This window comes from Edaphosphingomonas laterariae, from assembly GCF_900188165.1.
In the GTDB taxonomy this organism is placed as follows: Bacteria; Pseudomonadota; Alphaproteobacteria; order Sphingomonadales; family Sphingomonadaceae; genus Sphingomonas_E; species Sphingomonas_E laterariae.
Genome location: NZ_FZOS01000008.1, coordinates 112,688 through 160,878 on the forward strand (window position 1 = coordinate 112,688; position 48,191 = coordinate 160,878).

Annotated in this window: 60 protein-coding genes and 1 tRNA gene (1 of these 61 cut by a window edge); 25 read left to right on the forward strand and 36 right to left on the reverse strand. The window is 66.0% G+C overall.

The features are described from left to right. The 6 genes in view from CHB74_RS09500 to CHB74_RS09525 are tightly spaced (each overlapping or abutting the next) and all read right to left on the reverse strand, a layout consistent with a single transcriptional unit that may run on beyond the window. Positions 1-66, reverse strand: partial view of a hypothetical protein gene (locus CHB74_RS09500; protein ID WP_089219396.1) — the 5' end (the start) only. The gene continues 315 nt to the left of window position 1, outside the view; the window shows 66 of its 381 coding nt (coding positions 1-66); it begins with the start codon at positions 64-66; its stop codon lies beyond the left edge, outside the window. Beyond that, positions 63-4,451: a phage head spike fiber domain-containing protein gene (locus CHB74_RS09505; RefSeq protein WP_089219397.1), complete on the reverse strand. Its 4,389-nt coding sequence runs from the start codon at positions 4,449-4,451 to the stop codon at positions 63-65. Before CHB74_RS09505 ends, CHB74_RS09500 begins: the two co-directional genes overlap by 4 nt. After that, positions 4,436-4,873 carry a DUF6950 family protein gene (locus tag CHB74_RS09510; protein ID WP_089219398.1) on the reverse strand — a complete coding sequence of 146 codons (438 nt, stop codon included), beginning with the start codon at positions 4,871-4,873 and terminating at the stop codon, positions 4,436-4,438. Before CHB74_RS09510 ends, CHB74_RS09505 begins: the two co-directional genes overlap by 16 nt. Further along, entirely contained in the window at positions 4,870-5,520 is a 651-nt protein-coding gene (locus CHB74_RS09515) for a hypothetical protein (protein ID WP_179220783.1), read from the reverse strand. The genes CHB74_RS09510 and CHB74_RS09515 overlap by 4 nt, the downstream gene beginning before the upstream one ends. After that, positions 5,517-6,116 (reverse strand): hypothetical protein, encoded by a 600-nt coding sequence (locus CHB74_RS09520; RefSeq protein ID WP_089219399.1) that lies wholly within the window; start codon positions 6,114-6,116, stop codon positions 5,517-5,519. The genes CHB74_RS09515 and CHB74_RS09520 overlap by 4 nt, the downstream gene beginning before the upstream one ends. Continuing rightward, a complete protein-coding gene (locus tag CHB74_RS09525) occupies positions 6,116-8,032 on the reverse strand; it encodes a phage tail tape measure protein (RefSeq protein WP_089219400.1) in 1,917 nt (638 codons plus the stop codon). Before CHB74_RS09525 ends, CHB74_RS09520 begins: the two co-directional genes overlap by 1 nt. A 65-nt stretch (positions 8,033-8,097) precedes the next feature. Between CHB74_RS09525 and CHB74_RS09530 the strand changes: the two genes are divergently transcribed. Beyond that, positions 8,098-8,379, forward strand: a complete 282-nt coding sequence (locus CHB74_RS09530) for a hypothetical protein (protein WP_089219401.1) — start codon at positions 8,098-8,100, stop codon at positions 8,377-8,379. 121 nt (positions 8,380-8,500) lie between these two features. Here CHB74_RS09530 and CHB74_RS09535 read toward each other — a convergent pair whose 3' ends face one another. The 23 genes from CHB74_RS09535 to CHB74_RS09645 form a co-directional block, all read right to left on the reverse strand. Beyond that, positions 8,501-8,905, reverse strand: a complete 405-nt coding sequence (locus CHB74_RS09535) for a hypothetical protein (RefSeq protein ID WP_089219402.1) — start codon at positions 8,903-8,905, stop codon at positions 8,501-8,503. After that, on the reverse strand, positions 8,902-9,333 hold the full coding sequence (locus CHB74_RS09540) for a hypothetical protein (protein ID WP_089219403.1): 432 nt from the start codon (positions 9,331-9,333) through the stop codon (positions 8,902-8,904). Before CHB74_RS09540 ends, CHB74_RS09535 begins: the two co-directional genes overlap by 4 nt. 21 nt (positions 9,334-9,354) lie before the next feature. Continuing rightward, positions 9,355-9,759, reverse strand: coding sequence for a tail completion protein gp17 (gene gp17 / locus CHB74_RS09545; protein ID WP_425442263.1), 405 nt, complete (start codon positions 9,757-9,759; stop codon positions 9,355-9,357). Position 9,760: 1 nt separating this feature from the next. Then, entirely contained in the window at positions 9,761-10,189 is a 429-nt protein-coding gene (locus CHB74_RS09550) for a hypothetical protein (protein ID WP_245842775.1), read from the reverse strand. A gap of 68 nt (positions 10,190-10,257) precedes the next feature. Then, a complete protein-coding gene (locus CHB74_RS09555) occupies positions 10,258-10,614 on the reverse strand; it encodes a head-tail adaptor protein (protein WP_089219406.1) in 357 nt (118 codons plus the stop codon). Beyond that, positions 10,614-11,585 carry a head-tail connector protein gene (locus CHB74_RS09560; protein ID WP_089219407.1) on the reverse strand — a complete coding sequence of 324 codons (972 nt, stop codon included), beginning with the start codon at positions 11,583-11,585 and terminating at the stop codon, positions 10,614-10,616. Before CHB74_RS09560 ends, CHB74_RS09555 begins: the two co-directional genes overlap by 1 nt. Before the next feature lie 6 nt (positions 11,586-11,591). Continuing rightward, the gene (locus tag CHB74_RS09565; protein ID WP_089219461.1) at positions 11,592-11,999 is read right to left on the reverse strand and encodes a hypothetical protein; all 408 of its coding nucleotides are present in this window, start codon (positions 11,997-11,999) and stop codon (positions 11,592-11,594) included. 5 nt (positions 12,000-12,004) lie between these two features. Further along, positions 12,005-12,244 carry a hypothetical protein gene (locus CHB74_RS09570; protein ID WP_089219408.1) on the reverse strand — a complete coding sequence of 80 codons (240 nt, stop codon included), beginning with the start codon at positions 12,242-12,244 and terminating at the stop codon, positions 12,005-12,007. 63 nt (positions 12,245-12,307) lie between these two features. Continuing rightward, complete coding sequence (locus tag CHB74_RS09575) at positions 12,308-13,636, reverse strand: phage major capsid protein (protein WP_089219409.1); 1,329 nt, start codon at positions 13,634-13,636, stop codon at positions 12,308-12,310. Between the two features lie 31 nt (positions 13,637-13,667). Further along, complete coding sequence (locus tag CHB74_RS09580) at positions 13,668-14,324, reverse strand: HK97 family phage prohead protease (RefSeq protein WP_245842777.1); 657 nt, start codon at positions 14,322-14,324, stop codon at positions 13,668-13,670. 19 nt (positions 14,325-14,343) lie between these two features. Next, on the reverse strand, positions 14,344-15,561 hold the full coding sequence (locus CHB74_RS09585) for a phage portal protein (protein ID WP_089219411.1): 1,218 nt from the start codon (positions 15,559-15,561) through the stop codon (positions 14,344-14,346). Beyond that, positions 15,558-17,267 carry a terminase large subunit gene (locus CHB74_RS09590; protein ID WP_089219412.1) on the reverse strand — a complete coding sequence of 570 codons (1,710 nt, stop codon included), beginning with the start codon at positions 17,265-17,267 and terminating at the stop codon, positions 15,558-15,560. Before CHB74_RS09590 ends, CHB74_RS09585 begins: the two co-directional genes overlap by 4 nt. Further along, positions 17,243-17,743 carry a helix-turn-helix domain-containing protein gene (locus tag CHB74_RS09595; RefSeq protein WP_179220787.1) on the reverse strand — a complete coding sequence of 167 codons (501 nt, stop codon included), beginning with the start codon at positions 17,741-17,743 and terminating at the stop codon, positions 17,243-17,245. The genes CHB74_RS09590 and CHB74_RS09595 overlap by 25 nt, the downstream gene beginning before the upstream one ends. 39 nt (positions 17,744-17,782) lie before the next feature. Further along, a complete protein-coding gene (locus tag CHB74_RS09600) occupies positions 17,783-18,133 on the reverse strand; it encodes an HNH endonuclease (RefSeq protein WP_089219414.1) in 351 nt (116 codons plus the stop codon). 159 nt (positions 18,134-18,292) lie between these two features. Beyond that, positions 18,293-18,763: a hypothetical protein gene (locus tag CHB74_RS09605; RefSeq protein WP_089219415.1), complete on the reverse strand. Its 471-nt coding sequence runs from the start codon at positions 18,761-18,763 to the stop codon at positions 18,293-18,295. 285 nt (positions 18,764-19,048) lie between these two features. After that, positions 19,049-22,015, reverse strand: a complete 2,967-nt coding sequence (locus CHB74_RS09610) for a phage/plasmid primase, P4 family (RefSeq protein WP_089219416.1) — start codon at positions 22,013-22,015, stop codon at positions 19,049-19,051. A gap of 60 nt (positions 22,016-22,075) precedes the next feature. After that, positions 22,076-22,576: a single-stranded DNA-binding protein gene (ssb, locus tag CHB74_RS09615; RefSeq protein WP_089219417.1), complete on the reverse strand. Its 501-nt coding sequence runs from the start codon at positions 22,574-22,576 to the stop codon at positions 22,076-22,078. Next, complete coding sequence (locus tag CHB74_RS09620) at positions 22,573-22,863, reverse strand: hypothetical protein (RefSeq protein ID WP_089219418.1); 291 nt, start codon at positions 22,861-22,863, stop codon at positions 22,573-22,575. Before CHB74_RS09620 ends, ssb begins: the two co-directional genes overlap by 4 nt. Before the next feature lie 55 nt (positions 22,864-22,918). After that, complete coding sequence (locus CHB74_RS09625) at positions 22,919-23,359, reverse strand: ASCH domain-containing protein (RefSeq protein ID WP_218821414.1); 441 nt, start codon at positions 23,357-23,359, stop codon at positions 22,919-22,921. Continuing rightward, positions 23,329-23,547, reverse strand: a complete 219-nt coding sequence (locus CHB74_RS09630) for a hypothetical protein (protein ID WP_089219420.1) — start codon at positions 23,545-23,547, stop codon at positions 23,329-23,331. Before CHB74_RS09630 ends, CHB74_RS09625 begins: the two co-directional genes overlap by 31 nt. Beyond that, positions 23,544-24,038, reverse strand: a complete 495-nt coding sequence (locus CHB74_RS09635; RefSeq protein WP_089219421.1) for a hypothetical protein — start codon at positions 24,036-24,038, stop codon at positions 23,544-23,546. Before CHB74_RS09635 ends, CHB74_RS09630 begins: the two co-directional genes overlap by 4 nt. Further along, complete coding sequence (locus CHB74_RS09640) at positions 24,035-24,703, reverse strand: hypothetical protein (protein WP_089219422.1); 669 nt, start codon at positions 24,701-24,703, stop codon at positions 24,035-24,037. Before CHB74_RS09640 ends, CHB74_RS09635 begins: the two co-directional genes overlap by 4 nt. Further along, positions 24,700-25,200 carry a hypothetical protein gene (locus tag CHB74_RS09645; protein WP_245842779.1) on the reverse strand — a complete coding sequence of 167 codons (501 nt, stop codon included), beginning with the start codon at positions 25,198-25,200 and terminating at the stop codon, positions 24,700-24,702. Before CHB74_RS09645 ends, CHB74_RS09640 begins: the two co-directional genes overlap by 4 nt. Before the next feature lie 127 nt (positions 25,201-25,327). Here CHB74_RS09645 and CHB74_RS09650 point away from each other — a divergent pair, with 127 nt between their 5' ends. Further along, a complete protein-coding gene (locus CHB74_RS09650; RefSeq protein WP_089219423.1) occupies positions 25,328-25,708 on the forward strand; it encodes a hypothetical protein in 381 nt (126 codons plus the stop codon). 100 nt (positions 25,709-25,808) lie between these two features. On the opposite strand, the gene CHB74_RS21975 is transcribed toward CHB74_RS09650, so the two are convergent. Further along, positions 25,809-26,090, reverse strand: a complete 282-nt coding sequence (locus CHB74_RS21975) for a hypothetical protein (RefSeq protein WP_218821415.1) — start codon at positions 26,088-26,090, stop codon at positions 25,809-25,811. Between the two features lie 89 nt (positions 26,091-26,179). On the opposite strand from CHB74_RS21975, the gene CHB74_RS09660 reads away from it, so the two are divergent. Beyond that, positions 26,180-26,797, forward strand: coding sequence for a S24 family peptidase (locus CHB74_RS09660; protein ID WP_089219424.1), 618 nt, complete (start codon positions 26,180-26,182; stop codon positions 26,795-26,797). Here the strand turns inward: CHB74_RS09660 and CHB74_RS09665 are convergent. Further along, a complete protein-coding gene (locus CHB74_RS09665) occupies positions 26,790-27,179 on the reverse strand; it encodes an HIRAN domain-containing protein (protein ID WP_089219425.1) in 390 nt (129 codons plus the stop codon). The genes CHB74_RS09660 and CHB74_RS09665 overlap by 8 nt on opposite strands. A 134-nt stretch (positions 27,180-27,313) precedes the next feature. On the opposite strand from CHB74_RS09665, the gene CHB74_RS09670 reads away from it, so the two are divergent. From CHB74_RS09670 to CHB74_RS09705, 11 genes are all read left to right on the forward strand, one after another. Beyond that, a complete protein-coding gene (locus tag CHB74_RS09670; RefSeq protein WP_089219426.1) occupies positions 27,314-27,622 on the forward strand; it encodes a hypothetical protein in 309 nt (102 codons plus the stop codon). Further along, entirely contained in the window at positions 27,619-27,942 is a 324-nt protein-coding gene (locus tag CHB74_RS09675; protein ID WP_089219427.1) for a hypothetical protein, read from the forward strand. The genes CHB74_RS09670 and CHB74_RS09675 overlap by 4 nt, the downstream gene beginning before the upstream one ends. A 47-nt stretch (positions 27,943-27,989) precedes the next feature. Beyond that, positions 27,990-28,232, forward strand: coding sequence for a hypothetical protein (locus CHB74_RS09680; protein WP_144033761.1), 243 nt, complete (start codon positions 27,990-27,992; stop codon positions 28,230-28,232). Next, positions 28,229-28,390, forward strand: coding sequence for a hypothetical protein (locus tag CHB74_RS21980; RefSeq protein ID WP_179220789.1), 162 nt, complete (start codon positions 28,229-28,231; stop codon positions 28,388-28,390). Before CHB74_RS09680 ends, CHB74_RS21980 begins: the two co-directional genes overlap by 4 nt. Next, positions 28,387-28,920 (forward strand): hypothetical protein, encoded by a 534-nt coding sequence (locus tag CHB74_RS09685; RefSeq protein WP_089219429.1) that lies wholly within the window; start codon positions 28,387-28,389, stop codon positions 28,918-28,920. The genes CHB74_RS21980 and CHB74_RS09685 overlap by 4 nt, the downstream gene beginning before the upstream one ends. A 70-nt stretch (positions 28,921-28,990) precedes the next feature. Further along, positions 28,991-29,290 (forward strand): DUF6948 domain-containing protein, encoded by a 300-nt coding sequence (locus CHB74_RS21620; protein WP_144033762.1) that lies wholly within the window; start codon positions 28,991-28,993, stop codon positions 29,288-29,290. After that, positions 29,278-29,535 carry a hypothetical protein gene (locus CHB74_RS21985; RefSeq protein WP_179220790.1) on the forward strand — a complete coding sequence of 86 codons (258 nt, stop codon included), beginning with the start codon at positions 29,278-29,280 and terminating at the stop codon, positions 29,533-29,535. The genes CHB74_RS21620 and CHB74_RS21985 overlap by 13 nt, the downstream gene beginning before the upstream one ends. Before the next feature lie 103 nt (positions 29,536-29,638). Continuing rightward, positions 29,639-30,004: a DUF4326 domain-containing protein gene (locus CHB74_RS09695; RefSeq protein WP_089219430.1), complete on the forward strand. Its 366-nt coding sequence runs from the start codon at positions 29,639-29,641 to the stop codon at positions 30,002-30,004. Further along, positions 30,001-31,620: a DNA cytosine methyltransferase gene (locus CHB74_RS09700; protein ID WP_089219431.1), complete on the forward strand. Its 1,620-nt coding sequence runs from the start codon at positions 30,001-30,003 to the stop codon at positions 31,618-31,620. Before CHB74_RS09695 ends, CHB74_RS09700 begins: the two co-directional genes overlap by 4 nt. After that, entirely contained in the window at positions 31,620-31,796 is a 177-nt protein-coding gene (locus CHB74_RS21990; RefSeq protein ID WP_179220791.1) for a hypothetical protein, read from the forward strand. The genes CHB74_RS09700 and CHB74_RS21990 overlap by 1 nt, the downstream gene beginning before the upstream one ends. After that, positions 31,796-32,893 (forward strand): tyrosine-type recombinase/integrase, encoded by a 1,098-nt coding sequence (locus CHB74_RS09705; protein WP_245842781.1) that lies wholly within the window; start codon positions 31,796-31,798, stop codon positions 32,891-32,893. Before CHB74_RS21990 ends, CHB74_RS09705 begins: the two co-directional genes overlap by 1 nt. Positions 32,894-32,926: 33 nt before the next feature. Here the strand turns inward: CHB74_RS09705 and CHB74_RS09710 are convergent. Further along, a tRNA-Ile gene (locus CHB74_RS09710) sits at positions 32,927-33,002 on the reverse strand. A 66-nt stretch (positions 33,003-33,068) separates the two neighbouring features. Next, positions 33,069-34,799 (reverse strand): sensor histidine kinase, encoded by a 1,731-nt coding sequence (locus CHB74_RS09715; RefSeq protein WP_089219433.1) that lies wholly within the window; start codon positions 34,797-34,799, stop codon positions 33,069-33,071. A gap of 135 nt (positions 34,800-34,934) precedes the next feature. Here CHB74_RS09715 and CHB74_RS09720 point away from each other — a divergent pair, with 135 nt between their 5' ends. After that, the gene (locus CHB74_RS09720) at positions 34,935-35,414 is read left to right on the forward strand and encodes an Lrp/AsnC family transcriptional regulator (protein ID WP_089219434.1); all 480 of its coding nucleotides are present in this window, start codon (positions 34,935-34,937) and stop codon (positions 35,412-35,414) included. A 199-nt stretch (positions 35,415-35,613) separates the two neighbouring features. On the opposite strand, the gene CHB74_RS09725 is transcribed toward CHB74_RS09720, so the two are convergent. Next, positions 35,614-36,855 (reverse strand): tetratricopeptide repeat protein, encoded by a 1,242-nt coding sequence (locus CHB74_RS09725; protein WP_089219435.1) that lies wholly within the window; start codon positions 36,853-36,855, stop codon positions 35,614-35,616. A 197-nt stretch (positions 36,856-37,052) separates the two neighbouring features. Here CHB74_RS09725 and yaaA point away from each other — a divergent pair, with 197 nt between their 5' ends. The 7 genes from yaaA (at position 37,053) to CHB74_RS09760 (ending at position 43,683) form a co-directional block, all read left to right on the forward strand. Further along, a complete protein-coding gene (gene yaaA, locus CHB74_RS09730; RefSeq protein WP_089219436.1) occupies positions 37,053-37,829 on the forward strand; it encodes a peroxide stress protein YaaA in 777 nt (258 codons plus the stop codon). A gap of 96 nt (positions 37,830-37,925) precedes the next feature. Continuing rightward, on the forward strand, positions 37,926-38,279 hold the full coding sequence (locus tag CHB74_RS09735; protein ID WP_218821416.1) for a hypothetical protein: 354 nt from the start codon (positions 37,926-37,928) through the stop codon (positions 38,277-38,279). A 123-nt stretch (positions 38,280-38,402) separates the two neighbouring features. Further along, complete coding sequence (gene gyrA / locus CHB74_RS09740) at positions 38,403-41,126, forward strand: DNA gyrase subunit A (RefSeq protein ID WP_089219438.1); 2,724 nt, start codon at positions 38,403-38,405, stop codon at positions 41,124-41,126. A 155-nt stretch (positions 41,127-41,281) separates the two neighbouring features. Next, entirely contained in the window at positions 41,282-41,971 is a 690-nt protein-coding gene (locus tag CHB74_RS09745) for a DUF3313 family protein (RefSeq protein WP_245842783.1), read from the forward strand. Positions 41,972-42,116: 145 nt separating this feature from the next. Next, the gene (locus CHB74_RS09750) at positions 42,117-42,554 is read left to right on the forward strand and encodes a hypothetical protein (RefSeq protein WP_089219440.1); all 438 of its coding nucleotides are present in this window, start codon (positions 42,117-42,119) and stop codon (positions 42,552-42,554) included. A gap of 25 nt (positions 42,555-42,579) precedes the next feature. Then, complete coding sequence (locus tag CHB74_RS09755) at positions 42,580-43,236, forward strand: glutathione S-transferase family protein (RefSeq protein ID WP_089219441.1); 657 nt, start codon at positions 42,580-42,582, stop codon at positions 43,234-43,236. A 99-nt stretch (positions 43,237-43,335) separates the two neighbouring features. Then, on the forward strand, positions 43,336-43,683 hold the full coding sequence (locus CHB74_RS09760; RefSeq protein ID WP_089219442.1) for an ArsC family reductase: 348 nt from the start codon (positions 43,336-43,338) through the stop codon (positions 43,681-43,683). A gap of 76 nt (positions 43,684-43,759) precedes the next feature. Here CHB74_RS09760 and CHB74_RS09765 read toward each other — a convergent pair whose 3' ends face one another. Together CHB74_RS09765 and CHB74_RS09770 are read right to left on the reverse strand one after the other, a co-directional pair. Beyond that, positions 43,760-44,185, reverse strand: a complete 426-nt coding sequence (locus CHB74_RS09765; RefSeq protein WP_144033764.1) for a hypothetical protein — start codon at positions 44,183-44,185, stop codon at positions 43,760-43,762. A gap of 406 nt (positions 44,186-44,591) precedes the next feature. Next, positions 44,592-44,864: a hypothetical protein gene (locus CHB74_RS09770; RefSeq protein WP_089219463.1), complete on the reverse strand. Its 273-nt coding sequence runs from the start codon at positions 44,862-44,864 to the stop codon at positions 44,592-44,594. Between the two features lie 130 nt (positions 44,865-44,994). On the opposite strand from CHB74_RS09770, the gene panB reads away from it, so the two are divergent. The 3 genes from panB to CHB74_RS09785 all read left to right on the forward strand — a co-directional run bounded on the left by panB (position 44,995) and on the right by CHB74_RS09785 (position 47,996). Beyond that, a complete protein-coding gene (panB, locus tag CHB74_RS09775) occupies positions 44,995-45,855 on the forward strand; it encodes a 3-methyl-2-oxobutanoate hydroxymethyltransferase (RefSeq protein WP_089219444.1) in 861 nt (286 codons plus the stop codon). 87 nt (positions 45,856-45,942) lie between these two features. Continuing rightward, positions 45,943-46,644: a tetratricopeptide repeat protein gene (locus CHB74_RS09780; RefSeq protein WP_089219445.1), complete on the forward strand. Its 702-nt coding sequence runs from the start codon at positions 45,943-45,945 to the stop codon at positions 46,642-46,644. Positions 46,645-46,649: 5 nt separating this feature from the next. Further along, entirely contained in the window at positions 46,650-47,996 is a 1,347-nt protein-coding gene (locus CHB74_RS09785; RefSeq protein ID WP_089219446.1) for a PQQ-like beta-propeller repeat protein, read from the forward strand. The last annotated feature ends 195 nt before the right edge of the window (positions 47,997-48,191 follow it).

Genomic DNA, 48,191 nt, shown 5'->3' on the forward strand with positions numbered 1-48,191 from the left:
CGGCTCTTCGACATGCGGGCCCGATAGCCATTCGCCCGTTACGGATGAAATCAGTGCATAGGTCATGTCGTGGACACCGTTCCCTTGATCCAGCACCCGCTCTCGATCGGGATGCCGCTCCACCCGCTGCCATCGATCCGAAACTTCATCAGCACGTCGGTGCCGGTGGCGTTGACGAACGTGGTCGATGGCGACGCCGCCCAACCCTCCGACGGGCCATAGGCGGCCGACGCCGTTGCCCGGACCGTCCAGGTGGTCGAGCCCGACGGCGCCGACAGGATTTGGACCACCGCGGTGCCGCTGGTGGTTGTGCCCGTATATTGGATGCGACCCTGCAGGTTGCAGGAGCCATAGGCCGGCACGAGTACCGTGATGGTTTCCGTCCGGCCGCCGGTGAACGTGCCCGTCGGCGAGACGCCGTCGCGGGTCTGCGTCACCTCCAGCACGCGGGTCTGCGAAACGCCATCATATGTTGCGGTGACCGACAGCGTGGCGTTGATGGCCGTCACGTCCGTCACCGTGATCAGGCCCGCCGCGCTGATCGTCGCCGCGCAGTCCGTCGGCGTGATCGAGTAGGTGGACGATGCTTCGACGGGCGTGTTGCCGTGGCGGACAATGGTCTGCGAGGTTTTGGGCAGCGCTCCCGATTTGGGCACGCCTGTCGATGAGCAGGCAACGGGGATGATTCCCGGCGAAAAGGCCATAGAGAGCGGGCTAGTCCCAGGCGTACCGGCAGGACCCTCGAACCGCTTGGCCACCTGCCACGTCCAGTTCGCGCCTGCGTTGGGCCGGCTGCCAAAGCTCACCCAGATCGGGTCGGCACCGGCGGGCACGCCGCCGGTGTCCGAATACCAACCCGCCGGCACAGTCGCCGACGCCGATGGCGTGGCCGGCTGCGAGGCAGACCGGCGGAAGATCATGTCAACGGCCGACCCCTCTTGAGCCAGCAGGCCGACGCCAGCCCAAGTCGGGGTGGCCGTGCCGCCGATGCCCTGCACCGCCACCGTGCCCGTTGCCGCATAAAGCGGATCGTTGCCGGCGGGGATGCTAGCCGACCAGCTCGATGGCGGTGTCAGCACCCCCGTCGTGAAATTATAGCTTCCGCCGGAGGGCATGGCCGGCGCCGATGTGCCGCGGCGATAGACGGTCAGTTCGGCGATCGACAGGCCGTCGGCCCCATCCTTGACCTTCGCCAGCGATCCGCTGGCGGTAAACACGGCGCCATCGCAGGCGACTGCGCGGAGCACCACACCACCGGTGGAGCCCTTCGCCGCGTTGAAATTCGCGGCCGTCATCGAGACTTCCGGCCCGGCCATGGCCGTGATCCCGGTCGCGCCCGTCTTGATGTAGGTCCGCGCCAGCCCCCCTTCGAGCAATTGCCCCCCCCAGACCACAATCGAACCCGTGGCGGTGACGTCCAGCGTGGGGAACGAGGCCGTGAAGCCCGAGGCCGGGAACAGGATCAATAGAAACGTGGTGTTTCCCAAACTGTTGTTCGGGAGCGGCATGACGACGCGCCAATAATCGCCATAATCCTCGACGGAATGCGGCGCCCCGCCCGTCCAGCCCGTCTCAACCGCCTCGCCGGTGTCCGTGTTAATCGCCAAGCGGCACATCGCAGTGGCGCCACCCTGATACTGGATGCCTACCTGCGGAAAGGTGGTAGCCCCGACCGTTTTCTTCAGGAAGATCGAACCGGTGCGCCACACGCCATCATTCGCGACGGTGATCGGGTTGTAGATATACGCATCGTCGGTGGCGGTCGCGCTGGTGATCGTGTCGGCGGTCAACGTGCCGTCAGGGGCGACATGGGTGTTCGGCGAAACGGCGGTGCCGAATGCCACGGACCAATAAGCCGCGGCGCTCAGATCCTGCGACATTGGCATCAGGTTGGTGACGCTACCGTAGATCGAATTGATATAGCTGACCGGGTTGAGCAAATTGCCGGCAGCATCCTCCAGCTGCCACAATATGTCGCCGTTGATTTTGTCAGCCGTCGCCCGAAACGTCGTGGTCTGCACGGCGGGGCTGATCGCATCCAGCCGGTCATAGGTAATGACGCGCTTGTCCTGCTCAACGAACAGGCTTTTGGCCACCGGCGCGACGGCGGCAAAGGCGATTCCATCCACGGTGTAGCCATCCGGCGCGGACGACACCATGCCATAAAGCCGCTGATTGGGATGGTCGGGCGCGTGGCTGGCAAGCACTACCTCGCGCCCGTCGCGGATGCGGAAATACTCGACACGGTAATCGTTCGAGCGGCTGCCAATCAGATCGCCCGCCTGGCATTGGCCGAGCGGCGCCTGATAGACGCCCCGCCGATAATAATGGAGCTCACCGGCGATCGCATAGATGTTGTAATCGCCGGTATTGTAATGGCCCGCCGCGCCCGGCGCCGTGGTCAGGCCGACCATGAAATCATGGTGGCCCGCCGGCACGCGCGCGAGCATCTGCGCCGCGTCCTTATAGGCGATCGACGTATGCGCCCCGCCGTTCCAGCCGCTGGCCGTTTTCGTGACGGAGGTCGGCGTCACCGTCGCCGATCCCTCGGCCACCAGCGTATAGGCCCCCGCGCCATCCGCGCCCGGGGTGCCGGCCAGCGGCGGCGACGTCGTCACCGGGCCGAGGATAAGCCGCGCGCCATATTCGCCGCGCAGGCGATAGGTGATCGACACCTGATATTGCGTGTCGCCCGTGACGGAGGTGACTTCGAGCTTGCGGATTCCGGTGGGCGTCACGCCCGCGCCGATCCAGTCGTCATCCGGCCCCTGCGTACCGGTATAGGGCCGATATTCGAACACGATCGCGTCGGTGCCGATGCTGGCGCTCTCGCCGCCGATCACCAGCGCCGGGATTTCCTCCGCGCCATTGACGATCGACGTGGCCGTGATCGCCCATTCTGCCGTGGTGGGCGTCGGCACCAGCGCCGGGCCCGACACGCCTGCCGTGGGCGGCGGCGTGGTGGTCTGCCCCAGCGCGAACGGATGCTTGCCTGCGGTTTCCGAGCGCGCAGAAAAGCTGACGATGCCGCTGGCCGGGCTCAGCGATCGATCGAGCAGCAGCACGGTCTGCCCGTTCAGGCCGATTTCCGGGATGTTCACCGTCACCACGTCGCCGGGCTTGTAGCCGTAGAAACGCAACTTCAGCGGCAGGTCGATCGGGCCGAACTCGCGACTGTCCTCGATATCGTATCGCGCCAGCTGCGCGGCCTGCCCGGCCTGCTGGACCAGCGAATATTCGATCTCGCGCGTGCGCGGCCCGCCGTCGAAGGTGACATGCGCCGGCACGTCGACCAGCTTCGCGGGCACGATCTCCCAGCTATGCGCCTCCGATCGGTAGCGCGGCACCACGCCGTTGATGCGATCGCGCCGGGGCTGGGTGGCGGTCAGCTTCGCGCCGCCGGCCAGATCGTTGGTGGTGACCGTGGTCAGCGACACGCGCGGCGTGTTGACGATGCAGCTGATCTTGGCGCCCAGCGCGATGGGGAACCCGCCGCCGGCCTGGCACATCGCCTTCAGCGCATTCCACTTCGTGTCGGGCCGCGAGGTGACCTGCCCGCCGATCTTCCAGCCATTGGCGTCGGCCACGTTCGCCGCCTCGACGTACGCCGCCACGTCGACACCCGCGATCGGCGCGCCGATGCCGATCACGCGCTTGCCATTCTGCCAGCGGCCAAGGCACCAGGTCAGCGCATGGAGCCAAGGATTCTCGGAATAGACATAGGTCGATTCCACCAGCGCGCGGCAGGCGCCCGATCCACCGGGATAGGTGCTGTCGAGGCGGGGGTCATAGACCTTCACGCCCCGCACCAACCACGCCGCCTTGGGCTCGCGCGTCAGCTGCGTCTTGCCCTTCGCGTCGAATTTCAGCGTCAGCATCGTCGCGGCATAGCCGGACAGCTTGGACGATGAGGTCCAGCCCGGGATCGCCCCGGCGGGGGACGTGAGCGCCGATGCCTCGGGCGTCGCGCCCAGCTGGTGGCGGTGCCAGATCAGGCCGTTGAGCTTGCCCGGCAGCGATCCCCCGGTGACCGTCTGCGCGGCATCATCCAGATACAGCCCGTCCATCGCTTGGATGGGTCCACCGGCGGACAACACGGTGACGATCGACTGATAGGCGTTGTCCGAACCATAGGCGTAGCGGAACACGATATTGCCGCTGACCCGGGTCCGGCCCATCACATAGGGCAATCCGGCGTTCGGGTCCGACTGCCACGATGTCTGCATGCCCGAGAGGCCGCCGGGCTTCTTGGCCGTCAGATTGGCGGCGAGGGTCAGTCCGGCAGATACCGTCGCAAGCGTCGACAGAGACACGCCGACCACGGCCGTAGCCGCTGTGATGCCCGTCGAAAGCGCAACGCCACTGGCCAAGGCAAGGCCGGCGCCCGCAGTCGCAACCGCGATGGCCGCGACGCCGACCACCATGGCCGCCGTTCTCAGGACTTTGGACACGGCGGGACTCTCCAGGCGGTGTTCATCGCGATCATCTGCATCACCTCGGCGCCGTCATGGCCTTCGGCCCAACCGATGATGCGGCCATTGCCGAGCACGACGGCAAGCGCGCCGAACGCATCCTCGCCATCGGCCTGCACGATATCGCCGACGATCGCGGCTGCCGGCGGGATGCGCTCCAGCCCCAGCGTGTCGAGCGCTTCCGCCAGCGACGCGAAACCGGCGCGCGCCAGCGCGCGCCGGGCGCCCAGCGCGGAGGAATAGCTGCCGCCCCGGGCAAGCGCCGGCTTGTAGCCCAGCTGGCGAAGGTGGAAGGCGGCGAGACGGCAGCAATCATAGCGGCCGAAACGGAAGGGCTGGCCACGATAGCGATCGAGCGTGGCCTGCGCCGCATCCCGGCGCGCTTCCAGCACGGGCTTCATACGAACTGATTCCGCGCCCAGTCGGCGAGGCCGCCGAACCCGCCGAAATACTGGGTCACGGCGGGCACCGGCGCCTGCATGCCCCAATAGATCTGGTCGATCACGCCGGTGACGGCGGACAGGCCGGTTTCGCCGGGCCAGATCGATTGATGGAAGCTGTCGGTCAGGCGCGCGCCTTCGTCGAGCTCGAACAGCCGGTCGAAGACGGAGCCGACCTCATATTCCAGCGTGCGGCCATTTTCGTCCGCCATCAGGTGGGGCACGTCGAGCTCGCCCAGAAATACGAGTTCGGGGTCTGGGATCGGCGCGCCGGTCGCCTCGTCCACCGCGCCGATCCACAGCGACACGGGCGAGCCCTGCATACTCGGCGCGGCCAGGCTGGCGGCAGCGGCGTCGCTGGCCGGGTTCAGCGTGATCGATAGCCGCGGCGCCTGCTCGCTGCTCCCGTCCCGCAGATCGTCGATCGCGGCCAAGGCGCCATAGGTCGGATCGCGGCCGACGAAGCTGTTCCACGGCGCGCCCTTCAACGCGCCCGAACCGTCGAGCAGCTTCAGGCTATAGCCGGGTAGGTCGATCTGGATTGCGCCAAAGACGGTGACCACGGCGCCAGCAAGCGCCGCGTCCATCTGCGCGGTGAACTGGGTCATTCCGCCTCGCTGATCGTGAAATCGGGGATCTGGGTGAATGGCTCGCGCAGCACCTCCCAATCGATCTGGCCGCCGGTCAGGAAGCCTTCGATCTTGGGCGCCGCGAATTCGCAGACGGCATTGTCGGGCGGGGACACCCGGATCATTGGCATGATCGGCAATGCCATCTGCCCACTGCCATTGGCCGTCGTCGCGGTGCGGGCCGAATAGAGGTAGCGCCGACTGCCGATGATGATCGAAAAGAACTGGCCTTCGCGCACCTGATAGCCGGCGGCGAACCCGTCCAGGTTGATCGTCATGCCGGTCTGGCCAGCGCCATTGACCAGCGGTGCGCCGGGGCTGCCGATGGTCAGGCCGTCCTGCGGAAATGTGATGATCGCGCCGTCGCGCTGGGCCTGGCGCAGCCGGGCCGCATAGATCCGGCCCAGCGGCTCGGATCGCATCAGCGGCAACCGCACGGTCAGCGCATGGCGCGTGCCCAGCCGGTTCAACTTCTGCGCGGCCGAACCCGGCCCGCCCGCCAGCACGGCGCCGGCATCGATCAGCGAAGGGGTCGCCCCGCGGATGCCGGGCGTCGAGGGGAGGAGGATAGCCATTAGCGGAGCGTCTGCATTGCGCGGCGGTTGAGGCGCTGTTCGGCCATGCTGGCGCCCCCGGCCGCACCGCGCGCGGCGGCAGCGGCGGCCAGCGGGGCGGCCGCCACCCGCACATGCGTGTCGAACAGTGCCGACTTGTCGATCTGCACCGTCACCAGCTGGCTGCCACCGCCACCCCAGCCCCCCATCAGCGCATGATTGGGGACGACAACGCCGGGCACCTTGGGGATGAACAGTTCGGGCCCGCGCTCGCCGACAACGCTGATCTTGCCCACCGGCGGCGTCCCGCCATTGGCAAAGCCGAGGCCCGAGAACAGCGACGAGGATCCACTCAGGAATCCGCGAAACAGGCTGCCCCCCGATCCGCCGGGATTGATCAGCTCCATCAGGCCGGATTCCACCAGCGCGGCGGCAGCCCGCTTGAAGCTGTTTTCGAGCACGTCGCCCAGATTGTCGCCATAGATGGCGGCATCCGCGAGGCCCGCGGCCAGGTCACGAGTGAAGCTCTCTTCAAACTCCGCCAGGCGCTGCATTTCCTCGGGCGGGATGATCTCGGGGAGCTCGGAAATCTGCCCCGCGAGCAGGTCCATGTTCTGGCTTGCCTCAAGGACAAGAATGGGAAGCTCTTCGATTCCCAGATCCTGCATAAGGTTTTTACCAGCCGCACGGCGCAGATCGGCGAAGCTCGATTGCGCCGATAGCCCTGCCTTTTCGGCGGCGTCGATTAGCGCAAGCGCGTCGCGGTAATCTTTGCCGGCGCCAGCTTCCGCATCAAGATTGCCTTCAAGGGACGCGAAACGCTCGCTGAGCGAAGGCCCGGTTCGTCCGCTCTTGCCACGCCCACGGCTCGGGGCCTTTGGCTTAACCGTGGGCAACTCGCCGGACGTGGGAGGCTCGGGCAGCGTAGGGCGATCGGCCTGCCCCTCCCAGCGCACGCGCCCACCTCCGCGTGGGAGAGGGCGTCGGGTATCGCGGCCGATCTCGAATAGGCCGGGAATACCCCACACATGTTCATAGCCAGAATTGGCGCGCTTGATCTCCTGATCGCGGTTCATCTGTGTTTGCCAGCGGCCCCAATTAGCTGCGGCTTCAGCGGCGGCCCCCGCGACACGGAATAGCTGGTCCGCAAGATAGGAGATGTTGTCCGCGTTCTCCGCGACCGCGCCAGCGATCTGCGCTTCGAGCACCTTTTTAAGCACGGCCACCTTGTCGGCCGCGTCGTCAGCTTGCTGGATCAGACGGTCCGAAAGGACAAGGCCGAGCTCATCGGCCTGCTTCGCCAGGTCGTTGATGGCCGAGCTGCCACCCGCCAACAAGGTATCGAGCTTCTGGCCCGCCTTCCCGAATAGATCGACTTCGATCCTTGCGCGCGTAGCCGGGTCTTCAATCTTGGCTAGACCATCGGCAATCCGCGGGATGATCTCGCCCGCCGTCAGCAGCTTGCCATTTGCATCGGTCACGCTGACGCCGATCTCGCGGAAGGCATTGACTGGCCCTTCCGAGCCCGCAGCGGCTTCGCCGATCGTGCGGGTAAGCTTGCGCAGGCCGGCGTCCATTTCATCCTGCGCCACGCCGACCTGCGTCGCGGCGTAGCGATAGACTTGCAGATCGCGCGTGCTGACACCGATTTGCTGAGACACCTCGCCCAGCGACGATGCGTAATCGAGCCCGGCCGACGCCGCCTGCAGGAACTCTGCAACACCAAGACCCGCAATGAGCCCCACCGCCGCACCCTTCAGCAGGCCGAATCCATGGCTGATCCTGTCCGTGGCTTTGTCGATCCGGCTCAAGCTTGCGTCCATCGACGCCGCCTGCTTCTGCACGTCATTGGACAACAGGTTGAGATTACGACGGGCGAGTTCGACGGATGCGTCCACCTGAAGCAACAGCTGGCGCGTGGTCGCATCGACGGCCATAACAACCACCTCATTGAAAATTAAGGATATCGTGGGTAGTTCACGCGTTCACGAGGGAGGCACATGTGCGCAACGCGATCATCACACTGCTTGAAATCGCCACTCTGATCGGCGCGTTGCTCGGCGGCTTCCTGATCTTCACGGCGTTATCGCCCGCCAACACAGCCATTCAGACCGCGGCATCCGCCGCCGTGGGCATCGGCTTCGTTGCCGTGCCATATGCACTCGCTGCAACATTCCATCGAGCGATGATGCGTTCCAAGCTCACGGAACGCGTCCAGCGCGACGATCCCGAAAAGGGCGCGGTGATGGAATATGTGAGGGCCAAGCTTCGCGGCGAGGCCTAACCGGAGGGGGAATGCGGCCGGTTAAGTTCCTTCCGGGCCTCGCACATCGCAACAAATTCGTGATGCGTCGATCGCCAGAACTGATCCGCTGACCAGCCAAAGGCGGCCTGCGCAATACCCATTAATCGCCGATAGCAGTATCGATCTGACCATTCTCTGCCACCGGCATCAGTTCCCCCTCTGCCGTCGCGCCCCCAGTCAATGCCGCCGTCAGCACGATCAGCAAGCGGGCGGACACGCTCGGAATGCCGACCCGATAGATCAGCTTTCCCCAGCCGTCCGCCTGTCCGTGCCGCGCGCCCACGTCATCCGCCGCCGCTCCGGCGCGGATCAGTTCGGCAACCACGATCGACATCGTTTCCAGCGGCATCCGTACCGCATTCGCCATCACGGTCAGATCGCGCAGCGAATGGCCTGTAAGCTTTTCGATCGCGATGATCGCCTCATAGCTCGGCCGGAGCACACGACGCTTTTTGCCGAGGACGATATCGACTTCGCCCCGGGCCTCGTTCGCGTGCGATGTCACGACGCAAAGGCCGCCAGATCATTGATTGTCGGCACCTTCGACGGCGCCGCAACGGAACTCCATGTCGACGCCTGGCGGTTCGCATGGTTCGTATCGTTGCTGCCCCAGCCGCATTCGCCCTGATAGGCGACGGTCGTTCCCTTCACGATCCGCAGCGTCGCGTTCTTCGTGGGTGAGTTACGGACGTCGATCAGCCGCTCATAGCCCGGGTCCGGCAGCTTGACCTTGCCGCTCATGTTGAAGCGGATCGTCCGGCCCGAGAATTCAACAAGGTCGAAGTCACCATCATCCTTGCTGGCCGTGTCGAACTCGCGTGAGCTGTCGCCCCACTGAACTTCAACTTCACCGCCGATGGGATCGAAACCTTCGGTTGGCGTCATGCCGTCGCCGATTTCGACGCGCACGTTCTCACCGCGCAATACGGGCATCTTGTTCCTCCATGCTTGGGGCTATTCGGCGGGTTCTGCCGAAATCTCGAAAATCATCAGGCCCAGGTAGCGGACATTGTCCGTCTCAGCCTCGGGGTCGTGGTCGGAGGCGCTGGCGGCCCAATGGCATCGTCCGAGATGCACGCCGTCGGCCGTCAACAGCTGATCGTGCAGCGCATTGAACGCGATGCGCATCAACGCCCATAATCCCGATCGGGCAGGCCCCTCGTGAAAGCATGCGATCTCGAACTGGCCGCGCGCATCGACCTCGCCCTTGCTTCCCAAATTCTCGGCATCGATCTTTCCGATGACGATATAGTCCGGACCCCGATTCGACGGGACGTGCTGGAAAACTCCAACACTGGCGGGCGCGACGGCGATCAAGGCCGCATAGACGGCGTTCTCGATTCCTTCCTCGATCAGCACCTCAACCAACATCTGCTCCTATCGAGACACGTCCCAGCACATCGTCCCAGTATCGCTTCATGCGATCGCTCCGAGCCGCACGCGCAGCTCCGCCACCAGCGAAGACGAAAGCGTTCTCTCGCAGTGCGCGCACCCTCAGCATGTAGGTCACGGGCTGGGCCACACCCTTTCGGCGCGTGACCTTTACGGTTTGGGCCTTCCGGCCACGTTCGATGATCCACCGATAGAAGCGATCGGCGTTGCTCTTTCGCGTCAGAAACCCCACGCGCAACCGGAGGGACCGATCATAGACGCGCTTCGCCAGGCCGGACCGCAGGAAGCCGGTGCGGACAAGCACAGTGCGCTGCATCCGCGCCAGCTCATCATCGCCGACAGCATGTAACAGGCTGACCATTTCGGCGCGGGCCCCATCGGGCAGACGCTTCAACATCGCCCGCGTCCGCCGCACCGATTGCCAATCCACGCCACTCCCGCGCCGCTTCGGGGAAGGACGCGCCATTACGCCATCTTCTGCGCTTGGGTGTCAGCCAGAATCGACCACCACACCCGGCCCGTGTCATCCGCTTCCATCGAACGAATAGCCAGCGCGCGCCCACCCAGGTACGGAGGCAGCCTCAACTGGTCTTCCGCGGAAATGTCGGCCGTCCACCGGATGGTCAGGCGATAGACCGTGATGCCCGTTAACGATCGATCGATCACCGCTTCGCGGCCGCTTTGGCCAATCACCTCGGCCGGAACGGTACGCAGCAGCGACCAAATGCGGTCGTAGCCGGGCCTGCCATTCGGTTTGGCGATATCGGCGTAGCGCCAGACCTCTACGGGATGCTTCAGCCGACCTGCAGCAAGCGCCGCCATTATCCAATCACCGGAAGGCGATGGGGATGCGCAAGCGCTTCGACGGTCATCGGAATGTCGCTGGTGATGTTGCCGATGTTCACGGCCTCACGATTGGCGAACCAATGACCAATCAAAAGCAGCATGGCCTGACGAAGCGATCGCGGCACGGCGGTTCGATCGGCATAGCCAGCGTTGACGGTAACGGTGATCGCATCCGCGACAGGCGCGGCGGCAGGCCACAATGCTCCCAGCACGGGGCTTAGCCGCGCCGGGCGGCTGCCAGCGGACAGGCGCGACGACGCAACCATCTGGTCGCCGCCTTCCGGATCGACATAGCTGACCACCGCCTGGGCACCGATTGCGATCGGCCAGGCGCGCAGGCGAAGCGGGTTGGCCCAGCGATCGAACGATTGGGATACCTGTCCGCGAACCAGCAATTGCCCCGTATAGCCCTCGATCCATTCGCGTGCGGTGATGATCAATCCGCGGATCAGATCGTCCTCGCTGCTGTCGAAGACACGCAGGTGCGCCTTGGCCTCGCTCAGCGTGACCGGTTCCATCCCTTCGTCCACCGGCGTCAGGCTTCCCTCTGCAGCGACAACAACAGGCTCGATTGCCACCGCCACCGCACCGGCAATCGGCAGCGCCCCGGCTTCCCCCATCGCCGCAAGGTGGATCGTTCCCAGCGGCAGGTTCACCACACCGTCGATCGACAGTGAGGCGCCAGCTGCGACGGTGACAGGCGGCAGCGTCTGGGCCAGCGAGCCCGTTACCGAGCTGCTCGACGACGCCGCCAGGCCGATCAAACCGATTGACGCCGCGAGTGTGCCGGCGATCGTCAACGAGGCGACAGCGGCCACCGCCACCGGCGCGATCGTGATAGCGAGATCGCCGACGCGGCTTTCGGTCGAATCCTCCGTCAGGATCAGGCCACCATCCTCCAGCAGCAGGCTATCCCCGCTTTCGAGCAGCAGCCAGGACAAAGCCATGATGGATCAGGCGCCGGGAGCGGTGAGCGTGAAAGTGCTGATTGCGAAGGGCTGGCCAGCGGCGAACGTCACATTGTCGACCGTCATGTCGCCCCCGCCTCCCGTCGCCGTCACCGTGCCCTGTCCGTGGCAGGTGACGCCATCATTGGCATACAGCCGGAAATGCGCGGCGGTGCCGGCTGCATCGGCGCTGGTGTCCTCCCACGTGCCGGCCTTGGCCTTCGAGCCACCCGACGCGGCAGCCATCCAGTCGGCGGGCAGGGCGAGCGTGGCGAGGACGCTTCCGGTATCGGGGGCAGCACAGCTGGCGGGCGCCGCACCGGTACGGATCTTCACGACGGCGCTGGCGCCGATCGCCGTCTCGATCGCATCGAGCAGCGCGTTGCGCGCAGCAACGGAGAATTGCAGGGCCATCGCCTTCACTCCTTGGGGGTTTTGGCCGCGCGGCGCGCAGCCGCTGCCTTGTTGGCGGGAGCTGCATCCGCCTTGTTCGCGGGATCGGGCTCGGCCTTTTCTTCGACCGGGCCAAGATCTTCGAGCACGCCTAGGCGGACGAGGTGCGCCGCATCGTTGGGATCGAGTTCGCGGGGGTCGCCGGCGGCATACGGCTTGTCCCCGTCCATCTCGCGAAGGACGCGATAATTATGCTTCGCAGCCATTCATGTTGCTCCCGGGTGAGAGGGGCGCCCCGAAGGTCGCCCCTCAGATTGCGTTAAGATCGCTTAAGCGACCCGGCCGAAATCGCCGTAGATGAAGGCTTCGGGGCGATAGACCGCCAACGCCAGGCGCTCCTCGCACAGCATGGTGATCAGGTTCTTGATGAAGTCGTCTTCGTTCTCGGTCGCGATTTCGACACGAGCGAGCCAGCGATCGAACACCTGCGCGCCGAGCTTGAAGGCGCCCGTCAGGAACTTGTCCACGGTCATCGCCTGCGTCGCCACGACGGGCAGACCCCACAGCGTCGGCGCGATCGCACCCTGCGGATTGCCGATGATGTAGCGGCCTTCCGCGTCCTTCAGCGTTTCGATCCACGCCCAGTCGATCGGGTTCATGACATGGCCGGTGGCGGGATACTCGGCGAGTGCCGCCTGCAGCATCGCCAGGCGCATCAGATCGATGCTGGTCGGCGAAGCCAGGGTGATCGGCGCGGCATAGGCGGTCGCCTGGGGAACGATGCCGAGCAGGTTCTGCCCCGTGCCGTCACCCAGCAGGAGCTGCTGCTCCTCCTTGAAGGCGAGGCCGTAACGCAGGCGGCCATCAATGTAGGATTCCAGCTGCGCAACGTCGTCGAGGATTTGGCGCGAGGCCTTGGCATGATGCGCGATCACCTTGGCCGTGGTCGAGATCAGGTCGAACGTGATGTCGCTTTGCGGCTTCGCAGCGCCCTCGGCCGTACCGGCGGCATTATTCGCGAAGCCGGTTTCCTTCACGTACTCCAGCGTGTTGCCGTCCATCCGGCCAGGCGTGATCAGATCACGCACGGTCAACCGCCGCTCGGGCGGCGTGAGGATACCGGGCAGGCGCGTCTGGTTGACCGCGTCACCAGCCGAACCGGCGGCAGCCGTGGTCGCCGACGTGATGGTCGCCTTGGCCGACATATCCACGCGGCCTCGGCGGCTCGTGCTATCGAGGAATGCCTTGACGCGCTCGTCGGCAGTGAACTGCTGGCCCAACGATTTCACGTCCAGATCGTCACCGCCGGGATCGCGGGCGAGCTTCTGCTCGATCTCGTCCATCCGGGCCTTCACGGCATTCATGCCGATCAGGGCTTCGTCGGCGATCTCCTTGGCCGCCTTGGTCAGGTCTTCGCCGGTGCGGGCCTTGCCAACGGCATCCTCGGCAATTTCCTTCACCTTGTCGAAGCGCTTCTCGAAATCGGACTTGAGCTCGCGCGCCAGTTCTTCGACCGACAGCTCACGCCGCCCGTCGCCATTGACGTTGTGGCCTGTGCCGTCGCGCATATAGCGGCCAACGGTCAGTTCTGCGGCCGACATGCGGCCGATCAGCCCGGCGGCCGAAAGGCCACCCAGCAGTGCAATCTTGCGGATCATGGAATTGCCCTTTCGCGGCAAAGAGGAAGGATCAGCCGCGCATCGCCCTCAAAAAGCGCACGGCTGCGTCATCCGCCTGAGCCCCGGGCTCCCCCCGAAGATGCGGTCTGGAACTGGCCGAGATCGCCTCAGCCATTTTTCGGGAGAAGCCTGCATCCCGCAGGAACCCCTCGAACTCGCGGATGGTCAGGTTGCGGCCCCCATCCTGAATGGATTTCACCTCGTCGATACGCGCCGCTCGCCCGAGCGCGCCGAAGGTGACAATGCTCACTTCGCGAAGGTCGAGCTTCTTGAGCACGGTCACCCCGTCCTGCTGGCGATCCGGGGCCGTCTCGATCTCGCGATAGCCGATCGACAGCTCGTCGAGTGCCCCCTCACGGACGAGGCCGTAAACCTCGGCAGCCTTCGGCGAGATGTCCTTGAGCAGTCGTCCGCGAACGCGCAGGCCCTTCTCGTCCTCGGCCACCTCGTCCCAGACGCCGATCACGGTCCACGTGTCGTGCTGGTAGAGCATCTTCACCGCGCGCTTCTCGCGCTTGGCCGTGGCCAGCGATGCCTTGAACGCACCGGGAGCGACCATCTCATTATAGCTGTCGACCACGTTGAACATCGACGCATAGCCCTCGATCACGCCGTCGTCGCCGATCGCCTTGACGTCGAGCGTCAGGCCGCAATTCTTCGTCCTCAACATGGGCTTAGTCCTGTGGCTACGGCAGCGCCGTCGGTACGGCGGTGATGGGAACATTCTGGCTCTGCATGCGAGGCGTCTCGCCGCCTGCGACGGGGGCGAGATTTTCAAGCTCGCGGACTTCGTTGATCGTCATCCACCCGTTCTGCAGGGCGGAAGCGTAGAAAGCCGATCGGGCGGCACTGTCGCCGCGCAACAGCCCCTCCAGGCTGAATTCGATCGTGATGCCGTCAGCGCGGTCCTTTGCGGTGAGCAGGCGCTTTTCGAGCGCCATTTCGATCCGCTTTAACCTGCGCCGCAGGGTGAATTTCTGGAAGCCCAGCGTCTGTTGTTCCAGCCCGGTGCCCCAGCTGGTGGCCTTGTCGGTATGCCCCACCATGTGCGGCGGCACGCCGAAGAAGCGGCAAATATCCTCGACGGAGAACCGCCGCGATTCCAGCATCTGCGCGTCTTCAGGGTTGATCGTCAGTTGCTGCCACTCGACACCGCCTTCCAACACCAGAGGGCGGCCTGCATTCATCGCGCCGACGAATTTCTGCGTCATGCGATCTTCGGCCGCCTGGCGTTGCTCGGGCTTCAGCCACTCCTTGAACTTCAAGACGCCAGACGGACGAACACCATTGGCGAACATGGTGCCTGCTGAACGATCGATGGCGGTCGCCAGACCGAAGGTGTTTCGCCCATATGCCAGCGTCGACAGCCCGCCTTCAGGGTTGCCACCGAAACCGCGAACATGAAGCACGCGATCCTCACTGAGCGTCTTGTCGCGCCAGCGATAGACGAGGCTGCCGCCGCGATCCCGCGTGACCGTCGTCTCATCCCAGGTCATCGGCGTCAGCGAGATCACGCGGCCATCGCCAGCGCGCGTGATCTCCGCCACCGCGTTGCCCTTCAGTTCGACGCTCGCCGCCAGCCCTTCGAAGAAATCGAGTGCCGTTTGGTCGGCGTTCGGGCTGTCGTGTAGGATCCGATAGAGCGGATGATCCTTGGCGATGGTCCGTCTACCACTCCGGTCGGTGCGATGGACCATCAACGGCAGCGAACCGATCGTCCCAGCCAACACATTGATGCAGGCCCATGCCGTCGACAGGGCCAGCACGGAAGTTTCGCTGACCTGCTCCCCAGCATAGCTTTGACCCTCGGTCCGCCGCCAGCCTTCGGGATCACGCAACGACAGACGCCGCGCCCACACCGCCGCCTTCCGGGCCAGGCCGGTGGCCCTCACCAACAGGTTCATCCGGCTAAGCTCGCAAGATAGTCATCAAGACCGCCGCCGCGGCCCGTGGGGTTCCGGCTCATCAACATGACCGCATTGAATGATGCGCACAGCGGATCGATCTTCGCCTTGCCGGCCTGCTCTTTCGTGATCAGCACGGCATTACCCCTCTGCTCGGCTCGTGCATTACCAACGCACCAGGCCATCATTGCTTGACCGGCGTGCCACAATGTCCCGTCCTTCAGCTTGCGCTCCATGCCCCACACGGCCGACGAGAGCCGGAAGCCCTGGGCGATGCCGATCATCTGTTCCGCTACAATCCCGCGCGACGCGAGCTCGTCGACCAACGCGGCCACGCCTTGAGGATCGAGGCCAATGGCCGCTTTCTCCGGAAACAACCCGGCTTCGGCGATCCGCTCGATGACGTCAGCAACGCCGACAATATCGGACGTGGGATCTTCGCAGCGAACGAGTTGTCCCAATCGAACGAAATCATCGAGCCGTTCGACAATATCCTTGCGCCGCTTGAACACATCGTCGTGCGCCCAAGCCCGATTCCATAGCAGCCAGTCGCGGGTCACCTTGCACCGGCCCAGCAGAGCCAAGCCCAGCAAGTCGTCAAGCCCACCACCATCGATCCCGGCGACGATCACCTCTGATCGTTCGATCAGCTCATCGAGCGAGATCGTCTCGTCCGCCGCGTCTTCCCAATAGTCCACGCCCACCCATCGGTCGGTGTGGAGCGCCATGCCGATCTGGACGTTGAGGTGCTGCGACGCCCAGCGCCGCTCTTCCTCGTCGCCCTTGGCACAGGCGGTTCGATACTCGGCGATCAGCCGGTCAATGGTGATCGAGCGCCCCAGATTGGGAAGCACCATGTGCCAGTTGCGCGGGTCGCGCCACGGTTTATCCTTGGCCCGCTGCATCGCCTCAGAAAACTCGTACAGCATCGGCAGCATGTGGACGTCAGTCTTGATGCGGCCGTCTCTCACGCCCCGCGCATAATCCAGCTCGGCCTTGAACACGCCTGCCGGCGGCTCATCGCTCTGCGTCGTGATCATGATCAGGAACGCTTCCGGGTTCGCGATCATCCCGCCGCGCAGCTGGCCGATCACGCGCGAGGCGTAAGAGATTGACGACATCAGATGGACTTCGTCGATCAGGATGCCCGCCGGTTTGGACCCGGTGGCGACCTTCATGTCGAAGGTCTTTACCTTCAGCTTCGCCTTGTTGACCCGATCGACGATCGTCTTCACGTGCTCCTGCACGTGGAAGCGCGTCTTCAAATAGGGGTCCGCGTCGATCATGCCGGACGCTTGCTGGAATGCGATGTCCGCGATTTCCTGCGTCGGGCCTATCAGCACGAACTCGGCGCGAGGCCGCTCGTTCATCAGCAGCGCCGTCATCATGATGGCGGCGCCGTTCGTCGTCTTCGCGTTCTTCTTCGGCACGAGGTCGAACACCTCGCGCACCTGCCGTTCGCCGTGCTCATCCAGCGAGCCGAAGATCGCCCGCACGATATCACGCGCCCAATCGCCCGCGGCGTCCGCCAGCAGGGGCTGGCCGGGGACATCCGGAAGCCGCAGCTTGTTGAAGATGGCGACGGCGCGCGCCGCCTCTTCTTCGTCGAGTGGCAGGTCAGGGAGGAGGGATCGCCCCTCCCGCAACCGGGCTTCCCAGTCCGGGCAGGAGAAATCCCAGCCTAGTGCCGGACCAGGCTGCTCCACTCGTTGCCCTCATGTGCGACGGCCGCGTCGGCGATCGCCTGTTCCTTCTTGCCCTTCTTCGGGGGCTTGGCCGTCTTGGCCGGTTTCGAGGCGACGACGCCGGTCAGCAGGTCATGCCGGTCGAGCCGTTTGAACATCTTGTCGATGGCGGAGACGTTGCCCTTGTCGATCTCGCTCACCAGCGATGCGAGCAGCTTCGCCTCCAGGCGGACCTTCGCTTCAAGCCGGGCACGCAGCTCCCGAAAATAATGCTTCCGCAACGTCGGCGGCGTGATCGAAAGCGCCGCCGCGATCTGTTCCTCGTTCTTGTCGAACGCCATCAAGAGCAAGACTTTCCGCCGATTTTCATCGGTCGGAATGTGCGGCGGTCGGCCGCGACGCCCGTGTCCCTCGGGGATCGGATCGCCGAGCAGGTCCAAATCCCACGACATGTCGAAAAAAATCTCCGAATGAGAGGGGCTGCGGTGTCCGGGCAATCGGGCCCCAGACTTTCGACCTCCCCCCCTGCCTGCGGGTCAGGGCGCGGCGCGCCGCTCCTCCCGCTGCTTCGACCCGCTGTGGCACGAGGCGCACAGCGTCTGCAGGTTGGCCTCATCCCAGAACAGTGCCTCATCGCCACGGTGCGGCCGAATGTGATCGGCCACCAGCTTCGACGTATCGCCTTCCAGCGCCTCGCATCCCCGGCAGGTGAAGGCATCGCGCACGAGCACCGACCACCGCAGCGCCTTCCACCGCGCGGTGTGATACCACTTGCGCCACGGCTGGCTGTTGCGGTGCCGATCCGTCTCGGCCCGGCCCTCGGGCATGAAGGCGATCGACGGCCGCAAGGTGCCGAGTGTCGGCTTCAACGTCGACAACCGCGCCATCACGAACGTCCGAAACGGACAAGGCCCGCGTCGCAAGGGAACGACGCGGGCCCTGTCAGGCTAGGAGAGGATGCCGAAACAGCTGCTTTCGCACGCTACCCCAACATATCGATTTCTATGCTGAAAACCGGGGCTGGGGGAACACCACCTTTTCTTCATTTACCCCCTTGACGGTGAAAGCTGAGCATTTCCGCCATTGAGCGCCACGGCGATATCCTTGATCGCCCGCCGATAGCGCATCTTGAGCGCCTCCGGCCCCATCAAATGGCCCAGCTTCGTCCGCAGCCCGCACCGCGGCGCGATATCGCTCCAGGCGATCCGGTGCCCGCTCCGCTCCAGCGCACCGATGGCGAGCGCCAGCAGCCGCACATCATCGGCCCGCACATGGACAACCCAGCCCAGCGCCTCATCCATCCGGTCCACCTCTTCCGGCCGCAGCGTCGCCCGGCCGATGCTCACCAACTCATGCCCCGCCAGCGACTGTTCGGCCATGTCGGCGCGGTCGCGGATCACCAGATGCCACGGCCCGTCGCTGGCGCGCGCACCCGCCGGCATCACGCTCGCCACCGCCCGCTGGAAGCCCCACGCCTCGACAAGGCGATCCTGCACGGCCTGAAACGTCCACCACACCCCCGATCCTTCCGGGCGACGCGCCAACCCTTCCGGCTCAGCCCTGTATCCTTCCGCCATGATCAAAGCCCCAATCTATATAATTCAGTCACTTAAGCATTTCACTCGGAAGGGTTGGAAGGATTGGAAGGGTTTACATATGTCCTGTTCATGTGCGCGCCCGTGCGCCTGTGCGCGCATATGTGTGGGGCGATGATCGCAAACCCTTCCAACCCTTCCAGTCCCGCGCAAATCCGCGCTTTCTCCCTTCCGCGATCCTTCCGCCACCCTTCCGGTTCGGAAGGATCAGGGCGGCAAATCGTCCACTTCGTCCCATGGGGAGCCCGAGGGCGGGGCCTGCGCGGGCGGCGATCCACCATCCTCGTCGATGCTGAAGGGTCGCGGATTGCCCTCGGCATCGATGAAGTCGCCCACGTCGCGCACCAGCTCGATGCCGAGCCACTGCATCCCGTCCGACGCCTTCTTCTCATAGCCCTTGTCCTGCATCGCCTTGGCGAGGCCCTTGTTGGACCATTCGCGCTCGCCCGCCGCCTTGCACCAGGCGACGAACACGGCATGCAGTCGCGATGATTGCACCCGCGCCTGCGGGTCGGCCTTCGTACAGAGCCGCAGGAAGCGCCCGAGCGGATCGCTGTCCTGCCGATAGGCCTGCGTCGCCCGCGTCACCTCGCCCGGCTCGACAAGCCCGTTCTCCATCCAGTCGAGCAGGCCCGCGATCAGCTTGTTGAGGATGCCGGGCAACTCACCCAGCAGCTTGTTGGGCAATTCCGGGTCTTTCTCCCGCGTGCCCTCCGGGTTCGTCTCGTCGCGCACGCGCTGATTCCACGGGATCAGCTTCACCCGTCGCCAGATGCCGTCGTCCGTGTCCGGTATCTCGGGCCGGAAATTGCCCGATATCGTCAGCTTGAAGATCGGCCGCAGGTCGAAGAACCCGCGATTGAGGAAGCGCACCGTCATCGGCTCGCCGCCCGTCACCAGCTTGATCAGCGCGGTGGCGAGCTTGCCGCCCTTTTCGGGTTCGGACGTGCGCAGCAACCGCACGCCGCCCAGCCGCGCCAGATCGGGCGTCGCCTGGTCGCCGCGCTTCTTGATCCCCTGATCCAGAAACGTCTCGATGCCGATCGTCGTGGTGTAATCGCCCAGCGCCGCGCACCACGCATCGATCGCGGTGGACTTGCCGTTGCCGCCAAGGCCGTACCAGAAATGCAGCTTCTGCTCGCCCATATGGCCGGTCATCGAAAGGCCGCCCCACTGGTGCAGATAGCGGCGCATCGCGGCATCGGGCTGCGCCCAGGCGAACATATCGTCATAGATCGGGCAGGCAGCGTCGCGGTCGAACGCCACCGGCGCCAGCTTGCTGATCAGATCGTCGCGATTATGCGGGTCCAGCCGCCATTCGGCCTGCCAGCGCTTTTCGGCCGCAATCCACGTCCGCCGGAATCGCAGCGTGCCGTTCAGCACATTGATCGATAACGGATCGGCATCGAACGCATCGGCCTTCGCCGCCAGCCACGGCCGCACCAGATTGGCGATGCAGGTGAGCTTGCTCGCCCCTTCAGACGTGCGGCCCCATTCGGCCAGCTTGTCGGAGAACAGCACGACGGTGCCGTCGCTCTTGATCTTGACGACCCGATCGAGCCGTTCGCCGTCCTCATCGCCGGTCGACTCTGCAAGCTCCTGCTGCTGCACCCATGCGCGGGGCGGCTTCCCCTCTTCCCGCCATGGCGGGGGAAACGGCACGCCACTATCGCGGATGAACCCCGCCTCATCCTGTATCGCCCGCGCCATATCAAACACGCGGCCCAGCAACTCGGCCGGGATCATCTTTTCGTCCTGATCCAGCGCCGCCCAGCGCCGGCCGTCCCACGTCATCCAGCCCAGCGCGCTCGACCAGCGGAAATCCCGTCCATATCGCTCGCGGAACCGCTCCGCATTGCCCAGATCTGTCAGGGGGAAGAATGCCAGCCGCCGGTTCGCCTCGGCCGCCGCAACCCCGTCGCTGTCGTCATCGTTCGCCGGTGCCGGCACCCCCGCCCCTGCCTCGGCTTGGCCTTGGCCGCTGCCTTCCGGGTGGAAGGGTTGGTTCTTGCCCACGCCACCGCGGGGTCCGGGGCGGGCGGCACGGCGGCGAAAGCGCGCGCGCGCATCCTCGATCACGCGGGTCAGGTCGCGCGGTTCCTCCGCGCCCTTGTCCACGCCCGTCTCGATCGAACGCATCGTCTTGTCATAGTTCGGCCAGCTCGCCGCCACCTCGGCCAGCGCGCCGATCACGGCGGCCCGGCTCAGCGCCTTGGCGCCCACCAGATGGCCCAGCGTCAGCGCGGCGATGCTGATCGTGTCGTTGCGTGTGCCATCGCCCGCGCCCGCGGCGTTGCGCACCTCGCCATCCAGCGCGGCATAGGCATAACGGCGCACGGCCTCGTCGATCGCCGCCTGTTCGGCATCGGATGCGGAAGCGTGGAAGGATGCCGCGTCACCCCCCACCGGGGCGGAAGGGTCGGCAGAAGAAAAGCGGGGCGATGGCGATGATGCCGGCGGCGTTCCGCCGCCCGCGTCCCCCGTGGCTGGCGCTTGCGCGCCAGCGGGCGCCCCGCCTGCCGGCGCGGCGCGGCTCTTGGGCGCGCGCAGTATCTCGATCAGCTGGGCCGGGGCTTCCGCCGGCTCGTCATGCACATTGCCGCGCAGCCAGCGATATCGCGTGCCGCCGCCCTTGCCATCCGGGTTCATCACGCTCGCCGGGGCGATCACATAGCCGCCCAGTCCGCGCACATCGACATGCCGGGGCAGATTGCCACGGTTGCGGATCGGCTCGCCCTCGCGCGGCTGCCGCAGGAACACATGCACGCCGTCGCTCTGCGTCATCGCCGCCAGGCTCACCGGCAGCGCGCAGCCCATCTGCTCTTCCAGAGCCGCCTTCAGCGATTCCAGCGTGAAAACCTCGCCGGTCGACTCATCGACGCGCGGATCGAAATCGAGCGCGAACAGCCCGTTCACGCCCATCGGCAGGCCGATCATGGCGTTCGGCCACTTCTTCCACCAGCCGAGGATCACCGCTTCGTCGGTGGTCGCATCCTTCAGGCCGTGGCCGGTATAGGGCGACTTCGCGGTGAACGTCTTTTCCTTCGGCCCATCCTTGCCGCGCACCGTGATCGTCTCGTCCCGCTCCCGGCACGGGAAGACGGGCCAGCCACGGCGCGCATATTGAAGCGCCGCCGAACATATCGGCGACGGGAGCTTGGCGACGGTCGACAATCGAACCCCCGGAATTTCAGGTCAGCAGGAAATGGGCGGGGCGGCGCTTAGCCGCCGGGGTCAGAAGGGCACATGATCGTCCAGCCCCGCATCGAACGCGCTGCCCCCGGCCGTGCCGGCCGCGCCACCCGCGCCGCCCCCCGGCGTCGAATTGCTCCAGCGCCCGTCATGCGCATGGCCCGAATAATCGTCCCGGCCGGGGTCGCGCTCGCGCTTGTCGAGCAGCACCAGCTGCGCGTTGAAGCCTTGGCAGACGATTTCGGTGGAATAACGGTCATTGCCCGCCTGGTCCTGCCACTTCCGCGTCTGCAGCTTGCCCTCGATATAGACCTTGCTGCCCTTGCGCAGATAATTCTTGGCCACCGGCACCAGCCCCTCGGCGAACACGACGACGGTGTGCCATTCGGTGCGCTCGCGGCGCTCACCTGTCGCCCGGTCCTTCCAGCTCTCGCTGGTCGCGATCCGCATCGTCACGCACTCGCCCCCGTTCTGGAAGCTGCGCGCCTCGGGATCGGCGCCGAGATTGCCGACGAGGATGACCTTGTTGACGCTGCCGCTCATGCCAAGGTCACCTCTCGGCCGAGGCGTTCGCTCAGCGAACGACGATAGGACTCAACCTCGCGCTCCAGCGCAATGATATGCGCGGCTTGCCATTCATCTTCACTGACCAGCCCCTTGCCGATCAGCAGCTGGGCAATGGCGGCACCTTCAACGAGCGCCATATTCACGCCAACGCGAAGGTGCTTGGGGGAGCCGTCCTCACTGCCCAGCGAATGGTCAGCCGCGACGCCGCTTTGAAGTGCATGCCCCAGCTTCCGGACGCGCTCTTGATAGTCCGCTTGCTTCAAAACAACCTCCCCTGTCCCTTGTTTTGCTGTTCGGAAAAAATGCGATCGGCCTGGCTCACATCGTCAAATCCAGTTCGACCAGCTGAGCGACGTGCGCTGGCAGATCGAAGAAGCCGAGTTTCCCCGCGCATGGGATGAAGGCCACCGGGCGCGGATTGGCCAGGACGAACCCATATGGCCCCTGAAACCAGCGCGAGGGATGCGCGTTAACGCAATCGACAAGGTCGACCATACCGACGACGCCGCCGCGCTGAAGGTCAGCCATCGTCTTGCTGGTCAGCCAATCACCCCGAAGTCCCTGAACCGAAAGGAACAGCTGCCACGCGTCGAACTCGTCATTCGTCATGCCCTTGGCGGCGTGAAGCGCCAGGGGACCACGATATCGCGTCGACCAGTTGCGGTTCTCGATCTCCTTTCCGCCGAACAGGATCGAGAACGCCCATGGTTGGCGAACACTGAGGGCCTTCATACCCGCACCCCCGCGCCAACCGCCCATCCGGCGATCGCCGCCACCATCACGGGGCCGGCATCGAAGTAGCCCGCCGCCAGTCGCCGAATCCATTCCGGGTCAGCGTCGGGCAGCGTACGCGCCACCGCCGCGCGGATCGCGGGCAGCGCCGCGTCCAGCAGCTCGCGCGCATTATCCATCGGCTCGGCCGCCGGGATCACCCCTTCGCCGCTCACGCCGCCATCTCCATCCGCGTCAGCACCCGCCGCGCGGGCTGGTGGCACCCGCCCGGCGCCGTCTGCCAGTCGATCACGCCGCAACGGCGCAGCCGATGCAGCACATTGTTCGCATGGCCGTCGCCGCGAAGGCCGAGTTCGATCGAAATCGCCGTGCCGGTCGGCATCGCCTCGCCCAGCCGCACATGCCGGCGCAGATAATCCACCACCGCGCGGCCCTCGCTGCCGATCAGGCGGCAATGCTTCGGCGCCGGCCGCTCGCGCAGCAGCCGCGCGACATAATCGAACTCGCGGCCGTCGCGCCGCTGGAACGGGTGGACGATGCCGCGCCCCGCCAGCTGGCGCACGCGGATCGCCGCCGCCATCTGCGGCAGCGCGGGGCCATGGGCATAGACGATCTCGTCCCCCCGGCGCGCCTCGGCCGCCCAGGCGTCGATCGTCGACTCGCTTTCCACCCACAGCGCGGTATCGGGGCGCAGCCGTCCGCTCATGCGGCGGCGTCCAGCACCGGGGCCGCAGCCCGCGCGCCCAGCGCCACGCCCAGCGCCGCGTGCAGCGCCACCGCCCGGCTGTCATCCAGCCGGAACGAAAGGCCCAACCCGTGGACTTCGTAAAAGGGGCAGGTCCGCGTCGGCGGCAGGCAGGCGAACAGCGGGCCCGAAGGCGTCTCGCCCAACACCGCCAGTGCGGATTGATCGTCGGGGAATGCGGCGGGGGCCGATGCCGGAGCCTCGCAGCCCGCATCCGGCGCTGAGCGTGCGCCACCCCCGCCACAAGAGGCGGAACGAAGGTCGCCGTCCGCCTCTTTCTGGTCGGCCGCTGAAACGACTTTGTTTGCAGACAGTTCCCACTCGCGCGCCGCCACCGCGCCGCCCGTCATCCGCGCGATCGCATCGGCCAGCTGCTCGCTGGGCACGATCTTGCCGGCCAGCAGCTGGCGGGTGGCATAGCCCATGGCCAGCGGGCTATCGCTGCGCCGCGCCAGCCGTGCCGCGCGCGCCCGATCGGCCAGCAGCCAGGTCGCCAGCGCGATCGATCCGGCCGATGGCGTGGCATCGCCCGCACCCAGCCCGCAACTCTCCCGCTCGGCAATGCACAGGCCCATCGCGGTCAGCTCGGCCGCACCCTCGGGCAGCTTGTATGCCATCATCGTCATTGCCCCGCCTCCACCATCTTCAGCATCGCCCGCAGCCGCACCGCATCGCCGATCAGATCGTCGACCTGGCCGATCAGCCCGAATTCCTTGATTTCATGGGGCGTGATCCGCCGGTCCCCCTTCAGCGCCGCGCACAGCCCGCGTGTGATGCCCGCGCCGGCCTCGGCCAGTTCGGACATCTGCTCATGCCAGTCGTCGCTGTCCGGCTCGGCCGTCGGCCGCTCGACAAGATCGAAGCCCATGCTGGTCGCCAGCTCGCGCAGCACATGCGGCCAGCCGGCCCGGCCCCGCGCCAGCGGTTCCAGATCCTGCACCACGTCGATCGCGACGAACTGTTCGGCATTGTCCGGGTTGCGGGCATCGGCCGCCTGCGCCAGCCGCGTCTTGCCGACACGGCAGTGCATCGCGGCCACTTCCAGCCCGCCCACCCCTTTGATCATCTCGCCCGTCGCGCGCTTCAGCGCGATCTTCTCGGGCGTCAGCCCCCCTGCCTTCACACGCCCTCCATGGCAAAGCCCGCGCCCCCCGGCGCATTCATCGGTCGGCGCCTCCGGGGGCGCCGGTTGCGCAGGCGCCCCCTTCGGCTATCGTCCCGGCGCAAACCGAAGGACGAAAGGAACTGCTGTGATCGCCATGCTTCCCGACGACATGACCCCCACCGTCGACCGCCAGAACGACGACAAGGTCGGGCTCTGGGTTACGGATGACGATGCCGAAGCTGGGGACAAATTCCACGGCTTCCTGCTGACGCCGTCGCAGGCGCTGGGCACCGCGGAAGAGCTGATGGCCGTAGCTGGCGAGATAGTCGGCAAGGACGAGGCCGTGACGATCTGGGCGCAGACCCTGACGGGCGGCACGGCCACTATCGCCGGGCAGCAACACCACATGATCGTCGCCACCGATCGCGATCACCGAACAATTCGGCTCGCCTTCAGCGAGGAAGCCCTGCGCGATCTCTCGGCGCAAATTCACACGCTGCTTACTGCTGGGGGAACCCCTCAATAGCTGGGGCGACGGCAACGTCACTGTCGTCACGCCATCACCCCCATCCTCTGAAGCACGCGCCGCCACAGGCGCGGCCGCGCGGTTTGGTCACCACCCGCCATCACGCTGCCTCCGCCCGAAAAGGGCAGGGCATGTCGCCAGCCTCGCTGGAAGGATCGTCGGTCTTTCCAGATGCGGACCCGGAATGATCGGCGTTAGAAGCCGCTTCATGGTCATGCTCTGCCATCTTGGCCCGAACACGCCTCTCGGTATCCGGCCACACGCGGCGGCCGTTCCGGAGTTGGCGAACGAAATGACGATCACCCAGTTCACCGCCGAAGCTCGACGGTGCCATGTTATGGCGAAGCAAAAAGGCTTCGATATCTTCCAAGAGCGTAGCCATGCCGCACTGATAAAGTGTGACATATCACACCGTCAAGGTGTGATTTGACCTTTCTTCCGTCATGTGTGTTCGCGTGTGATACAACACACATGCACCGCCCCGACGAAATGGAGCGCATTCGCGAGGCGATTCGCCGGGCGATGACGCGCAAAGGCATAAAGGCGAAGCCCTTGGCAAAAGCTGCCGGCTTGGGCGAGACAGCCGTTCGCGATATCCTTGAACCCAGCAGCACCGACATCAAGTTCAGTACATTGAACAAGCTGGCCGACGCTCTGGAGTGCTCCCTCGAAGATCTAATGGGCGTGGACGAGGTGCCGCTGACTGGGCGTATCGGAGCGGGCGGAACGATCATATTTGAGGACGCCGGCACCGACCAGACCGTTATGCGCCCCCCAAACATCGGCGGAAAGCTCGAAGCGCTTGAAGTAGCAGGCGATTCGATGATGCCGAAATTTTCAGATGGTGACGTGATCTACATTCAGCGCACGCATGATGGCGTGCTGCCCGCCTACATCGGCGAGTATTGCGCTGTCCGCTTGGTCACCGGTGAAACCTATCTTAAGCTGCTGGCCAAAGGCTCGCGCCCAGGCCGTTTCACCCTGCGATCGTTGAACGCCGCTGATATCGAAGACGTCGAGGTCGAATGGGCTACGCCGGTGGTTTTCATCCTGCCGCGCTTTGCTCGGCAACGCCTCACGGCTATTTAAACAGCTTCGCTATCGACCGGCCGATAGCACCCATGGTTTCGCCAACACCAACGCGCTCACTGGCATAAGACCGCTCGCGCACGTCGTCGTCTGATAGTGCCACGTTCAGCACTACGCCCAGCGCGCCTGCATCACCCGCCGCAATGCTCAGTATTGTTGCCGTGCAGCCACGCCCTTCTTCATGGATTGCATCGCGTAGCCAGCTAGTGCGGGCGATGTAGCCGATCGTTTGACCGCCGCCCGTTTCAACCTTCAGCGCCAGATCATCGTACGGGTTGTCTGGCTCATGGCAGATGTAAACGCGCTCACCTTGTCGGCACCGCTTAATCGCCGACTGATAATTGCGTTCGCCTACAATGCCAACCGGATACAATTTGCTCATCACCCCTCCGATGCCCCTGTTTGTCGAGGCGATCGACGTGCGGCAAGTGAGGTGTGATTAAGCACACCTTTTCTAATTGACGAAGTGTGATGTATCACACTACATGACCCCCGTTCACTAACGGGGAGGCACCCATGACCGACGCCACCGCGCAGCCAGTCAGCAGCAACTTCATTCCGTTCGTCGCGGACGTTCACAGCAAGGCCTTCGTCGGCCGCGTCCAGCAGAACATCGCCGGCATCAGCCTGCACTTCCTTGACGAGCGCCAGCGCATCATCGCGTCCAGCCTGTGCGCGATCGAGGATGTCGAACGCTTCGCTTATGATCTGCTCGCCATCGCCACCGCCACCCGCGCGGCCGATCCCAAGATCGTCCCCATCGGCCAGATGCCCCGCAATCAGACCAGCCTGATGCACGGCCTGCGCCGGAGCGACGCGGCATGATCACCGTCATTCACGGGCCGGCGGCTTCCGGCAAATCCCGCAATCGGCTCGCCATCGCCAGCCATTACGGTTGCACGCACATCCGCGAGGATTTTTGCATCCATCGCGGGCGCGCGGCCAAGGGGCTGGAGCTGAACCTCATCCCCGTAACGCCGGAGGCCGAGGGAAGGGCCAAATATCAGCTCCCCGTGCACCCCGAACCGCACCGTCACATCCTCGTGCTGACGTACGAAGCCCCCGATGTCATTCGCAAGGCGCTGCCCCATGCCAGGCTCATCTCGATCCATGACGCCTTGAGCGCGATCGGCGGTGGCGAATGACCGCGCAACACACGCCCGGCCCGTGGCACGCCGAGGGGCCAGACCCGATGTTCGGCGATTACAACATTCACCAGCCCGACGTGCGCGCCGCTGTTGCCGCCGTCGTCAGCAATCTGCGCCCCGCCGACGAGGTTGCAGCCAACGCTCATCTGGTCGCTGCCGCGCCCGATCTTCTGGCGCAGTTGAAGTTCGCCACCAAGCTGCTTGGCGCATTCCCGGCTGTTGGCTCCACCGCGCAGGTCGACGCAATGCGCCGCGCCATTGCCAGTGCGGAGGGGCGGCAAGCATGATCCGCCACCTCATCCCCCGCATCGACGTCGGCCCATGGGGCGGCGCCACCCTCACCGATCCCGCATCCCGCACTGAGGAAGCCGTGGGGCTCTGCCTGTGCATCCAGTGGTTCGGCATCCTGATCGAAATCGGCCTCGGCCGGGTGAGCGGCCGATGATCGCGCCGCGCTGGGCCTATGAAACGCCGGCCCTCCTGATGGTGGCGCGCGATCTCCATGCCCAGCGCGCGACGCACTATCCCAAGGCCGTGGCCGATGGCCGCCTGTCCCAGGCGGACGCGGCCACCGGCATCCGCATCGCCGCGGCGATCGAGGCGGACTGGCACCACGTCGCCAGCCGCACGCCCCGCGCCGCCCAACCGGTCGCCACCAAGGCGGAAAAGATCGCGACGCTGGAAAACGCCGTCGCGCGCACCCGCCTGATCGCCGGCCGCGCCCGCGAAAAGCTGCCCAAGGTGGCCAGCCGCTACATCGGCGATCCGACGGAGCTGCACCATTTGAACGACGCCGGCTTCTTCAAGGCGCACCGCCCACTGGTCAGCGCCTACGCCCATGCCGCCGAATATTCCCTGCTGGTCGAAACCCTCCTGTGGTGGGAACGCAAGCCGTTCTGCCACCTGTTCATCGCCAGCCTCAACCTCGCCGCCGGCCGTGGCCGGAATCCGCTGCCACATCGCGCCGCCGCGTGAACCAGTTTCGCGCCGGCGGCACCCCGGCGCGCCCGATCCGGGAAAACAGGTGCCCTCCAAGGGGAGCTTGATGAACGACACCAACACCACCGCCGCCGGCAAGCCCGTCATCGTCCGCACCTACAGCGCGGGCGTGCACTTCGGCTATCTGCTGGAACGCGACGGCAAGGAAGTCCGCCTGGCCAGCAGCCGCCGCCTCTGGCGCTGGTATGGCGCCTGGACGCTTTCCGAAATCGCGACGAGCGGTCTGGACACCTCCAAGTCCAAGGTCGCCGCCCCGGTCGAAATCACGCTGACCGAAGCGATCGAGATCATCGATTGCACGCCCGAAGCCGTCCAGAGCATCGAGGCCGCGCAATGGGCGGCCTGAAGTCCGGCTACGGCTACGGCTCCGGCTCCGGCGACGGCTACGGCTCCGGCTCCGGCGACGGCTACGGCTCCGGCTCCGGCTACGGCTCCGGCTACGGCTACGGCTCCGGCGACGGCTACGGCTCCGGCTACGGCTCCGGCTACGGCTACGGCTCCGGCTCCGGCTACGGCTCCGGCTACGGCTACGGCTCCGGCTCCGGCTACGGCTCCGGCTACGGCTACGGCTCCGGCTACGGCTCCGGCTAATTCAAACATCGATCGCCCCGCTCACGGCGAGGCGATCTGGTCGCCGCCTGATGGCGGCTCCGGGCCGGCGGGGAACCGCCGGCCACAACTTCCGGGAAGATCCATGCCCCACCCCGCACCCCGCCGGCTTCAACGCCCGCGCCATGCCCGCCGCTCACCGCGAGGCGCGATCTATGTCGGCACGCGCAGTCCGTGGGCCAGCCCCTTTTCGTCCCGCACCTTTGGCCACGTCGCCGCTGTCCAACTCCATCGGTCATGGCTGACAGGCAGCATCGGCCATCACGAACTGAAGCTGTGCGGCTTCAACGAACGCGAGGTTGCCGCCCTGTTCCGTCTGCGCGAACGCCAGCTGCGCGCAATCGCCAGCCTGCGCGGCCGTGATCTCATCTGCTGGTGCCCGGGCGCATCGCGCTGGTGCCACGCCGACACGCTGATCGCGCTCGCGAACGCGGAAAGGATCGCCGCATGAAGACACCCCAGCTGATCGAGGCTGCCGCCTCCACGCCCGCCCGCGATTATTCGCTCGGCCTGATCGTCGACAACTTCGCTGGCGGCGGCGGCGCTTCCACCGGGCTGGAGGCCGCCTTGCTGCGCGACGTGGACGTGGCGATCAACCACGATCCGGAGGCCGTGGCCATGCACGCGGCCAACCACCCGCGCACCCGCCATCATTGCCAGTCGGTCTGGGCGGTCGATCCGCTGGAAGCGGTCACGATAGCCGATCGACCCCAGCCGGTTTGGCTCGCCTGGTTCTCGCCGGACTGCAAGCATTTCAGCAAGGCGAAGGGCGGCAAGCCGGTCAGCAAGAATATCCGCGATCTCGCATGGATCGTGCATCACTGGATCGATCGCCTTGGCCCCGCGCTGCGCCCCGCGATCATCATGCTGGAAAATGTCGAGGAATTCCGCACATGGGGCCCGCTCACCGATGACGGGCGCCCGTGCCCCGCTGGTAAGGGCAAGACGTTCGATGAATGGGTGCGCCGCTTCCGCAAGGCCGGCTACCGCGTCGAATGGCGCGAGCTACGCGCGTGCGATCATGGCGCGCCGACGACGCGCAAGCGCCTGTTCCTGATCGCCCGGTGCGATGGCCAACCGATCGTCTGGCCGAAGCGCACCCACGCCCCGGCCGACCATCCCGACGTCCTCGCTGGCCGCCTGCGGCCATGGCGCACTGCCGCCGATATCATCGACTGGTCGATCCCGTGCCCGTCGATCTTCACCCGCATCCGCCCGCTGAAAGACGCCACCTGCCGCCGCATCGCCGCCGGCATCATGCGCTATGTGATCGATGCGCCGCACCCGTTCATCGTGCCGGTCTGCAACAGCACATGGGCTGCCGGCCGGGCATGGTCGGGTAGCGAGCCGCTGCGGACGATCACCACCGCCAAGGGTGGCGAATATGCGGTGGTGTCGTCCACGCTGGTCCAGACCGGCTATGGTGAGCGCGAAGGGCAGGCGCCCCGCGTGCCCGGCCTGCATAAGCCGCTCGGCGCGGTTGTGGCCGGCGGCGGTAAACATGCTCTCGTTTGCGCCTTCATGGCCCAGCACAACACGATGCCCAAAGGCGGTATCCATGCCGGCCATGCTGCCGACATGCCGGTCAGTACCATCACCGGCCGGGGCACACAGCAGAACATCGTCACCAGCCAGCTGGTGAAGCTCCGCAACAACTGTGTCGGACAGGGTCACCGCGAGCCCATCGGCACGCTCACCACCGGCGGCCACTATGCCGAGGTCCGCGCTTTCCTGGTCAAATATTACGGCGCGGCCGAACATGGGCAGGCAGCCAACCGCCCGCTCGATGCCGTCACCGCCAAGGCCCGGTTCGGCCTGGTCACCGTCACGATCGCGGGCGAGGAATATGCCATCGTCGATATCGGCATGCGGATGCTCACCCCGCGCGAACTGTTCCTCGCGCAGGGCTTTCCGGCCGATTACGTGATCGACCTGATCCACAACGGCAAGCCGCTCACCAAGACGGCGCAGATCCGCATGTGCGGCAACAGCGTCAGCCCCGTCATGGCCGAGGCACTGGCAGCGGCGAACTGCAACGCACCTGCGCGGGAGGCGATCGCAGCATAATGGGCAAGGCCGCATCGCGATTCCGCCAGACCGATCTTACCAAGGCGATCCGCGCCGTGGACTCGGCCGGGTTCAAGATCGATCGTATCGAGATTGACCCGATCAGTGGAAAGATCATCATCCTGCCGCTGAACGGGGCGGCGCGCGCCGTCGACGATTCGTGGAGCGACTTCTAGTGGCGAAACGCCGTTTCCTGCCCAAGCACGTTACCGCCTTCAGCGATCGGCACGGCAAGGAACGGCTGCGCTTTCGGCGCAAGGGCTTTCCCGATCATTACTTCAAGGCGCCGTTCGGCACCGATGAATTCGGCCGCGAATATCGTGCCTGCATGGAAGCGCTGCCGCCGGCCGCCGAACCGATCGGCGAGGCGCGTCACGCACCCGGCACCTTCCATGATCTGATCGCGCGCTATTACGCCTCGGCCCGGTGGAACGCCGCCAAGCGGTCGGAACAGACGCGCACGCACGATCGCCGCATATTGGAGGCTTTCCGCGCCGAACACGGCCACCGCACCGTCGCCGGCCTCAGCTTCGCGCATGCCGAAAAGATGCTGGCCAAGAAGGCCGACACGCCGACTGCCGCCAACAAGCTGCGCAAACAGCTGAAGCGGCTGGTCGATTATGGCGTGCTGCTCAAGATGCGGAGCGACAACCCGTTCGACCTGACCGAACCGATGGCGGCGGAAACAGGCGGCCACCACACATGGAGCGAGGACGATATCGCCCGCTTCGTCGTTCGCCACCCGCTCGGCAGCAAGGCCTATCTGGCAATGATGCTCATGCTCTGGACGGGCGCCCGCCGCTGCGACGTCGTTCGCCTCGGCCGCCAGAACGTCAAGGCCGGCCGCCTCACGTTCACGCCGCTGAAAACGAAGAAGACGACGCAGACGACGCTGCACATGCCGATTGCGCCCCAGCTCGCCGCCGCGATCGCCGCTGCACCTGGCACGGGTGGCATGACGTTCCTTGCCACGGCCTATGGCGTACCGTTCACCGCCAACGGTTTCGGCAACTGGTTCCGCGATCGCTGCGACGAAGCCGGCCTGCCGAACTGTTCGGCCCACGGCCTGCGCAAGGCCATCTCCCGCCGCCTCGCGGAAATCAATCAGGGCAATCAGTCGATCAAGTCGGTCACCGGCCACAGCAGTGATTCCGAAGTTGCCCGCTACACCCGCGAAGCCTCGCGCGCGCTCATGGCAGAACAGGCCATGGGGGCATTGTCCGATTGGGAAATGTCTAACCTGCCCCCGAAGGTTAGACAAAAATCCGAATAAATCTGTTTAATTTCAACACTTTATGAAATGCGCTGGTGGGCCCGGCAGGACTCGAACCCGCAACCTAGCCGTTATGAGCGGCCAGCTCTAACCATTGAGCTACAGGCCCCGACCAGCGCAGTGGCCGGCGATAGCGGAGCGGGGCGGCGGCTGGCAAGCGCCGAGCGTGCGGCGATCAGGCCTTTTCCTGGCCCGGCTGCTGCGCCTCGCGCGCGGGGAGACGCAGTTCGAAGCTGTCGCCCCGGATATCGAGCCCGCCGCGCGCGGCCACCGCGAGGTTGCGGATCAGCCTGAGCGCGAAGCCGAGGCCGAGCACGGGGGCATCGGGCCAATCGCCATCGGGGCTGTAGCCGGGATCGAGCAGCGCATGTTCGTCGCGCGATTCGAGCAGGCGCGGGCGCGAGACCGCGAGGCGCACCTGCCCGGCTTCGACCTTGAGCGTCGCGAAGATCGTTTCGCCGCGTTCGGCAAGGCCGATGGTGGCGGCGAGCAGGCGGGCGAACATGCGTTCCACCGCGACCGGATCGGCATCGACCGGCGGCAGCGCCTGCGCGACACGGAAGGCGAGCTTCACCCCGCGCGGGCTGGCCGCGGCTTCATAATCGTCGTGCAGCCGTTCGATCAGCATCGCCGCATCGACGGCGGTGGCGGCGCTGCGCACGCGGCGCGATTCGAGCCGGGCGGCCATGTCGAGATCATCGACCGCCGCCAGCAGGCGGCGCCCCTGATCGAGAATGTCGGCGGCGCGATCGCGATAATCGAAGCCGGCCGGGCCCAGCATCTGCCGTTCGATCATTTCGGCGAAGCCGACGATCGCGTTGAGCGGGGTGCGCAGTTCGTGGACGAGCTGGCGCAGCGCATCGGGCGCGAGGCCCGAGCCGTAGAGCCCCGTCGCCATCATCGGCTGGGCGGCGATCTCGTCCGCGCGGGGGCGCCGCGCAGTGCCGCGATAGCCGGTGAAGCGCCCGTCATGATGATCGAAGAAGGGCACGGCCGAGATGCGCCATTCCCCCGAGGCAGGGCCATCGCCCGGCACGCTGAGGCGGGCATCGCGGAACGAGGCGCGGCGGCGGAAGGCGCCGGCGGCATGGCCATCGACGCCATGGCCATATTGTTCGGCGGCGACGGCGATGACGATGCCGACCAGCGGCCCGCGCGGCGCGCCTTCGACCCAGCGGATCATGCCGTCCGGCCCGGTTTCGAAGCGGAATTCGGCGATGCGATCGTCGTCATCGCTATCAGGGCCACGCACGTCGGGCCGGCTGGCTTCGGCGCGATCGCGATAGGCGGCGATGCGATCGAGCAGATCGCGGATCTGCATTTCGCCTTCGGACACCGGCTCGGCCGCGCCGGTGATGACCGCGGCGACCGGGATGGCGGCGTCCTGGGCAAGCACGACTTCATCGACGATGGGCGCGCGCGGTTCACCACCCAGTGCGAAATCGCTGCTGCCGAAGCTGCCGAGCGCGGTGCGCACGGCGGTGGGCAGATCGCGGCGATGGCGCAGCAGCGCGCGTGCCGGCGGTGACAGGCGGGGCAGCAGCGCGATCCATTCGCCTTCTTCGAGTGCGGCGGCGGCGATCAGCGGCGCGCCGATCGCGGGTGCATCTTCCGCCACGAAAGCGACGACGGCGGCGGGAACGCGATGGCAGGCGATGCCGAGCACGCTTTCCGCCCGCACTTCGGCGGGCACGGCGTTGCGGATGCGGCGGAGGAGCGCGAAGGCGCCGTCGCGCTGGCCGACGCTGATCGTGGCGTCGCGATCCTGCGCGAGGATATCGACAACCTGACGCCATGTGGCCGCACGTGCCCCGGCGTCCGCCAGCGGCCGCGCGAGCACCGTTGCAAGCTTGTCGTCGAAGCGCACCCTATTCGCCTTCCCACCGGAGGCCGGGATGGCCGCCATGCCCTGTTTCTCCTTCCCCGATACCCTTGCCGGAACGCCGGGGAAAGACGCTTTTCTGCGGCGTTGCATAGTGGGACAATTGCACAAACAGGAAATATTCTTATGTTCGCGCCATCTTAACTGGAAGGATATGCCGTGGCTGCGAGGTTTCCCCTCGATTCCATCGACCGAACAATTCTTTCGGCGCTGCAGGACGAGGGCCGGATCACCAATGTCGACCTGGCGCGCCAGGCGGGATTGACCGCGCCGCCGTGTCTGCGCCGTGTGCGCGCGCTGGAACAGGCGGGGGTGATCGAAAGCTATCATGCCAAGCTGAACGCGCCGTCGCTGGGCTATGGCATCATGGTGTTCGCCATGGTGAGCCTGCGCAGCCAGGCCGAGGATGACCTGCGCGCGTTCGAGGACCATGTGACCAGCCTGCCCGAAGTGCGCGAATGCCACATGCTGAACGGCGAGATCGATTTCATCCTGAAGATCGTCGCGCACGACCTGCAATCGTTCCAGAGCTTCCTGACGTCGCAGCTGACGCCGGCGCCCAATGTGGCGAGCGTCAAGACATCGCTGACGATCCGCACGTCCAAGGACAATCCGGGGGTTCCGGTGGACCCCGAATGACGGGGCGCTGATGGTTCGGCCCCGGCGATCGGGGCTAGCGCATTTTCCGATCCGACGGCGTCGGCTCGAATGCTCTAAATTTTTGGTTTGCCGTGGTTTCCGAGTCAGCAGGTGATGCCACCTGCCTGGAAAGTGCTCCGGACGCAAAAGGGGCGGCCGAGCCATGCTCGACCGCCCCTTTTTCATGCCTGATGAAGGATCAGGCCTGCTGGTCGAGCCAGATCAGCCAATATTTGGCGAGCGACTGGCGCGGCCCCGTGATCGAGCTGAACACGGTGCGGGCTTCTTCCTTCTGGCCGGCGCGGGCGAGCGCCATGCCGAGGCGGGTGTTGACGACATTGGCGTCGACGCCACCCTTTTGCAGCGCCAGGCGATACATTTCGGCCGCCTTGGCATAATCGCCATAGCCGAGATAGGAATCGCCGGTCGCGCGGGCGGCGACGCCGTTCCCGGCCTTGGCGGCCGAGGCGGCGGCGCCCGGAAGATCGGCCTTGTCCGCGCCGACGCGCGAATTGGCCTGATCGCTGAACGCCTTGATGTTGCTGCCGGCGGTGAGCTTGAGCATGCCCGAGGCCACGCCCTCGTCGATCACGGCCTTACCTTCGCCGGGGAACTTGATGTAGGTCGCTTCGGCGTAGGTGTAATAGTCGCTTTCGCCCTTCATCGCCTTGGCGGTGCGCATCAGGCGCATCAGATCGAGCTCATAATCGGCGTCGATCTTGTTGAGATCGCGATAGACGATCAGCGAATCCCGCCAATTGTCCTGCGTCGGATAGGCCTTCAGCCAAGACTGCGAGATGCTTTCGACCTGCGGGGCGAGCTTCGCCTTGTAGCCGATGGCGATGCCACGGCCATAATATTCGCTGGGCAGCGGCTTGCCGGCGGCTTCGGCCTGGCTGATGGCCTGCTGGAGCAGGGCGAGCGCCTCGGCCGGCTTGCCGATGCGATCCTTGGCGTCGGCGGCGAGCGCGTAGGTGTCGTTGCCCTTGTCGCCGGCCTGGATCGCCTGGGTGAAGGCCTGATCGGCCTTGGGATAGTCCTTCGATTCATAAGCGAGGACGCCGCGGACCTTCCAGAAATTGCCGGTCGATTCCGCCGGAACCTTGCCGCTCGACAGCATCAGATCGAGCGCTTCGCCCTGGAGCTTCTTGTCGTTGGTGTTGCGGCCGACATCATAGGACACCGAACCGGCATAGAACTTGTCGTCGGGCGTGGTCGCGCCGGCGCGGGCGGTGGCGGCCTGCGCGGTCGCGGTGGCGACGTCCTTCGGCTCCTTGGCCATCGCGGCCTGCGCGGCGGCAACGGCTTCGCGCACCGCCGGGGTCAGTTCGGCCTTGGGGGCCTTTTCCTTCTTCGCGGCAACCGCTGGCTGCACGCCGACCACCGCCGCGCTGGACAGCGCGAGCGCGAGGCCCAGCGTGATCGTCGAAACCATCTTCATGTCTTCAAGCCTCCTCAGGGGCGGGGATTTCCCATGCGCCGGCCTGCCTACTCTGCCGCCGCACGCCGCACAAGATTTCCACCACCGTCCGTTTAGCTGTGGCCAAGCCGCCGTGAACCGGGCTTGAACCGCAACGCCATGACGTAAGGACGCATTGTCCTCTTTTTCCCACAGCCAAGCTGGTCTAGGCGCAGGCGATGCTCGCACTGCTTTCCCCGGCCAAATCGCTCGATTATCAGCGCCCGCTCCCGCCTTATGCCGCAACCCAGCCGCGTTTCGCGGAGGAAGCGCAGGCGCTGGCCGCCGCCGCCGCCGGGCTGGGGGCGAAGAAACTCGGCGAACTGATGCATATTTCGGACAAGCTGGCGGCGCTCAACGCCGAACGCTTCGACAATTTCGCCTCGGCCGATGCGCGCGCCGCGCTCTACGCCTTCAACGGCGACGTCTATCTGGGGTTCGAGGCGCATAGCCTGGATGAAGCGGCGATCGCCTTCGCGCAGGACCATGTGCGGATCCTGTCCGGCCTCTACGGCCTGCTCCGCCCGCTCGATCTGATGCGGCCCTATCGGCTGGAGATGGGGACGCGCTGGGCGCCGGGGCGGCCGAAGAATCTCTACCAATATTGGGGCGACCGGGTGAGCCGGGCGATCGCCGACGATCTGGCGGCGGCCGATACCGACGTGCTGATCAACACCGCCAGCCAGGAATATTGGGGCGTGGTTTCGCAGCATCCGCCTGAAAAGACGCGGATCATCACGGTCGAATTCAGGGAGCATGGGCCCAAGGGGCTGCGCTTCAACAGCTTCGCCGCCAAGCGCGCGCGCGGCATGATGGCGCGGTGGATGTGCGAACACCGGATCGACCGGCCCGAACATCTCAAGGGCTTCGACAGCGACGGTTATCATTATGATGCCGCGGGCTCGGACGGCGATCGCTGGCTGTTCGTGCGCGGGGCGGCGGTGCCGGCCGAATAGGGGGCGTTGCACCATAAGCGGCGCTGACGAAGCGTGGCCTGATCGCGTTCAATTCCTTGTTGTTGCGACATTTAACATTGCCATCCGGGGCGATTCATGGTGCGGTGCAACCAAGAGTCGAGCCGTGTGGAGTGTGGGTTCGTGGCAAGATCTTGCTGGCTTGGTGTGGCGTTTCTGCTGGCTGGCGCGGCCGTGCCGGCCGAGGCCGCGCTGCTCGCGCCGGGGCTGACCGAAGGGCGGCCGCTGGCCGTAATCGACCCTGTGGAGGGCGCGGACGGCGATATCGCGCCGGCGCTGTCGTCATCCGATGATGCTGTGCAGGACGACGCGGCGATACCGTTGCCCGACCCGGCTATCGCGGGCTGGATGCCGCTGGCCGCGGCGCTCGTGCTGATCGCCTATCGCATGCGCCGCGCCGATGGCCGGACGCGGTTTCAATCCGCCGTCTGACCGCCTTTTCGATTTGATGCCGAAAGGCCTGCCCGGGCTGGCGTGGACGCTTCGCTTGGGCTAGGGACATGAGGCCGCGCTCCGGCGTCGGCAAAAGCCTTTTCACGACATACGGATTCCATCTTGGCCAGCGTCCCGCCGTCCATCGAAAACAGCGACATCACCCCCGTCTCGATCGTCGAGGAGATGAAGTCGAGTTATCTCGACTATGCCATGTCGGTGATCGTCAGCCGCGCGCTGCCCGACGTGCGCGACGGGCTGAAGCCGGTGCACCGGCGCATCCTGTACGCCAGCCAGGAAGGCGGCTTCGTCCCCGGCCGGCCGTATCGCAAGTCGGCGAAGATCGTCGGCGACGTGATGGGCAATTATCACCCGCATGGCGACGCGCCGATCTACATGGCGCTGGCGCGCATGGCGCAGGACTGGTCGATGCGGGTGCCGCTGGTCGACGGCCAGGGCAATTTCGGGTCGATGGACCCCGACCTTCCGGCATCGATGCGTTATACCGAAGCGCGCCTGGCCAAGCCGGCGATGGCGCTGCTGGCCGATATCGACAAGGACACCGTCGACTTCGGGCCGAACTATGACGGATCGCTGCAGGAGCCGCTGGTGCTGCCGGCGCGCTTCCCCAACCTGCTGGTCAACGGATCGGGCGGCATCGCCGTCGGCATGGCCACCAACATCCCGCCGCACAATCTGGGCGAGGTGATCGCGGCCTGCAAAGCCTATATCGCCAATGGCGCGATCTCGTCCGAAGAACTGCACGAAATCATCCCCGGGCCGGACTTTCCGACCGGCGCGCTGATCCTGGGCAAGGGCGGCGCGCGCAACGCCTATGTGAACGGCAAGGGCTCGATCATCATGCGTTCGCGCCATGAGATCGAGGAAGGGCGCGGCGACCGCCGGTCGATCGTGCTGACCGAAATCCCCTACCAGACGGGCAAGAGCGCGCTGGTGGAAGGTATTGCCGAGGCCGCCAAGGACAAGCGGATCGAGGGCGTTTCCGATATCCGCGACGAATCCAACCGGTTCGGCGTGCGCATCGTGATCGACCTGAAGCGCGACGCGACGCCCGAGGTGGTGCTGAACCAGCTGTGGCGCCACACCAGCGCGCAGACCAGCTTCCCCGCCAACATGCTGGCGATCCGCAACGGCCGCCCCGAAGTGCTGTCGCTGCGCGACATCATCGAAAGCTTCGTCAAGTTCCGCGAGGAAGTGATCACGCGGCGTTCGAAGTTCGAGCTGCTGAAGGCCCGCGAACGCGCCCATATCCTGCTCGGCCTCGTCATCGCGGTGACGAACCTGGACGAGGTGGTGCGGATCATCCGTGGATCGTCCAGCCCGGCCGAAGCGCGCGCCAGCCTGCTCGCGCGGCAATGGCCGGTCGCCGAGATCGCGCCCTATATCCGGCTGGTCGAAGCGGTCGAACATGAGGTGGAGGGCGATACCTATCAGCTGTCCGACGCGCAGGTGCGCGCGATCCTCGATCTGCGCCTCCACCGCCTGACCGCGCTCGGCCGCGACGAGATCGGCGACGAACTGTCCAAGCTGGCGGTGTCGATCGGCGAGCTGCTCGAGATCCTCGGCAACCGCCAGCGCCTCTACGAAGTGCTGGAGGAAGAGCTCGACGTCATTGCCGCCGAGTTCGCGACACCCCGCAAATCGACGATCGCGCCGGCCGGCGACGATATCGAGGACGAGGATCTGATCGAGCGCGAGGAGATGGTCGTCACCGTCACCCATGGCGGCTACATCAAGCGCACCCCGCTCGAAGCCTTCCGCGCCCAGCGGCGCGGCGGCAAGGGCCGTTCGGGCATGGGCACCAAGGACGAGGATGCCGTTATCGAGCTGTTCGTCACGTCGACGCACACGCCGGTGCTGTTCTTCTCCAACCACGGCAAGGTCTATCGCAAGAAGGTGTGGCGCCTGCCCGAAGGCGCCCCGCAGGCGCGCGGCCGGCCGATGATCAACCTGCTGCCGCTGGCGCAGGGCGAAACCATTTCGACCGTGCTGCCGCTGCCCGAGGACGAGGCGGAATGGGGCAAGCTGCACGTGATGTTCGCCACCGCGAAGGGCACGGTGCGCCGCAATTCGATGGATGCGTTCACCAACGTGCCGTCGAACGGCAAGATCGCCATGCGCTTCGACGAGGATAGCGACGACCGGCTGATCGGCGTGGCGCTGCTGACCGAGGAGGACGACGTGCTGCTCGCCACCCGGCTGGGCAAGGCGATCCGCTTCGCCGCGACCGACGTGCGCGAATTCCAGAGCCGCACTTCCACCGGCGTGCGCGGCATGACGCTGAAGGAAGAGGGCGACGAGGTGATCTCGCTGTCGATCCTGCGCGGCTTCGAAGCGTCCACCGAGGAACGCGACGCCTATCTGCGCGCCGCGCCCTGGAAGGAAAATGACAACGCGCCGACGCTGGATGCGGCGCGGATGACCCAGTTCGTCGAGGCCGAGGAGTTCATCCTCACCGTCTGCGCCAATGGCTATGGCAAGGTCAGCTCGGCTTATGAATATCGCCGCACCGGCCGTGGTGGGCAGGGCATCGGCAATATCGACAATATCGCCCGCAACGGCCCCGTCGTGGCGAGCTTCCCGGCGCATCATGGCGAGCAGCTGATGCTCGTCACCGATCAGGCGAAGATGATCCGCATGGGGCTCGATTCGCTGCGCGTCATCGGCCGCAACAGCGCCGGCGTCCGCCTGTTCAACGTCGCCGACAACGAGCATGTCGTGTCGGCCGCGAAAATCGAAGGCGACGATGGCGAGGAAGGCGACGGCGAAACCCCGGCGACCGACGGCGAAGGCACCGGCGGCGAGGGCACGGGCGGCGAGGCGTAATCCGCTTCGTCCGGTGGCGGACATATTGGCCGCCACCGGCGAAAGGAAATGACCCGCCTCCGCCTTTGTCGGGACTTTCCCCGATATGGGATCGGCCGGCGCAGGCATAATGTCGCTTCCGTTTCATTCGGAGGTGCATTGCCATGCCACGCGGAATGATGACCTGCCTTGCCGCGCTGTCGCTGATCGCCGTTGCGCCGGTGGCGCCCGCGACCGCCAAGACGCCGGACACCTGGGACAATCTGCACAAGGTGAAATCGAAGCGGCTGGACACCGTCTATCTGCTGCCCGGCGCCGATTTCCGCACCTATAGCAAGGTGATGCTGGACCCCACCGAGGTGGCGTTCCAGAAGAACTGGCAGCGCGATTATAATAACGACACGGTTGGCCTCGACCGGCGGATCAGCGACGAGGACGCCGCCAAGATCCTGTCGGCCGCGCGCAGCGGATTCGAGGAGGTGTTCGCCAAGGCGTATCAGCAGGGCGGCTATCAGGTGGTGACGACGCCCGGGCCGGACGTGCTGCGCGTGCGCACCGCCGTGATCGACCTGACCGTGAACGCCCCCGACACGATGAGCGCGGGCCGCGTGCGCACCTATTCGCGCGAGGCGGGCGGGGCGACATTGGTGCTGGAGGCGCGCGATTCGGTGACCGGGGCGATCCTGGGCCGCGCGGTGGATTCGCGCGATATCGGCGACAATTTCGTCTATCGGCGTGACAGCGTGACCAACCGCGCGGATTTCGAGCAGGCGTTCGGCCACTGGGCGAAGATCAGCGTCGACGGGCTGAACGAGCTGAAGACGCTTTCGCCGATCGACGCCAACGCGATGCCGGCGAAGAAATAGCGCGCGGGATTTGCCCGGCCGGTCGCGTCGCGGCTTGCCGCGACGTGCATCATTGCGCCGGCGTGACGAAGGGCGCAGGCTGCGCGTCGCGGGCCGGGCGCGCTGGTTCGACCCGATGGGCCCCATGCTGGAGAGAGGGATCGACATGGCTGCATTGGACGCGGTGAAGCCGCCCATCTGGTTCTGGATCGTCGCGCTGCTGGCGCTCGCCTGGGAGGTGATGGGCTGCTTCGCTTATGTGAGCCAGGTCGGCATGTCGGCCGCCGACATCGCCAAGCTGCCGGCGGACCAGCAGGAAATCTGGCAGATGATGCCGGGTTGGGTGACGGGCGCCTATGCCGTGGCGGTGTGGATCGGCCTGCTCGGCGCGATCGCGCTGGTGGCGCGCAAAAGCTGGGCGCGGCCGCTGTTCATCGTATCGGTGGTCGCTGCGATCGCGCAGTTCGGCTGGACCTTCCTGGCGACGCCGATCCTGAAGACGATGGGCGCATCGGCGGCGCTGTTCCCGGCGGTGATCATCCTGATCGGGCTGCTGCTTGTCGGCTATGCCGGCCACGCGACGCGGCGCGGATGGCTGAGCTGATCGGTTCGGCGCGAAGGACGCTGCGATGCTGAGACTGCATTTCCACCCTTTTTCGTCCTTCTGCCAGAAGGTGCTGATCGCGCTTTATGAGCGCGATATCGCCTTTGCCCCGCAGATCGTGGACCTGGGCAATGGCGACCAGCGCGCGGCGCTGGCGGCGTTGTGGCCGATGATCAAATTTCCGCTGCTGGAGGATGAGGGCGCGAAGCAGGCGCTGCCCGAATCGACGATCATCATCGAACATCTCGACGCGATCGGCCCGGCCGCCCCGCTGGTGCCGAAGGCGGGCCCCGTGGCGCTGGAGGCGCGGCTGATGGACCGGCTGTTCGATCATTTCGTCGAACTGCCGATGCAGAAGATCGTCGGTGACAGGCTGCGGCCGGCCGATGCCCACGACCCGCATGGCGTGGCTGACGCGCGCGCGACGCTGGACAAGGCCTATGCAATGTTCGAGGCGCGGCTGGCGGGACGGGCCTGGGCGGCCGGCGATGGCTTTACCCTGGCCGATTGCGCGGCGGCGCCGGCGCTTTTCTATGCCGATTGGGTGCATCCTTTTCGCGCCGGGCATCCGGTGCTGGCGGCCTATTTCGATCGGTTGCTGGCGCGGCCGAGCTTTGCGCGCGCGGTGGACGAGGCGCGGCCCTATCGCGCTTTCTTTCCCGGCGGCGCGCCGCCGGGCTGAGCGGGCGCGCTTGCAAAGGCGCCTTCGCTGCGCGCGCGACCATGCTTGACGGGTGGCCACGCCTGTCCCACTCGCGGGGCATCACGACGGAGGACAGGCGTGGCGATCACGATCTACGGCATCAAAAATTGCGATACTATGAAGAAGGCGCGCGATTGGCTCGTCGCGCACGACATCGCCGCCGAATTTCACGATTATAAGGTGGCGGGCATCGACCGGGCGACGCTGGCCGGCTGGGTTCAGGCGCTGGGCTGGGAAGTGCTGCTGAACCGCGCGGGCACCACCTTCCGCAAGCTGCCCGACGCCGACCGCGAAGGCATCGATGCCGACAAGGCGATCGCGCTGATGCTGGCCCAGCCTTCGATGATCAAGCGCCCGGTGCTGGACAAGGACGGCACGCTCGCCGTCGGTTTCAAGCCGGAGCGTTATGCCGAACTGTTCGGCTGAGCTGGACCCTGGCCGGCCCATATGACGGTGCCGCCGCGCCCTGCCGGTGCGGCGGCACCGTCATGCGAAAACGCGATCAGCGGCCGTAGAGAAACACGTCGGCCGAGCCGTGCAACCAGCCGCGCGTATCATATTTGAAATCGACCTGGCGGATCGGGCGGCCGGGCCGCTGGAGATCGAGCGCGTCGCTTTCGCTGCCCTTCTGCACGACATAGCGGATCGGCACATTCTCCTTGCCGCCATCATCATAGACGACGATCATTTCCTTCACATGCAGCGAGGCATCCGCCACCGCCACCTTGAGCTGGCGGAACTTGTTGTTGGGCGCGAAGACCTTGATCGTGTCGTTGTCCGACATGTGCTTGGCGTGGGAATTGCCGATTTCGGTCCAGCCGGCCGGGGGCGTGCGCGGGGTCTTGTCCCGATCGCGTTCCTGCGCGACCGCGCCGCTGGTGAGCAGAACCGACGCCATGAAGGCACATGCCATGGTAGCTTTGCGCATAGGATCCCTCATCGAATGAGAAGGCCGGATCCCTTGGCGATGCGTGCCAGATCCTGACCTGCCTCGTGCCAATGTGCGAACGAACGCCTGCGAATATCGTCTTTCAGCGAACCGTCTTCATCGTCAGCGCGACGGAAAGGCGCGCGCGAAGATCAGCCTTGCGCGGCCACCCGTCGACGACTCTGTTTTACACCTGCGCCTAACCGCCAGCAACTGCGGGTAAACACTGAGACGCTGTCAGTGACTGTTTGGAAATGCGCATGAAGCGCATTTCCAGTGCGGCGCCAGCCCGCTCCCCCACCCGGCCTCCCACAGAATAATGTCGTTGGGCGGCCGGGTGGGGGAGCGGGCTGGTGCCGCAATCCGGCGAACGCCGGATTTTCAAACAGACCGTCAGGAGGGCGGATCAGTCGCGCCCGTCGCGTTCGGCGTCTTCCGCTTCGCGTTCGCGGCGGCGCTGTTCCTTCTCGGCCTTTTTGGCGGCCTTGGCCTCGCGTTCTTCCTGCTTGCGGATCTCGCGGCCGCGGTTGCGATCGGCCTCTTCCTGGCTGGTGGTGACGGCATCGACGCCCGCGCCGACCGCCTTCACCGGCAGGGTCACGATATCGACCGCGGTGCTGGCGATACAGCCGCCGAGCAGGAGGGCGGGGGCAAGCAACAGGAAGGGCAGTGCGCGCATCGGATCGTCCGGCCAGCTATGGGGTGCGGTGCTGTAGCGGGCGGCGGATGAACCGTCGATGGCCGTGATGGCGATCCGTGCGCCGAGGGCGATTTGACCGAGGATGGGGGCGGGGCTACCACCCCAACCCATGTCTACCACCTTCACGCTCGACACATCGACCAGCCGCGCGCACCCCACGCCGGCGCCGATGAAGCGGATGACCGTTCCGCAGATCCAGGACCGCAAGGGCAAGGAGCCCATCGTCATGCTGACCGCCTATACGGCGCGCATGGCGCAGCTGCTGGACAGCCATTGCGACATGCTGCTGGTGGGCGACAGCCTGGGGCAGGTGATCTACGGCCTGCCTTCCACCCTGCCGGTGACGCTGGACATGATGATCGCCCATGGCGCGGCCGTGGTGCGTGGCAGCTATCATTCGGTGGTCGTCGTCGACATGCCGTTCGGCAGCTATGAGGCGAGCCCCGAACAGGCGTTCCGTTCCGCATCGCGGGTGATGGCCGAAACCGGCGCCGCCGCCGTCAAGCTGGAAGGCGGCGAAGCGATGGCGCCGACCGTCCACTTCCTGCAATCGCGCGGGATTCCGGTGGTCGGCCATATCGGGCTGACCCCGCAGGCGGTGAACGCGCTGGGCGGCTATGGCGCGCGTGGCCGCACCAATGCCGAACATGCCAAGATCATCGCCGATGCCCGCGCGATCGCCGATGCCGGTGCCTTTTCGATCGTGATCGAAGGCGTGGTGGAGCCGCTGGCGGTGGCGGTGACGGCCGAGGTGTCCTGCCCGACGATCGGCATCGGCGCGTCGGCGCAGTGCGACGGGCAGGTGCTGGTGATCGACGACATGCTGGGCATGTTCGAACGGACCGCGCGCTTCGTGAAGCGGTATGACGACCTGGCCGGGCGGATCGACGCGGCGGCGGCGAGCTATGCCGAGGAAGTGCGCGCGCGCAGCTTCCCCACGCCTGCGCAGACCTATCAGCCCAAGCCCTGATCCGATCGCTATCCGGCGGCGAACACAGCTTTCGTTCAGGTCGAGTCACCGCTAAGGAAAGCGGCTCGCGAATTTTGGAGAGACTGCTTGGCCCTGAAGCCCCAGAATGAAGACGCCTTCTTCCGCGAGGTGGACGAGGAGCTGCGTCGAGAACAGATCGGCACTTTCTGGAAGAGCTATGGGCGCTTCCTGGCCATTGCCATCGTCGTCGGCCTCGTCGCGTTCGGCGGCTGGCTTTACTGGCAGCACCAGCAGCGGCTGGCGGCGGATGCGGCGAGCGAGCAGTTCACCCAGGCGCTGATCGAGATCGGCCAGGGCCAGGACAAGGCCGCCGCGCCGAAGCTGGACAAGCTGAAGGCCGAGGGCAATGACGGCTATCGCGGCGCGGCGATGCTGACGCAGGCCGCAGCGGCGATGGAGCGCAACGACACCAAGGCGGCGATCGCGGCCTATCAGGCGGCGGTGGCGGACACCAAGCTGGCCCAGCCGTTCCGCGATCTGGCGCTGATCCGCCAGACCGCGGTCGAGCTCGACACGCTGCCGCCCGCCCAGGTGATCGAACGGCTGAAGCCGCTGGCGGTGGCCGGCAACCCCTGGTTCGGCAGCGCCGGCGAGATGACCGCCGTCGCTTATATGAAGATGGGTAAGCCCGAACTGGCCGGGCCGCTGTTCGCGGCGATGGCCAAGGATGAAGGCGTGCCGGTGTCGATCCGTGAGCGCGCCGCGCGCCTTGCGACGACGCTGGGCGTGGACGCGGCCCCGGCCGCAGCGGCTGCCGCAAAGGAATGACCAACATGAAGCGTGTGCTGATCGCGGGCGTGATCCTCGCCAGCCTGTCCGGCTGCGGGGTCTTCAAGAAGACCGACAAACCCAAGACGGCGGTGCTGGGCGAACGCACGCCCGTGCTGACCTATGAAACCGGTGCGGAAATCGACGCGTCGATCGCCGACGTGCCGGTCGCGGTGCCGGGGGCGGCGATCAACGACGCCTGGGCCCAGCCCGGCGGCAACGCAGCCAAGACGATGAGCCATCTGGCGCTGGGCGAGACGCTGTCGGTGGCGTGGAAGGCGCATATCGACGGCAGTTCCAAGCGCGCGCGGCTGGCCGCGGCGCCGGTGGTGGCCGATGGCAAGCTGTTCGTGATGGACATTGCCGGCCGCGTCCACGCCTTCGACGCCGCCAGCGGCCGCGAGCTGTGGAGCCGCGAGATCGGCCAGGTGAAGACGGCCGAGGGCAAGGAAAAGAAGGAATCGCAGGCCGGCCGCGTGATCTTTGGCGGCGGCGTCAGCTTCGAAGGCGGCAAGCTTTATGCCACCACGGGGCTGGGCGATGTCGCCGTGCTCGACGCGCAGACCGGCGATATCGGCTGGGTCGTGCGCCCCGCCGGCCCGCTGCGCGGCGCGCCGACGCTGGCCAACGGCCATGTCTATGTGGTGAGCCAGGACAATCAGCTGTTCGCGCTGAAGCTGGAGGACGGATCGGTCGTCTGGACCGAGGCTGGCACGCTGGAACAGGCCGGCGTGTTCGGCGTCGCGGCCCCGGCGGCGGCGGCGGGCACCGTGGTCGCCGGCTTCTCGTCGGGCGAATTGAACGCCTATCGCTACGAAAACGGCCGTGGCGTCTGGCAGGATGCGCTGTCGCGCACCAGCATCTCGACCGCGGTGGCCAGCCTGTCGGACATCGACGCCGATCCGGTGATCGATCAGGGCCGCGTTTATGCCGTGGGCCAGGGCGGCCGCATGGTGGCGATGGAACTCAACACCGGCCAGCGCCTGTGGGAATTGTCGATCGCCGGCATTTCGACGCCGTGGGTGGCGGGTGAATGGATCTTCGTCGTCACCGACGATGCCCGCCTGCTGTGCATCGCGCGGACCAGCGGCAAGGTGCGCTGGATCACCCAGCTCGATCGCTGGCGCAATGCCAAGGACAAGAAGGGCCCGATCAGCTGGACCGGCCCGGTGCTGGGCGGCAACCGCCTGATCCTGGCGAGCACCGACGGCGCGCTCGTCAACGTCAATCCGACCGACGGCACCGTGCTTTCCACCGGCAAGGCCGGCGGCCCGGTGTTCCTGCCGCCGGTGATCGCCAACCAGACGCTGTTCGTGCTGGCCGAGGACGGCACGCTGACCGCCTGGCGCTGACCATGGATTGCCGGGGCGGCCCGTGACGGTGCTGCCCCGGCCGAATTTTGATTCCGGAGCGATTGCAAGCCGGGGTGCATCATCCGGCAGATCGGAAAGCGCTCTAGGCTGTAGTGACGATTTAATTATTTGATCCAGAGCATGATGCTGGCGAGTTTGACGAAGCCGAGGAAGTTGGCGGCGAGCTTGTCGTAA

What these genes read in the sequence shown, in the direction of transcription:
- CHB74_RS09745 (WP_245842783.1), top strand. Translation starts at nt 41,282, where the DNA reads ATGATGACCTGCCTTGCCGCGCTGTCGCTGATCGCCGTTGCGCCGGTG.
- CHB74_RS09560 (WP_089219407.1), bottom strand. Translation starts at nt 11,585, where the DNA reads ATGGCTTTGTCCTGGCTGCTGCTCGAAAGCGGGGATAGCCTGCTGCTG.
- CHB74_RS09680 (WP_144033761.1), top strand. Translation starts at nt 27,990, where the DNA reads ATGTTCGGCGATTACAACATTCACCAGCCCGACGTGCGCGCCGCTGTT.
- CHB74_RS09540 (WP_089219403.1), bottom strand. Translation starts at nt 9,333, where the DNA reads ATGCCCGTATTGCGCGGTGAGAACGTGCGCGTCGAAATCGGCGACGGC.
- CHB74_RS09715 (WP_089219433.1), bottom strand. Translation starts at nt 34,799, where the DNA reads ATGGCGGCCATCCCGGCCTCCGGTGGGAAGGCGAATAGGGTGCGCTTC.
- CHB74_RS09635 (WP_089219421.1), bottom strand. Translation starts at nt 24,038, where the DNA reads ATGAGCGGACGGCTGCGCCCCGATACCGCGCTGTGGGTGGAAAGCGAG.
- CHB74_RS09510 (WP_089219398.1), bottom strand. Translation starts at nt 4,873, where the DNA reads ATGAAGCCCGTGCTGGAAGCGCGCCGGGATGCGGCGCAGGCCACGCTC.
- CHB74_RS09725 (WP_089219435.1), bottom strand. Translation starts at nt 36,855, where the DNA reads ATGAAGATGGTTTCGACGATCACGCTGGGCCTCGCGCTCGCGCTGTCC.
- CHB74_RS09755 (WP_089219441.1), top strand. Translation starts at nt 42,580, where the DNA reads ATGCTGAGACTGCATTTCCACCCTTTTTCGTCCTTCTGCCAGAAGGTG.
- CHB74_RS09625 (WP_218821414.1), bottom strand. Translation starts at nt 23,359, where the DNA reads ATGGGCGGTTGGCGCGGGGGTGCGGGTATGAAGGCCCTCAGTGTTCGC.
- CHB74_RS09700 (WP_089219431.1), top strand. Translation starts at nt 30,001, where the DNA reads ATGAAGACACCCCAGCTGATCGAGGCTGCCGCCTCCACGCCCGCCCGC.
- CHB74_RS21985 (WP_179220790.1), top strand. Translation starts at nt 29,278, where the DNA reads ATGGGCGGCCTGAAGTCCGGCTACGGCTACGGCTCCGGCTCCGGCGAC.
- CHB74_RS21980 (WP_179220789.1), top strand. Translation starts at nt 28,229, where the DNA reads ATGATCCGCCACCTCATCCCCCGCATCGACGTCGGCCCATGGGGCGGC.
- CHB74_RS09515 (WP_179220783.1), bottom strand. Translation starts at nt 5,520, where the DNA reads ATGACCCAGTTCACCGCGCAGATGGACGCGGCGCTTGCTGGCGCCGTG.
- CHB74_RS09735 (WP_218821416.1), top strand. Translation starts at nt 37,926, where the DNA reads ATGGTGCGGTGCAACCAAGAGTCGAGCCGTGTGGAGTGTGGGTTCGTG.
- CHB74_RS09600 (WP_089219414.1), bottom strand. Translation starts at nt 18,133, where the DNA reads ATGGCGCGGTTGTCGACGTTGAAGCCGACACTCGGCACCTTGCGGCCG.
- CHB74_RS09525 (WP_089219400.1), bottom strand. Translation starts at nt 8,032, where the DNA reads ATGGCCGTCGATGCGACCACGCGCCAGCTGTTGCTTCAGGTGGACGCA.
- CHB74_RS21990 (WP_179220791.1), top strand. Translation starts at nt 31,620, where the DNA reads ATGGGCAAGGCCGCATCGCGATTCCGCCAGACCGATCTTACCAAGGCG.
- CHB74_RS09520 (WP_089219399.1), bottom strand. Translation starts at nt 6,116, where the DNA reads ATGGCTATCCTCCTCCCCTCGACGCCCGGCATCCGCGGGGCGACCCCT.
- CHB74_RS21620 (WP_144033762.1), top strand. Translation starts at nt 28,991, where the DNA reads ATGAACGACACCAACACCACCGCCGCCGGCAAGCCCGTCATCGTCCGC.
- CHB74_RS09575 (WP_089219409.1), bottom strand. Translation starts at nt 13,636, where the DNA reads ATGATCCGCAAGATTGCACTGCTGGGTGGCCTTTCGGCCGCCGGGCTG.
- CHB74_RS09670 (WP_089219426.1), top strand. Translation starts at nt 27,314, where the DNA reads ATGACCGACGCCACCGCGCAGCCAGTCAGCAGCAACTTCATTCCGTTC.
- CHB74_RS09785 (WP_089219446.1), top strand. Translation starts at nt 46,650, where the DNA reads ATGAAGCGTGTGCTGATCGCGGGCGTGATCCTCGCCAGCCTGTCCGGC.
- CHB74_RS09765 (WP_144033764.1), bottom strand. Translation starts at nt 44,185, where the DNA reads ATGCGCAAAGCTACCATGGCATGTGCCTTCATGGCGTCGGTTCTGCTC.
- CHB74_RS09750 (WP_089219440.1), top strand. Translation starts at nt 42,117, where the DNA reads ATGGCTGCATTGGACGCGGTGAAGCCGCCCATCTGGTTCTGGATCGTC.
- CHB74_RS09640 (WP_089219422.1), bottom strand. Translation starts at nt 24,703, where the DNA reads ATGACGATGATGGCATACAAGCTGCCCGAGGGTGCGGCCGAGCTGACC.
- ssb (WP_089219417.1), bottom strand. Translation starts at nt 22,576, where the DNA reads ATGAGCGGCAGCGTCAACAAGGTCATCCTCGTCGGCAATCTCGGCGCC.
- panB (WP_089219444.1), top strand. Translation starts at nt 44,995, where the DNA reads ATGTCTACCACCTTCACGCTCGACACATCGACCAGCCGCGCGCACCCC.
- CHB74_RS09570 (WP_089219408.1), bottom strand. Translation starts at nt 12,244, where the DNA reads ATGGCTGCGAAGCATAATTATCGCGTCCTTCGCGAGATGGACGGGGAC.
- CHB74_RS09770 (WP_089219463.1), bottom strand. Translation starts at nt 44,864, where the DNA reads ATGCGCGCACTGCCCTTCCTGTTGCTTGCCCCCGCCCTCCTGCTCGGC.
- CHB74_RS09585 (WP_089219411.1), bottom strand. Translation starts at nt 15,561, where the DNA reads ATGAACCTGTTGGTGAGGGCCACCGGCCTGGCCCGGAAGGCGGCGGTG.
- CHB74_RS21975 (WP_218821415.1), bottom strand. Translation starts at nt 26,090, where the DNA reads ATGGCTACGCTCTTGGAAGATATCGAAGCCTTTTTGCTTCGCCATAAC.
- CHB74_RS09565 (WP_089219461.1), bottom strand. Translation starts at nt 11,999, where the DNA reads ATGGCCCTGCAATTCTCCGTTGCTGCGCGCAACGCGCTGCTCGATGCG.
- CHB74_RS09685 (WP_089219429.1), top strand. Translation starts at nt 28,387, where the DNA reads ATGATCGCGCCGCGCTGGGCCTATGAAACGCCGGCCCTCCTGATGGTG.
- CHB74_RS09695 (WP_089219430.1), top strand. Translation starts at nt 29,639, where the DNA reads ATGCCCCACCCCGCACCCCGCCGGCTTCAACGCCCGCGCCATGCCCGC.
- CHB74_RS09675 (WP_089219427.1), top strand. Translation starts at nt 27,619, where the DNA reads ATGATCACCGTCATTCACGGGCCGGCGGCTTCCGGCAAATCCCGCAAT.
- CHB74_RS09665 (WP_089219425.1), bottom strand. Translation starts at nt 27,179, where the DNA reads ATGAGCAAATTGTATCCGGTTGGCATTGTAGGCGAACGCAATTATCAG.
- yaaA (WP_089219436.1), top strand. Translation starts at nt 37,053, where the DNA reads ATGCTCGCACTGCTTTCCCCGGCCAAATCGCTCGATTATCAGCGCCCG.
- CHB74_RS09550 (WP_245842775.1), bottom strand. Translation starts at nt 10,189, where the DNA reads ATGTTGAAGCGTCTGCCCGATGGGGCCCGCGCCGAAATGGTCAGCCTG.
- CHB74_RS09660 (WP_089219424.1), top strand. Translation starts at nt 26,180, where the DNA reads ATGCACCGCCCCGACGAAATGGAGCGCATTCGCGAGGCGATTCGCCGG.
- CHB74_RS09555 (WP_089219406.1), bottom strand. Translation starts at nt 10,614, where the DNA reads ATGGCGGCGCTTGCTGCAGGTCGGCTGAAGCATCCCGTAGAGGTCTGG.